The organism is Halomonas sp. 3A7M (genome assembly GCF_014897875.1).
Classification (GTDB): Bacteria; Pseudomonadota; Gammaproteobacteria; order Pseudomonadales; family Halomonadaceae; genus Vreelandella.
Map to the genome: position 1 here is coordinate 1 of NZ_JABUZD010000050.1, position 57,671 is coordinate 57,671.

54 protein-coding genes and 1 pseudogene (1 of these 55 running past the window's edge) are annotated in these 57,671 nt (G+C 50.9%); 39 read left to right on the top strand and 16 right to left on the bottom strand.

Going from position 1 to position 57,671, the window contains the following annotated elements; all coding sequences use genetic code 11:
- Positions 1–57: 57 nt before the first annotated feature.
- The 4 genes from guaD to xdhA are packed head-to-tail and all read right to left on the bottom strand — an operon-like array spanning position 58 to position 6,106.
- Positions 58–1,371 (bottom strand): guanine deaminase, encoded by a 1,314-nt coding sequence (gene guaD, locus INT19_RS03710; protein WP_193059772.1) that lies wholly within the window; start codon positions 1,369–1,371, stop codon positions 58–60.
- A gap of 1 nt (position 1,372) precedes the next feature.
- Complete coding sequence (xdhC, locus tag INT19_RS03715) at positions 1,373–2,245, bottom strand: xanthine dehydrogenase accessory protein XdhC (protein ID WP_193059773.1); 873 nt, start codon at positions 2,243–2,245, stop codon at positions 1,373–1,375.
- Positions 2,242–4,665 carry a xanthine dehydrogenase molybdopterin binding subunit gene (gene xdhB / locus INT19_RS03720; RefSeq protein ID WP_193059774.1) on the bottom strand — a complete coding sequence of 808 codons (2,424 nt, stop codon included), beginning with the start codon at positions 4,663–4,665 and terminating at the stop codon, positions 2,242–2,244. Before xdhB ends, xdhC begins: the two co-directional genes overlap by 4 nt.
- Positions 4,649–6,106, bottom strand: a complete 1,458-nt coding sequence (gene xdhA, locus INT19_RS03725; protein WP_193059775.1) for a xanthine dehydrogenase small subunit — start codon at positions 6,104–6,106, stop codon at positions 4,649–4,651. Before xdhA ends, xdhB begins: the two co-directional genes overlap by 17 nt.
- A 202-nt stretch (positions 6,107–6,308) precedes the next feature.
- On the opposite strand from xdhA, the gene INT19_RS03730 reads away from it, so the two are divergent.
- Positions 6,309–6,968: a TetR family transcriptional regulator C-terminal domain-containing protein gene (locus tag INT19_RS03730; RefSeq protein ID WP_089038335.1), complete on the top strand. Its 660-nt coding sequence runs from the start codon at positions 6,309–6,311 to the stop codon at positions 6,966–6,968.
- Positions 6,969–6,988: 20 nt separating this feature from the next.
- Positions 6,989–9,424 (top strand): ATP-dependent helicase HrpB, encoded by a 2,436-nt coding sequence (gene hrpB / locus INT19_RS03735; protein WP_193059776.1) that lies wholly within the window; start codon positions 6,989–6,991, stop codon positions 9,422–9,424.
- Between the two features lie 41 nt (positions 9,425–9,465).
- Here hrpB and INT19_RS03740 read toward each other — a convergent pair whose 3' ends face one another.
- Positions 9,466–9,681, bottom strand: a complete 216-nt coding sequence (locus INT19_RS03740) for a hypothetical protein (protein ID WP_089038333.1) — start codon at positions 9,679–9,681, stop codon at positions 9,466–9,468.
- Between the two features lie 101 nt (positions 9,682–9,782).
- Positions 9,783–10,142 carry a hypothetical protein gene (locus INT19_RS03745; RefSeq protein ID WP_193059777.1) on the bottom strand — a complete coding sequence of 120 codons (360 nt, stop codon included), beginning with the start codon at positions 10,140–10,142 and terminating at the stop codon, positions 9,783–9,785.
- A gap of 132 nt (positions 10,143–10,274) precedes the next feature.
- On the opposite strand from INT19_RS03745, the gene INT19_RS03750 reads away from it, so the two are divergent.
- From INT19_RS03750 to INT19_RS03770, 5 genes are all read left to right on the top strand, one after another.
- Complete coding sequence (locus INT19_RS03750; RefSeq protein WP_089038331.1) at positions 10,275–10,448, top strand: DUF2970 domain-containing protein; 174 nt, start codon at positions 10,275–10,277, stop codon at positions 10,446–10,448.
- A 125-nt stretch (positions 10,449–10,573) separates the two neighbouring features.
- Positions 10,574–11,689 carry a cytochrome c oxidase subunit II gene (gene coxB, locus INT19_RS03755; protein WP_089038330.1) on the top strand — a complete coding sequence of 372 codons (1,116 nt, stop codon included), beginning with the start codon at positions 10,574–10,576 and terminating at the stop codon, positions 11,687–11,689.
- 36 nt (positions 11,690–11,725) lie between these two features.
- Positions 11,726–13,369 (top strand): cytochrome c oxidase subunit I, encoded by a 1,644-nt coding sequence (gene ctaD, locus INT19_RS03760; RefSeq protein ID WP_193059778.1) that lies wholly within the window; start codon positions 11,726–11,728, stop codon positions 13,367–13,369.
- A gap of 35 nt (positions 13,370–13,404) precedes the next feature.
- Positions 13,405–13,995 (top strand): cytochrome c oxidase assembly protein, encoded by a 591-nt coding sequence (locus tag INT19_RS03765; protein ID WP_089038328.1) that lies wholly within the window; start codon positions 13,405–13,407, stop codon positions 13,993–13,995.
- Positions 13,992–14,849 (top strand): cytochrome c oxidase subunit 3, encoded by an 858-nt coding sequence (locus INT19_RS03770; protein WP_089038327.1) that lies wholly within the window; start codon positions 13,992–13,994, stop codon positions 14,847–14,849. Before INT19_RS03765 ends, INT19_RS03770 begins: the two co-directional genes overlap by 4 nt.
- Positions 14,850–14,853: 4 nt before the next feature.
- On the opposite strand, the gene INT19_RS03775 is transcribed toward INT19_RS03770, so the two are convergent.
- Positions 14,854–15,045: a DUF2909 domain-containing protein gene (locus tag INT19_RS03775; RefSeq protein WP_038483896.1), complete on the bottom strand. Its 192-nt coding sequence runs from the start codon at positions 15,043–15,045 to the stop codon at positions 14,854–14,856.
- Here INT19_RS03775 and INT19_RS03780 point away from each other — a divergent pair.
- From INT19_RS03780 to INT19_RS03835, 12 genes are all read left to right on the top strand, one after another.
- Positions 15,044–15,754 (top strand): SURF1 family protein, encoded by a 711-nt coding sequence (locus tag INT19_RS03780; protein ID WP_089038326.1) that lies wholly within the window; start codon positions 15,044–15,046, stop codon positions 15,752–15,754. The genes INT19_RS03775 and INT19_RS03780 overlap by 2 nt on opposite strands.
- A 10-nt stretch (positions 15,755–15,764) precedes the next feature.
- Positions 15,765–16,271: a hypothetical protein gene (locus INT19_RS03785; RefSeq protein ID WP_193059779.1), complete on the top strand. Its 507-nt coding sequence runs from the start codon at positions 15,765–15,767 to the stop codon at positions 16,269–16,271.
- A gap of 55 nt (positions 16,272–16,326) precedes the next feature.
- Complete coding sequence (locus INT19_RS03790; protein WP_089038324.1) at positions 16,327–17,418, top strand: COX15/CtaA family protein; 1,092 nt, start codon at positions 16,327–16,329, stop codon at positions 17,416–17,418.
- A 156-nt stretch (positions 17,419–17,574) separates the two neighbouring features.
- Positions 17,575–18,042, top strand: coding sequence for a DUF2489 domain-containing protein (locus INT19_RS03795; RefSeq protein ID WP_193059780.1), 468 nt, complete (start codon positions 17,575–17,577; stop codon positions 18,040–18,042).
- A gap of 291 nt (positions 18,043–18,333) precedes the next feature.
- Complete coding sequence (locus INT19_RS03800; RefSeq protein ID WP_193059781.1) at positions 18,334–19,203, top strand: OmpA family protein; 870 nt, start codon at positions 18,334–18,336, stop codon at positions 19,201–19,203.
- A gap of 215 nt (positions 19,204–19,418) precedes the next feature.
- Entirely contained in the window at positions 19,419–21,341 is a 1,923-nt protein-coding gene (gene thrS / locus INT19_RS03805; protein WP_089038321.1) for a threonine--tRNA ligase, read from the top strand.
- 12 nt (positions 21,342–21,353) lie between these two features.
- The gene (gene infC / locus INT19_RS03810; RefSeq protein WP_083003855.1) at positions 21,354–21,893 is read left to right on the top strand and encodes a translation initiation factor IF-3; all 540 of its coding nucleotides are present in this window, start codon (positions 21,354–21,356) and stop codon (positions 21,891–21,893) included.
- 81 nt (positions 21,894–21,974) lie between these two features.
- Positions 21,975–22,169, top strand: coding sequence for a 50S ribosomal protein L35 (rpmI, locus tag INT19_RS03815; RefSeq protein ID WP_009724291.1), 195 nt, complete (start codon positions 21,975–21,977; stop codon positions 22,167–22,169).
- A 57-nt stretch (positions 22,170–22,226) separates the two neighbouring features.
- Positions 22,227–22,580, top strand: coding sequence for a 50S ribosomal protein L20 (rplT, locus tag INT19_RS03820; protein WP_009097607.1), 354 nt, complete (start codon positions 22,227–22,229; stop codon positions 22,578–22,580).
- A 157-nt stretch (positions 22,581–22,737) separates the two neighbouring features.
- On the top strand, positions 22,738–23,757 hold the full coding sequence (gene pheS / locus INT19_RS03825) for a phenylalanine--tRNA ligase subunit alpha (RefSeq protein WP_193059782.1): 1,020 nt from the start codon (positions 22,738–22,740) through the stop codon (positions 23,755–23,757).
- Positions 23,758–23,783: 26 nt separating this feature from the next.
- Positions 23,784–26,165: a phenylalanine--tRNA ligase subunit beta gene (gene pheT / locus INT19_RS03830; RefSeq protein WP_193059783.1), complete on the top strand. Its 2,382-nt coding sequence runs from the start codon at positions 23,784–23,786 to the stop codon at positions 26,163–26,165.
- 119 nt (positions 26,166–26,284) lie between these two features.
- Positions 26,285–26,581 carry an integration host factor subunit alpha gene (locus INT19_RS03835; RefSeq protein ID WP_009724294.1) on the top strand — a complete coding sequence of 99 codons (297 nt, stop codon included), beginning with the start codon at positions 26,285–26,287 and terminating at the stop codon, positions 26,579–26,581.
- 128 nt (positions 26,582–26,709) lie between these two features.
- On the opposite strand, the gene INT19_RS03840 is transcribed toward INT19_RS03835, so the two are convergent.
- The gene (locus INT19_RS03840) at positions 26,710–26,916 is read right to left on the bottom strand and encodes a DUF2788 domain-containing protein (RefSeq protein WP_038483925.1); all 207 of its coding nucleotides are present in this window, start codon (positions 26,914–26,916) and stop codon (positions 26,710–26,712) included.
- Between the two features lie 142 nt (positions 26,917–27,058).
- On the opposite strand from INT19_RS03840, the gene INT19_RS03845 reads away from it, so the two are divergent.
- From INT19_RS03845 to INT19_RS03880, 8 genes are all read left to right on the top strand, one after another.
- Positions 27,059–27,520, top strand: a complete 462-nt coding sequence (locus tag INT19_RS03845) for a flavodoxin domain-containing protein (RefSeq protein WP_193059784.1) — start codon at positions 27,059–27,061, stop codon at positions 27,518–27,520.
- A 2-nt stretch (positions 27,521–27,522) separates the two neighbouring features.
- Positions 27,523–27,891, top strand: a complete 369-nt coding sequence (locus INT19_RS03850; protein WP_089038317.1) for a hypothetical protein — start codon at positions 27,523–27,525, stop codon at positions 27,889–27,891.
- Positions 27,892–28,139: 248 nt separating this feature from the next.
- Positions 28,140–29,492, top strand: a complete 1,353-nt coding sequence (gene tig, locus INT19_RS03855) for a trigger factor (protein ID WP_089038316.1) — start codon at positions 28,140–28,142, stop codon at positions 29,490–29,492.
- A gap of 62 nt (positions 29,493–29,554) precedes the next feature.
- Positions 29,555–30,172 (top strand): ATP-dependent Clp endopeptidase proteolytic subunit ClpP, encoded by a 618-nt coding sequence (gene clpP / locus INT19_RS03860; protein WP_089038315.1) that lies wholly within the window; start codon positions 29,555–29,557, stop codon positions 30,170–30,172.
- Positions 30,173–30,246: 74 nt separating this feature from the next.
- A complete protein-coding gene (gene clpX, locus INT19_RS03865; protein WP_038483940.1) occupies positions 30,247–31,527 on the top strand; it encodes an ATP-dependent Clp protease ATP-binding subunit ClpX in 1,281 nt (426 codons plus the stop codon).
- A gap of 199 nt (positions 31,528–31,726) precedes the next feature.
- Entirely contained in the window at positions 31,727–34,156 is a 2,430-nt protein-coding gene (gene lon, locus INT19_RS03870) for an endopeptidase La (protein WP_038483943.1), read from the top strand.
- Between the two features lie 194 nt (positions 34,157–34,350).
- Entirely contained in the window at positions 34,351–34,623 is a 273-nt protein-coding gene (locus INT19_RS03875) for an HU family DNA-binding protein (protein WP_009724302.1), read from the top strand.
- 111 nt (positions 34,624–34,734) lie between these two features.
- On the top strand, positions 34,735–36,552 hold the full coding sequence (locus tag INT19_RS03880) for a SurA N-terminal domain-containing protein (RefSeq protein WP_193059785.1): 1,818 nt from the start codon (positions 34,735–34,737) through the stop codon (positions 36,550–36,552).
- A 90-nt stretch (positions 36,553–36,642) separates the two neighbouring features.
- Here the strand turns inward: INT19_RS03880 and INT19_RS03885 are convergent, their stop codons facing one another.
- A complete protein-coding gene (locus INT19_RS03885) occupies positions 36,643–37,413 on the bottom strand; it encodes a UDP-2,3-diacylglucosamine diphosphatase (RefSeq protein ID WP_193059786.1) in 771 nt (256 codons plus the stop codon).
- Between the two features lie 13 nt (positions 37,414–37,426).
- On the bottom strand, positions 37,427–37,927 hold the full coding sequence (locus tag INT19_RS03890; protein ID WP_038483952.1) for a peptidylprolyl isomerase: 501 nt from the start codon (positions 37,925–37,927) through the stop codon (positions 37,427–37,429).
- Positions 37,928–38,083: 156 nt separating this feature from the next.
- Here INT19_RS03890 and INT19_RS03895 point away from each other — a divergent pair, with 156 nt between their 5' ends.
- The 10 genes from INT19_RS03895 (at position 38,084) to INT19_RS03940 (ending at position 50,698) form a co-directional block, all read left to right on the top strand.
- Positions 38,084–39,763, top strand: coding sequence for a glutamine--tRNA ligase/YqeY domain fusion protein (locus tag INT19_RS03895; RefSeq protein WP_038483956.1), 1,680 nt, complete (start codon positions 38,084–38,086; stop codon positions 39,761–39,763).
- A gap of 11 nt (positions 39,764–39,774) precedes the next feature.
- Positions 39,775–41,166, top strand: a complete 1,392-nt coding sequence (cysS, locus tag INT19_RS03900) for a cysteine--tRNA ligase (protein ID WP_193059787.1) — start codon at positions 39,775–39,777, stop codon at positions 41,164–41,166.
- Between the two features lie 150 nt (positions 41,167–41,316).
- Positions 41,317–42,225, top strand: coding sequence for a glycine betaine ABC transporter substrate-binding protein OsmF (osmF, locus tag INT19_RS03905; RefSeq protein WP_193059788.1), 909 nt, complete (start codon positions 41,317–41,319; stop codon positions 42,223–42,225).
- Positions 42,226–42,228: 3 nt separating this feature from the next.
- The gene (locus tag INT19_RS03910) at positions 42,229–43,422 is read left to right on the top strand and encodes an ABC transporter permease (RefSeq protein WP_193059789.1); all 1,194 of its coding nucleotides are present in this window, start codon (positions 42,229–42,231) and stop codon (positions 43,420–43,422) included.
- On the top strand, positions 43,419–44,384 hold the full coding sequence (locus tag INT19_RS03915; RefSeq protein ID WP_193059790.1) for an ABC transporter ATP-binding protein: 966 nt from the start codon (positions 43,419–43,421) through the stop codon (positions 44,382–44,384). Before INT19_RS03910 ends, INT19_RS03915 begins: the two co-directional genes overlap by 4 nt.
- Positions 44,374–45,150, top strand: a complete 777-nt coding sequence (locus INT19_RS03920) for an ABC transporter permease (protein WP_319022025.1) — start codon at positions 44,374–44,376, stop codon at positions 45,148–45,150. Before INT19_RS03915 ends, INT19_RS03920 begins: the two co-directional genes overlap by 11 nt.
- Positions 45,151–45,313: 163 nt before the next feature.
- Positions 45,314–46,516, top strand: a complete 1,203-nt coding sequence (locus INT19_RS03925) for a thiamine pyrophosphate-dependent dehydrogenase E1 component subunit alpha (protein ID WP_193059791.1) — start codon at positions 45,314–45,316, stop codon at positions 46,514–46,516.
- A gap of 1 nt (position 46,517) precedes the next feature.
- Positions 46,518–47,495: an alpha-ketoacid dehydrogenase subunit beta gene (locus tag INT19_RS03930; RefSeq protein WP_193059792.1), complete on the top strand. Its 978-nt coding sequence runs from the start codon at positions 46,518–46,520 to the stop codon at positions 47,493–47,495.
- A 17-nt stretch (positions 47,496–47,512) separates the two neighbouring features.
- The gene (locus INT19_RS03935) at positions 47,513–48,769 is read left to right on the top strand and encodes a 2-oxo acid dehydrogenase subunit E2 (RefSeq protein ID WP_193059793.1); all 1,257 of its coding nucleotides are present in this window, start codon (positions 47,513–47,515) and stop codon (positions 48,767–48,769) included.
- A 63-nt stretch (positions 48,770–48,832) separates the two neighbouring features.
- Entirely contained in the window at positions 48,833–50,698 is a 1,866-nt protein-coding gene (locus INT19_RS03940; RefSeq protein WP_193059794.1) for a serine/threonine protein kinase, read from the top strand.
- Here the strand turns inward: INT19_RS03940 and INT19_RS03945 are convergent.
- The 5 genes from INT19_RS03945 to INT19_RS03965 all read right to left on the bottom strand — a co-directional run bounded on the left by INT19_RS03945 (position 50,672) and on the right by INT19_RS03965 (position 55,996).
- On the bottom strand, positions 50,672–51,292 hold the full coding sequence (locus INT19_RS03945) for an ABC-type transport auxiliary lipoprotein family protein (RefSeq protein WP_193059795.1): 621 nt from the start codon (positions 51,290–51,292) through the stop codon (positions 50,672–50,674). The genes INT19_RS03940 and INT19_RS03945 overlap by 27 nt on opposite strands.
- Positions 51,289–52,230, bottom strand: coding sequence for an MlaD family protein (locus INT19_RS03950; protein ID WP_193059796.1), 942 nt, complete (start codon positions 52,228–52,230; stop codon positions 51,289–51,291). The genes INT19_RS03945 and INT19_RS03950 overlap by 4 nt, the downstream gene beginning before the upstream one ends.
- A gap of 6 nt (positions 52,231–52,236) precedes the next feature.
- Positions 52,237–53,061: an ABC transporter ATP-binding protein gene (locus INT19_RS03955; protein WP_193059823.1), complete on the bottom strand. Its 825-nt coding sequence runs from the start codon at positions 53,059–53,061 to the stop codon at positions 52,237–52,239.
- Positions 53,061–54,191, bottom strand: a complete 1,131-nt coding sequence (locus INT19_RS03960) for an MlaE family ABC transporter permease (RefSeq protein ID WP_193059797.1) — start codon at positions 54,189–54,191, stop codon at positions 53,061–53,063. Before INT19_RS03960 ends, INT19_RS03955 begins: the two co-directional genes overlap by 1 nt.
- Before the next feature lie 104 nt (positions 54,192–54,295).
- Positions 54,296–55,996, bottom strand: coding sequence for a SulP family inorganic anion transporter (locus INT19_RS03965; RefSeq protein ID WP_193059798.1), 1,701 nt, complete (start codon positions 55,994–55,996; stop codon positions 54,296–54,298).
- A 235-nt stretch (positions 55,997–56,231) separates the two neighbouring features.
- Between INT19_RS03965 and INT19_RS19360 the strand changes: the two genes are divergently transcribed.
- Positions 56,232–56,588 carry a hypothetical protein gene (locus tag INT19_RS19360; RefSeq protein ID WP_226912391.1) on the top strand — a complete coding sequence of 119 codons (357 nt, stop codon included), beginning with the start codon at positions 56,232–56,234 and terminating at the stop codon, positions 56,586–56,588.
- Between the two features lie 57 nt (positions 56,589–56,645).
- A pseudogene (locus INT19_RS19365) lies at positions 56,646–56,966 on the top strand (methyl-accepting chemotaxis protein); the annotation flags it as partial.
- On the opposite strand, the gene rarD reads toward INT19_RS19365, so the two are convergent.
- On the bottom strand, positions 56,937–57,671 hold the 3' portion of the coding sequence (gene rarD, locus INT19_RS03975) for an EamA family transporter RarD (RefSeq protein WP_193059799.1). It continues 174 nt past the right edge of the window; the window shows 735 of its 909 coding nt (coding positions 175–909); its start codon lies off the right edge, out of view; its stop codon occupies positions 56,937–56,939. The pseudogene INT19_RS19365 and the gene rarD sit on opposite strands and share 30 nt — an antisense overlap.

The window sequence follows — 57,671 nt, forward strand, 5'->3', positions numbered from 1 at the left end:
CAGCCCAACATGGATTCCCGCTAAGGGCCTGCGGGAATGACGAGTTAACTTTGAAAATTAATCCCGTTGGTGCTGGCACTGCCCATTTGACCAAGTTTCATAGATAGCGCGATCATCAGCGAGCATCATCAGCGCAAATAAACGCTCGCCGAGTGTTTTGCTGTGTTGGATACGGCGCTTCAACAGTGATGTCGCATGAGGATCAATGACTACAAAATCAGCCTCGTACGAAGGGGCAAGCTGGCCGATATGGGTATCTAGGGAAAGCGCTTTTGCATTGCCATGGGTTAAACCGTAAAAACCTTGCCATGCGGTAAGAGGCTGTCCCCCTAATTGGCCCACTTGGTAGGCTGCCTTAAGCGTTCCAAACCCTGATAAATCGGTGCCTGCGCCGATATCGCTAGCATAGGTGAATGCCATGCCGGTCTGTTTAGCTGCTTCTCGGTCAAATAATCCGCTGCCTAGGAAAAGATTGGAGCTTGGACAAAAGGCAATATTGGCGCCTCGATCCGCCAAGCGTTTACGCATATCGTTATTCAGATGAATGCCGTGCGCGAAGGTACTGCGAGGGCCGACTAACCCCGCTTCTTCGTAAACGGCTAAGTAGTCGCGGCTACCAGGAAATAATTCAGCTACCCAATCTAATTCCCCACTGTTTTCAGCCAAATGAGTTTGTAGCCAAAGGCTAGAGTCGTTACGCAAGAGGGCGCCGGCAGCATCCATTTGCATTTTGGTAGAGGTGGGCGCAAAGCGTGGCGTGACGCTATAACCTAGTCGGCCATTGCCATGCCAGTCTTGAATAAGTCGCTCACTGTCTGCAATTCCAGACACGCCATCCATTAGGGCGTCAGGCGCGTTGCGATCCATTAATACTTTACCGACCAGCATGCGTAGCTGACGTTTTTGGCAGGCGGTGAAGAACGCATCCACTGAGCCAGGATGGCTTGAGCCAAATACTTGGGCTGTTGTCGTTCCCGCGCGAAGCATTTCATCTAGAAAAGCGTTCGATAGCGCTTCTGCATGCGCATGATTGGCAAAACGGCACTCTTCAGGAAACGTATAGTCATTTAGCCAATCAAGTAGTTGTCGGCCGTAGGAAGCCATGATGTCTAGCTGAACATAGTGAACGTGAGTATCGATAAAGCCGGGCATAATCAACTTGCCGCGATAATCAATAACATGGGCGTCACTTGGCAGTTGATCAGCGAGATCACCATAGTGGCCGACAGCCTGAATATGACTGCCTTTTAGCCACAGTAGCCCATCGCCATAATGCTCTAGGCTACCTGGCTGAGGTAGGTCATCATTACCTGGGTCGCGTGCAAAGCTGACAATTTCAGCGCGGATGAGCGTATCGATTGAGGAATTCATATTAACTCTGAGTCGTTTTCGTATCGTCAACAAGTGCACGTATTGCGTTCGGCTCAAGGCCGCGCATGTCTAGTGAGGCTGGCTTGTCCGTTAGCCAAAGCAGTTCGGTTACCACCGTCAAAGCAATCGCATAGGGGGTTTTGTTGCTAAGTTTAGTGTTATGAATACAGCCAATGGGACTGCGTACACGCTCTATTTCTTCAGCGGTGTAGCCTTCGCGCTGCAGTCGTCCTCGGAAGCTTGCCCATTTGCTATCAGAGCCGATTAATCCTATCGAGGCGATGTCATTGCGCTGTAGTAAAGCGGTGATAAGGGCGTAATCTTCATCATGGTTGTGGGTTAATACCAGTGCATGACAGTAGGGCGGCAGGGCTGAAGTTCCCTCTTGCGCACTGCTCAGCGTATGGCAACTGAGTCGGGATTGCTGCTGATCGCGTTCGTTAAATACATCTGCTCGGCTATCAAACCAGTGTACTTGCCAGGGGAGCGGTTCGCTAAGCTTTACGATCTCTCGTCCGACATGGCCAGCACCAAATAAAGCGATATTGGTAGCGGCACCAGGAAACACTTCCAGCAGCACATTGACATAACCGCCACAGCACTGGCCGCTGCGGCCACCTAGCGAGAATGCCTCTAAGTGAAAGCCTGCGCGGCCTTGCTGTAAAAAGTCTCGAGCAGCATGGATAGTTTGCCACTCGAAAGTGCCTCCACCTAGCGTGTCATAGATCGCCTCTTGGGTGATCACCATGCGTGCGCCGGGCTCACGCGGGGTTGAGCCCGCGCTGGTTACCTGAGTGGCCAACACGTGGGGAACACCGCTACGCTGCAATCGATCGAGTGCAGCGTGCCAAGTTTCTGCTGAGGGCTGTGTCATAGCGCTTTTTCTCTAATTGCGTTTGCAGCCAACATCACTCGCTCAGGGGTTGCGGGAGTGTCGAGATGGGGAGACTGTTGGTAATCGGTTAAGCTTGAAAGCGCATCACGTAGTGCAGACCAAACACAGATACCAAGCATAAACGGTGGCTCACCAACGGCTTTAGAACGATATAGGCTTGCCATGGAATTTGGGTGGCCTTCCAATAGTTCAACGTTAAAAATAGCGGGAAGATCACCAAACGTGGGTATTTTGTAGGTCGCAGGCCCGTCGCTAACCAGCATACCTTTATCGCTCCACTTAAGTTCTTCACTGGTTAGCCAGCCCATTCCCTGGATAAAGCCACCTTCTACTTGGCCAATATCAATGGCAGGGTTTAGCGAATTGCCAACGTCATGTAGCACGTCAACACGGTTAACTAAATATTCGCCGCTCAATGTGTCAACACTCACTTCGGCAACGGCTGCTCCAAACGCGTAATAATAAAAAGGGCGGCCTTGGCCCGTTGCACGGTTGTAATGAATCAATGGTGTCGCATAAAAGCCTTTTTCTGACAGCGAGATGCGATTGAGGTAGGCCGTTTGAACAAGCTCTCCCCAGGGGATGCGACGCTCGCTTTCATTAATCCCAGCAATCAGCATGCCATCTTCCAGGCGCATGCCTTCTCGGTCTAAGCCGCCTTCAAAATGCATCGCGGCAAAGTCGAACAATCTTTCGCGCAATTTACTGGCGGCATCTCGCGCGGCCATGCCATTGAGGTCGGCGCCGCTTGAAGCCGCCGTAGGGGATGTATTGGGTACTTTATCCGTGCGAGTTGCACTAATCCGCACGCTATCTAAATCCAAGCCAAGCTCGCGAGCCACTACCTGACAAATCTTGGTGTGCAGTCCTTGGCCCATTTCGGTGCCGCCGTGATTGATCATGATGCTGCCATCGGTATACACATGCAGCAGCGCACCGGCCTGGTTAAGGTGCTGGGCGGTAAATGAGATGCCAAACTTTACTGGCGTTAGCGCAAGCCCTTTTTTAATGATGGGACTGTTGCTATTAAATGCCTTAATAGCCGCACGGCGCGCCCAGTAATCACTATTGGTTTCCAATGTATCAACCAGCGTATGGAGTAACTGCTTTTGATCCACTGACTGCCCGTAGTGGGTGACGTCTCGCCCGTCGCGATAGAAGTTTCGTTTGCGTATGGTGAGAGGGTCTTCACCGACCTTACGCGCGATATCATCCATTGCAGCTTCGATAATCATCATGCCCTGAGGGCCGCCGAAACCCCGAAAAGCCGTGTTAGAAGCGGTATGGGTCTTAGCTCGGTGACCGGTGACGCGAGCATTGCCTAATGAGTAAGCGTTGTCGGCATGGAACATTGCACGGTCAACAATGGCGTCCGAAAGGTCAGGCGAGTATCCGCAGTCACCAATAACTGTTATGTCTCCCCCCTGGATGATGCCTTGCCGATTAATGGCTAGTCGGTAGCGATTATGAAAGGGGTGTCGCTTACCGGTCGCGCGCATATCATCACTTCGTGGTAGACGTATACGTGTGGCTTTTCCGGTTCTGCGGGCAATAATGGCTGCCATACAAGCCCAAGGAGATGCTTGAGTTTCTTTGCCTCCAAAACCGCCGCCCATTCGGCGTACTTCAACGGTGACAGCATGAAAGGGAATGCCCAGTACTTCAGCGACAAGTTTTTGGGTCTCGCTAGGGTGCTGGTTAGAGGTATGGACAATCACCCCTTCATCTTCGGTAGGCAGAACCAAGCACGCTTGTCCCTCCAGGTAAAAATGTTCCTGTCCGCCGATGAAAAGCTCGCCCTCAACCGTTTGCTCGGCTTGGCGCAGTTCCGCTTGCCAATCGCCTCGCTCTTGAACATGTGTAGGGCGAACCACATCATTGCGTTCGGCAGAAGCAACAGGGTCGAGGCTCGCTGGTTGTTCATCAATACTTAACTGGGCCAGCGTTACCGCTCGGCGAGCAGCCTGAAGCGAGGTAGCCGCAACGGCGAAAATACACTGGCCTGCGTAGCTAATTTCTTGATCAACAAAAATGGGGTCGCCTGGAAAGACAGGGCCGATATCCGTATGACCGGGCACGTCGTGAAAAGTGATGACATCGACAACGCCAGGCGCTTGTTTAACTGCTTCGAGATCAAGCGCGGTCAATGTGCCGTGTGCGACAGGAGATAGCCCCAGAGCTACATGCAGGGCATCTGCCGGTGCTTTGAGGTCATCAATGTAGGCGGCCTTGCCGGTAACGTGTTTTTCAGCGCTTTCATGGAAGCTAGCGGTGCCTGCTTGGCGCTGACCGTGGCTATCGACAGTATGGCGGGCAAGTGGGCCTGACCCTTGGATGTGGTCATGTAACTCTCGACGAGCTCGGCTGCTGTCGCCATCAAGTTTAGTGAGCGTACGCATGGAGCATCACCTCCTGGTTGGGTGACGAAAGCGATAAGTAGAGGCGTTCTAATAGGTTGAGAGCGGCTTGTTCTCGGTAGTATTGGCTACCCCGTACATCGCTCATTGGCTGAAACTCTTCAGCAAGGGCTTGCTGGGCTGCTTGAAAGCTAGCTTTGGAAACGGGCTGGCCCTCTAGCGCAGCTTCTGTTTGACTAGCTCGCTTGGGAGTTGCAGCCATACCGCCAAAGGCAATGCGAACATCCTCCATCACACCCTGATTAACACGGTAGCAAAACGCACCTAATACCGCCGTTATGTCATCCTCGCGTCGTTTAGAAAGCTTCCAGACCCTTAGTGTGGCTGATTCAGCCAGTTGAGGTATAAAAATACGACTGATGACTTCATCAGCAGCCAGCGCTGTTTTTTTATAGTCGATAAAAAAATCACTTAGCAACAGCTGGCGAGTACCGACATGGCTGGTAAGTTCTACCCACGCATTGAGCGCCAGTAGTACAGGTGGCGTATCTCCTATTGGCGAAGCGTTGGCGATGTTTCCGCCGAGCGTTCCCCGGTTACGAACTTGTTGGGAGCCGAGCCTGTGAAGGAGGTGTGCAAACGCAGGAAAGTGACTGCTTAATAAGGGCTCAAGTTGCGAGTACGTAACCCCGGCGCCTACCCACCAACCTGGTTGAGCTTGGAATGTCGCCTCTTCAATTTGGCGCAATTCAGCCACGCGAGTGGTATCAATAAGCTGGTTCAGTGCGGTAAGGCGCTGAGTGCTTTCCAGCCATAGATCTGTTGCGCCAGCCACAAGGCGTGCATCAGGATAGCGATATCTTGCGTCGGCCAACTCAGCCAAGGTGGTTGGCTGTACGAACAGTGGCTCACTCTTTGCGGTTGACTCCGGCACATGAAGCGGGTGACTGGCTGGCTGAGACGCATCGAACCACTGCGGTGCTTCCCAAGAGAAATCTTGCATACTCAATGCGGCGTCACGAATCGGTCGGTATCCCGTGCAGCGGCATAAATTTCCACCTAATGCGGCTTCCAGTGTTTCTGGTGTAAGAGGTGAGGGGCGCTGCTGTTGGTTGGCATGCAAGGTGAACAAGGACATGACAATTCCTGGTGTGCAAAATCCGCACTGGCTGCCATGGCACTCGATCATTGCGCGTTGAGCTGGGTGCAAGTTGCCTTCAGTCGCAAGCCCTTCAACGGTAATAACGTGCTGACCGTGAAGTTGATGAGCCGGGGTAATACACGCGTTGACGCTTAAAAAGCGGCTTTGCGTGTCGCTTGGATTGTTGATTGCGACTGTACAAGCGCCACAATCACCCGATGCGCAGCCCTCTTTTGTGCCAGTGATGCCCAAATGATCACGCAACAGCGTTAGAATGCTGGTGTCAGGGGGTACATGACACTGCTTGGGGGTGCCGTTGAGCAGGAACTCAATCGTAGCCATGCCAAACTCCGTTATGATTGTTCTGACCGATCGGTCAATATTGTTTAGCTTGAGACAAAAGAGCGCACCTTGCAAGAATTTGTTGCTAATGCGGCTGTCTGTGCACTTACACGGCCGGCGTCGATAAACCAATTATATGTAATAAGTCCCATGGGCTGACCATTGGTGCTTATCAAAAGCGCTTATTAAAGGAGCTTAATCAATGACAGCGGATACCGCTAACCATGAAAATGCCAGCAGAGATCGCATTGAACAGACCATACTGAGCGCTGCGGAGCAGGTGTTTTCTCAACATGGTTATCGTGGTGCCAGCCTTCAGGCCATCGCCGATATAGCAGGTCTTCCTAAGGCGAATATTCTCTATTACATGGGCAGTAAGCAGCTGCTTTATGTACGACTGCTTAATCGAATGATGAACCGGTGGAATGCGGTACTTGAAGATATAACACCTGAAAGTGATCCAGCTAAGGTATTAAGCGATTTTATTCGCACCAAGATGATGCTGGGTCAGCGTTACCCCGAAGGTTCAAAGCTATTTGCCGCCGAGATTTTGGCGGGTGCGCCTTTCTTGAGTAATTACCTCTCTGGTGAGCTGAAAGAGTGGGTAGCTTCCCGTGCAGAAATTATTCACCAGTGGTCTCAGCTAGGGAAAATGGATGATGTCGATCCACGCTGGCTTATATTCTTGATTTGGTCGGCTACCCAGCATTACACGGAATACAGTGCGCAGGTAACGGGGATATTAGGGACTGAAGTGCTCAGCGAAACGGATTTCGAGTCTATTTGCCGTTTTCTTGAGCATGTTATTTTGAAAGGATGCGGTATTTCAGCGTCGCATTTATCAAACGACTCATCAGTTTAGCTGCTATGCCCATATTGGCGATGTCTACGCTTCCCATTGAACAGCACCTCAAGCAGATTCAGGCGGCTCTCTCTGAACATAACCGCTTAATCTTAATCGCCCAGCCAGGGGCGGGTAAGACAACCCGCGTTCCGCTGACCTTGCTTAACAGCCAATGGGCGCAGGGCCAGAAGATAGTGTTGTTAGAGCCTCGGCGGGTAGCGGCTCGTTTGGCGGCAAGCTTTATGGCCGCGCAGCTTGATGAGCCTGTCGGTAAGACGGTTGGCTATCGTATGCGAGGGGACAGCAAAGTGGGGCCGCACACACGCTTGGAGGTGGTCACCCAGGGCGTCCTGACGCGTATGTTGCAAGATGATCCGTTGCTCGAAGGCGTCGCCGGTATCATCTTCGATGAGTTTCATGAGCGCAGCATAGAAGCAGATCTTGGGCTGGCGCTATCGCTGGATATTCAGCAAAGCATTCGCGATGACTTACGACTGATGGTGATGTCTGCGACGTTAGATGTTGCTGCTTTAAAAAGCGTATTGGGCAGCGATACATCCGTGATTGAAAGTACGGGGCGTGAATTCCCAATTGAAACGTATTATCGCCCTTTTAGTAGCGAGGAAGCGTTAGACGCTGCCGCTTACCGAGTGGTAACCGAAGCCTTAGCGAATGCCGGTAGCCGCGGCGTGTTGGTGATTTTACCTGGGGTGGCAGAGATAACTCGGCTAGTGCAAATGCTGGAAAATAGCACCTTTGATATTGAGGTGCGCGCTTTACATGGCGGCATGCCTATCGAGGCGCAACAAGCTGCATTGAAGTTACACGAAACTCGCCAGCGGGTGATTGTATCAACCGCCATTGCGGAATCCAGTGTGACAGTTGATGGCGTTAATGTGGTTATTGACGCTGGCTTGGAGCGTGTGCCGTTGTTTCAGCCGCGAACTGGGCTCACTCGACTAACTACCCGGCGTGTCAATCGTGCCAGCGCTGATCAACGTCGTGGTCGTGCAGGGCGGCAGCAGCCGGGTGTATGTTATCGCTTATGGTCTCAAGAGCAGCCACTGGTTGCTTACGGTGAACCTGAGATTGCCCAAGCTGATTTATCAAAACTTGCGCTTGAGGTTGCCGTATGGGGAGCGCGTTCGCCTGAAGAGTTAATTTGGATGACACCACCGCCTAACGGTGCATGGCAAAGTAGCCAGGCTTTGCTTCGTCAGCTTGGTGTTCTTGATGCAGCGGGTTTATTAACACCATTAGGTAAGCAAAGTGCGCGTTGGCCGCTTGAACCTCGTTTAGCGGTCATGCTGTCAAAGGCAGTGTCATTGGATGCATTACCGCTCGCCTGTGCTTTAGCAGCTCTGCTAGAGGGTAGAGAGCGTGTTAGTGGCTCGCTAAGAGATGCGCTGGCTCAGCGGCTCAGCCAACCCTGGCGATTTCCTCAATGGCAACGAGAAACCAAGCGCCTTATGGACATGGCTAGCCTTCAGATTCCACATAAGCTACCGCTTGAGCCGCTTAGCTATCTGCTGGCGATGGCTTACCCGGATCGCGTTGGTCAATTCATCAGTCCAGGTCGGTTCAAGCTGGCCAATGGCAAAACCGCCACGCTTTCCATTAGCCACCCCCTAGCGAATGAAGCATTTATCGTCGCTGTTAGCGTAGAGAGTGCCAGCAGTGAGGCAGCAATTTACCTGGCAGAACCGATTACGCAGGCAGCGCTTATTGACCTTTACCCGGCAACTCAACAGTGGGAGGAGCGTGTTACTTGGTCAGATGCCCAAGGAAAGCTTCTTGGTGAAGCTGTTCAGCGCCATGGTGAACTTGTGTTGGCAAGTCGGCCCTTAGCGGAGTTATCTGGAGAGGCTGTCCAACAGGCGTTGCTGTGCGCATTAAAGCAACGCCCTGCGGCGCTTTTTAATGGCAAGGTTAAGCAATTACAGGGGCGAATGGCGCTAGTGGCGAGTATTTATTCTAACGTATGGCCTGACTGGTCAGAAAACGCGCTATTAGACAGTTTGGATGTATGGCTGGCACCTTACATGACGGGTATAACACGCTTCAGTCAGCTAGAAAAAATGCCATTCCATACCTACTTAATGGCAACGCTCAGTTGGGATGAGCAAACCCATTTTGAGCGTTTAACACCATCGACAATAACGGCTCCTAGCGGTAATCGAGCAGCCATTGATTATGAGCCCTGCCTAACAGGAAGGCCGCCAGTGCTTGCTTTGAAGTTACAGGAAGCGTTTGGCTGGCAGGATACTCCCGCCGTTGCGGACGGTCATGTGCCGGTTGTCATTCATCTGCTTTCACCGGCAAAAAGGCCGCTTCAAGTTACTCAGGATTTACGCAGTTTTTGGTTGAATGGCTACCCAGAGGTGCGTAAAGAGATGCGTGGCCGCTACCCTAAACACCCCTGGCCAGAAGATCCAATTACCGCTCAAGCAACGGCATCTACAAAACGAAGATAACGTTAATAACACCGTTTAAAGAGAAGCCAGATCGAAGAAGGTCATTGCGTTTGCTCTTCAGGTATTTTACCTGGCACGCGATAGCGTACTCCGTCGGCACGCTGCTCTTCATAACGCCGGTTTTCTTCTTCTGGGGGCACGCCAAGCACAGTCTCTTGCGAGCCATCCGGCCAAGTGTAAGTTGTGCAGCCAGTCAACGATACTAAGACCACGGTTATTAACGAGAACAACGAAATAAATCCACGACATTTGGGCATATTAGGCTCCATCACCAGTCAAAAGCTGCTCTTAGCAAAGCGTGCGTAGTGTGAATGGCACGACTGTAAGTCGCAAGCTTAATCCCAAATTGTTAGATTTGTTAGATTTCTTCCCAAAGACTACGTCGAAACTCATGGGAAAGCTGAGATACCTTAGCAAAACGCTCAAGATTAGCATCGGTAAGCGTTTTGACCATTTCTTGGTAATGCTCAGTGAGTTCCTTAGCGCTGCAATTTTCTTTGCCATCAGTCAGGCATATCGTCAGTTTTTCGCTACTTTTAGCGATAGCTTGGAAAAGCTCAGCTTCCAGCTGCATGGCTTCTGTCACGCTCTCAAGCCACGCAATCTGACAACGCACCATTGGCATGGTACTCAATAGGCAGTAATGCTGCCACCAAGCTGCGATATTTTGGTTCGTGTCGTTGATGGATGAGGGCTGCTTTTTGTTTGTATGGTCCATAGTAGGTTCCTATCGAGTTTTTCAATTTGTGAGGCATTCTTCACAGGTTCTCCTATCTTCAACTATAGCTAAAGCTCTGCAGAAGAGTTGTTCATTCAGGCGACGCAATACGTGATAACGAGGAGAGGCGCAATGTGGTCAGTCGTTAAATCAGTACTGTCAGCACTGCTAGGCGTACAAAATGACCTCAAGCGGCAACAGGATTTTTCTAGCGGTAACCCCGCGGCCTTTATTGTGACGGGAATTGTAATCACGCTCGTATTTGTTCTGATCTTGGTCGGGATTGCAGTGATTGCGTCGCGATGAAGCGTTGATACACCTCACGATAGTTGTTCGTGACGAATGCCACATGTTTTCTATACTGACGTTAATCAGTTAATCCTGACCTAATAAAAAGGTTGGCGAGAACAACAATAATAACGGAGGTTCCTATGCATCTATCGTGGCAATGGCTGCTAACCATTACCAGTGCCTTCAGTATCACTCAAGCTCATGCTAATAGCTGGAATATGCCTGTTGGGGTCACCGATATCAGCCAAGATATTTTTGGTCTGCATATGGCGATTTTTTGGGTATGCGTGGTCATTGGGGTGATTGTGTTTGGGGTGATGTTTTACTCACTATTTAAATACAGACACTCAAAAGGGGAAAAAGCGGCGAATTTTCATGAGCACACCTCCGTAGAAATTCTTTGGACCGCTATTCCTATTCTGATTTTGGTTGGAATGGCCGTGCCCGCAACGGCGACGTTGAAGAGTATGTACGACGCTTCAGAAGCTGATCTAGATGTGATGATTACTGGCCAACAATGGCGCTGGCGCTACGAGTACCTTGGTGAAGATGTTGCGTTTACATCAAATATGAGTACACCAACTGAACAAATTCGTGGAGAAAAAGCGAGAGATGAGCACTATTTGTTAGACGTAGATGAGCCATTGGTACTGCCGATCAATCGTAAAGTGCGTTTTTTAATGACGTCAGATGACGTTATTCACTCTTGGTGGGTGCCTGAACTAGCCGTTAAGCAGGATACGATTCCTGGGTTCATCAATGAGAACTGGGTGAAAATTAATGAACCGGGCATCTATCGTGGCCAGTGTGCCGAGCTTTGCGGCGTTAACCACGGGTTTATGCCAGTGGTTGTGCATGCGATGGAAGAAGAAGAGTTCGAAGCATGGTTGGCAGAACGTAAAGAAGCCGCAGAGCAAGAGGCTATGGGGGTTGACCGGGAGTGGGAAATGGAGGATTTGATGGCGAGGGGAGAGACCGTTTATCAGACTATCTGTTCTGCCTGTCACCAAAGCGAAGGTCAGGGGGCGCCACCCGCATTTCCTGCACTAGCCAACAATAATCAACTGATTAGTGATTTAGATTGGCACCTGAATCGGGTTATTAACGGTGTTTCTGGCGCTGCTATGCCGGCATTCCGCAGTACGTTAAATCCTGTCGAAATAGCCGCTGTTGTTACTTATACCCGTAATGCTTGGGGCAATGAGACAGGTGATGTGGTGCAGCCAGCTACGGTGGCCGAACGTATTGCACAATAATTCAAGGTACTAACAATAAATCAGGCGGAGATGCTCATGGCGCCCAAACTACCTCCTCAACACTCGCTGCAACATAGCTCTACTGCAGCGGCTGGCGGTCATTCTCATCACGACCATGCGGCTCAGCCCAAAGGGATACTGCGATGGGTTCTGACAACCAACCATAAAGAAATTGGTTCTCTGTACCTGATCTTTTCTCTCACCATGTTTTTTGTTGGAGGCATATTTGCCCTAGTAGTGAGAGCCGAGCTATTTCAACCTGGTTTGCAGCTTATAGAGCCAGAATTTTTCAACCAAATGACCACCATGCATGGATTAATCATGGTGTTTGCTGCGGTAATGCCAGCGTTTACTGGGCTAGCCAATTGGATGATTCCGCTTCAGATTGGTGCGCCGGATATGGCGCTGCCCAGGCTTAATAACTTTAGTTTCTGGCTGCTTCCGGTGGCGTTTACATTGCTACTTTCTACGCTATTCATGCCGGGCGGTGGGCCTAATTTTGGCTGGACATTTTATGCGCCGTTATCGACGACTTACGCACCTGCCTCCACAACATTCTTTATTTTAGCTCTGCACATTGCAGGTATTAGCTCGATTCTTGGGGCTATAAATATTATTGCGACCATTCTGAATATGCGCGCACCTGGAATGCGCATGATGGATATGCCGCTGTTCGTATGGACATGGTTAATTACGGCTTTTCTATTGATTGCGGTAATGCCTGTACTAGCGGGCGTTATTACCATGATGCTGATGGATATTAACTTCGGTACCAGTTTCTTTGACGCTGCGGGCGGCGGCGATCCAGTGCTTTTCCAGCACTTATTTTGGTTCTTTGGCCATCCTGAAGTTTACATCATGATTTTGCCGGCTTTTGGTATTGTCTCAGCCATTATTCCTACCTTCGCGCGTAAGCCGTTGTTTGGATACGCGTCTATGGTGTATGCCACGGCAGCTATCGCGCTGCTGTCATTTTTAGTGTGGGCACACCATATGTTTATCGTCGGTCTTCCGCTAACAGCGGAGCTATTTTTCATGTACTCGACCATGCTGATCGCCGTGCCCACAGGCGTGAAAGTATTTAATTGGGTGACCACGCTGTTTCGTGGCTCGATCAGTTTTGAACCGCCCATGCTGTTTGCTTTGGCTTTCGTGGTTCTATTCACCATCGGCGGTTTCTCAGGACTAATGTTGGCCATTGCACCTGCGGATTTCCAATACCACGATACCTATTTTGTCGTAGCGCATTTTCATTATGTGCTAGTACCCGGTGCTATTTTTGCCATTATGGCTGGTGTCTATTATTGGCTACCCAAATGGACAGGTTATTATCCTAACGAGCGACTTGCTCAATGCCATTTCTGGTGCTCTATTGTTGGCGTTAATCTAACGTTTTTCCCTATGCATTTCGCAGGCTTGGCGGGCATGCCAAGGCGTATTCCCGACTATGCATTACAATTTGCAGATTTTAATTTGCTCTCCAGCATTGGTGCCTTCTTTTTTGGAGCGTCACAGCTGATGTTTGTATTGGTTGTGGTGATGTGTGTAAGAGGAGGTAAAAAAGCACCTGCAAAAGCTTGGGAAGGCGCAGAAGACCTAGAGTGGAGCGTCCCCAGTCCGGCACCGTTGCACACCTTTGAAACACCGCCAGTATTTAACCGTACCCATCATCATGACTAATTAGCTGTCCATCAGTGAATGGTCTAGGGGGATATATGGCAGTCAATGATACGGTGCAATCAGTTGGGGTTAAACGGACAGTCATTCGTACAGTAGCGGCGTTAATTGGGATGTTTGCCTTTGCATTCGCACTGGTCCCTCTTTATGACGTGTTTTGTAGTGTGACGGGCCTTAATGGCAAAGTGGATACCACGGCTAAAGCCATTATTCATGAAGAAGTTGATCAGTCCCGCTATATCACCGTGCAGTTCATTACCCGAGGTGGCGCGGGGTTACCATGGCGAATGAGCGTCGAAAACCGCCAAATGCGTGTCCACCCAGGCCAAACAGCTGAAGTTGATTTTACGTTTACCAACAACAGTCATGTCGAAAGTTGGGGGCGAGCTGTACCTAGCGTCTCTCCTTCAAGTGCTACGACGCATTTAAGAAAAATAAGCTGTTTCTGTTTCCAAGAGCAGCAGCTTCAAGGGGATGAGCGCTTGACGATTCCTCTGATATTCCAGCTAGCGCGTGACCTTCCTGAGGATATTAATACGATAACGCTGGTGTATACCTTGTACCCGGTTCATCACTTAGTAAAAGACATCTCGAAGAATGACAACAAAACGATAGGGGATTCGATATGAGTGGCGGCTACTATGTTCCTGCAAAGAGTCGATGGCCTATTCTAGGCTCGCTGGCGCTCGGGGCTATGATGGTGGGTACAGGAATTAAGCTTGTGTACGACACGGGTACCCCGTTCATGCTAATCGGTATGGCTTGTGTAATTACCGTCATGGGCTTTTGGTTCAGAGATGTTATTCACGAGTCAATGAGCGGATTGTACGATGCCCAAATGGATCGCTCGTTTCGATGGGGGATGGGCTGGTTTATTTTTTCGGAAGTGATGTTTTTTGCCGCATTTTTTGGCGCCTTATTTTACGTTAGAACGTTTGCTATACCCTGGTTAGGTGGTGAAGGAGCAAAAGGTGTTTCTGCGTTACTTTGGCCTGATTTTGTCGCTCAGTGGCCGTTGTTAAACCCTCCTGATTCGTCGGTGGCTGGCCCGGATAGTGTCTTAAGTCCATGGCAATTGCCGCTCGTCAATACACTAATTTTGGTAACGTCGAGCATTACTTTGACGGTTGCACATGAAGCTTTGAAATTAGGCGAGCGTAAGACGTGCAGAAACTGGCTGGCAGGTACTGTATTGCTGGGCTGCTGTTTTATTATGATTCAGGGCGTCGAATATTATGAAGCGTATAACCATTATGGTATTACGCTTGAGGCAGGAATCTTCGGCGCTACTTTCTTTATTCTAACGGGCTTTCACGGCGTTCATGTCATTATAGGTACGTTAATTTTAACCAGTATGCTGATACGTATACATAAAGGGCACTTTGCCCAAGATCATCATTTTGGTTTTGAAGCATCTTGTTGGTATTGGCACTTTGTAGATGTTGTATGGGTTGGGTTATTTATTTTTGTATACGTTTTCTAATCAATTAGCCTAAATCTCCCGACCAGAAGCCAAACACTAATAAGGCCATGAGTAGACATGTTAACCCAATGCGCCATTTAAGGGATGCTAGTAGCCGTCGCGAGCTGCTGTCATCCTTTAATAAAAAACCTGCGCCAGCCGCTAAACTAGCGACTATTCCAATAAAAACTAGGCCAATGAGCAGCTTTAACCACATGACGAAAACCTCTTTTGGGTCGCAACGTCTATACGTCTGGTGTGTGTTTTGGGGCGTATTAGTTTCGCTAGGTATCTTCCTAGGACTATGGCAGTGGGAGCGTGCCGCTGACAAGCGAGTTTTGTTAGCCGCTCGTCAGGCAGCGCCTTTGGTCAAATCGCCTACTGCTATGCCAGAAGATGGATCTGAGCTGCATTTGCAAGGAGAGTACCTCGCTAATCACACGCTTTATCTGGATAACCGCATTGTAGATGGGCGTCTGGGCGTGGCTGTGTTAACCCCTTTCCGAGACAGTTTTGATCAGTTGTGGCTTATTCAGCGGGGATTTATTGAGACAGGGCCAAGTAGGGCGGCGCCGCAAGCGGATACTCCAGAGGGCAGCGTATCCGTTTCAGGCGAGTGGCAGGTTGCGCGATCCGGTGGACCGCTATATGGCAAAAACAAGGAAGGGGTAAGGCTGCAGCAGATCAGTTTAACCCCGTGGGAATCAACATTGCCGGCCTTCACTTACACCGGCTGGCTACATGCTGACCAGGGTGAGGGGGTGTTTACGCCCTGGTGGGAAGCTAGCGTGATGCCTCCTAGTCGCCATCTTGGCTATGCTTTTCAATGGTGGGGGTTGGCACTTGCTGCGACAGTGGTCATGGTGTTGGGGGGACGTCGCCTGCGCAAAGATAGTCTTACAAAAGATAGCCTTACAGGTTGCTGAGGGGAAAAGCATGGAGCAACGCCAGCCAGTTCGTTATCCGCGAGTTAAGTTGTTGCTGATATTTGCAGCATTCGCGGCGCCTATTGTTACTGCGTGGATGATGTTGACATGGCAAATAGGCATACCTAGTGAAGATACTGCCCATGGTCAAGTGCATGTCAGCGTGCCCGCACTAGATGATTGGCCTCTGAGCGCTCAACCCGAAAAAAATGATGCGTGGACACTCGTGTTTGACTGTACTTCTCTCTGTGATGAGCGCATGGATGAATTGTGGCGTCTGCATCGAGCGTTGGGTCGAGAAGCTCCTCGGTTAGAGCGACTACGAATAGGCGGGAGTGCACAAGAGCTTCCAGGTGAAAAGGTTAGTCGTTGGCTGGCAGAACCTGCATGGCGAGAAGAAAATAGCGTCTGGCTAATGGATCCTTTCGGCAGGCCAGCGTTGTCATTTAATAATGCAGTGCCAGCAGCTGATATTCTCGATGATATACGTCATTTGTTTAAGGTTAATCCGCTATAGCAAACAATATACCGTTACTCTGCATGCTCGACCTCGCAGGTCGTAAGGAAGCAACGTGCCATATTCTACTGAGCGGCGCTTACAATGGCTGAAACGTTTAACCTTGGTCGGCACTGTGCTTACAGCGTTAGTGATTCTAGTTGGCGCATGGACGCGCTTAGTTGACGCTGGTTTGGGGTGCCCAGACTGGCCCGGCTGTTATGGGCGGCTGTTAGTCCCTGATGCCGAGCATGCTGCTCTACAACATCCTGATGTACCTCTTGTGCCTTTTAAAGCATGGGTAGAGATGGCTCATCGGTATGTAGCAAGTTTTTTAGGGCTTATCGTTCTAAGCGTAGTGGCGCTAGGTTTTTCATTGCGCAAGCGTCCAGGGTTTCCATGGAAAGTAAGTATTGCCTTGCTCGTTGTTATTCTGCTTCAAGGCGCGTTTGGCGCTTTTACAGTGACGCTAAAGCTTTGGCCACAAGTGGTTACTTTGCATTTGTTGGGTGGGCTAAGTGTGCTGATGCTGTTTTTTTGGGTGCATCTGCGAATTCGGCTCAGCTTGACAAGGCCTGTACCTACCTCTATCGACCATGCTTCTTTTTCCACACGTTATACCTCTCCATTTAAGAGTGCTAATGCGCTCTGGGTAATCGGCGTGTTGATATTAGTTGTGCAGCTTGCTTTAGGTGGCTGGGTATCCAGCAATTATGCAGGTATTGCCTGCCAAGGATTCCCGACCTGCAATACGCAGTGGTGGCCAGAAATGGATATAAGTGAAGGCTTCCACCTAACACAAACGGTCGGCCCTAATTATTTACATGGCCAGCTACATGCCGATGCACGTACTGCAATTCACGTTATGCATCGTATTGGAGCGCTTGCACTCGGTATTGTCTTGTTGGCGCTATGGTGGCGATATCGTACGGCTGCGTCTGTCGGGCGAGCGCTCACCTTGGTGGTAATTGCTTATTTTGCCCAAGTCGCGCTTGGCATTGCTAATGTGTTGTTGTGGCTTCCACTATGGCTGGCTCTGTTACATACCGCTGGAGCGGTTGCCTTGACCTTGTGTATGGGGTGGGCTGTTTGGTGTTGGAAATATCCTTATAATCAGTATCTTAATGAGGTGAATGATCTAAAGTCATCTCGGGTTCTCTTGACGTAAGGTGGTAACTAGAGGTTTTGCTGAGTCAAAAACAATAGAGGCTATTTGTTGTTGTGCTGTAACAAAGATGAAAAAATTGTGAAAGTGGTATCGTTGGGGAAATAGGGTGTACAATTATCGTCAAGCTTTCTACCTCTCCGTTGTGAAAGGAGCGTTATGAGTTCCACAGGAGCGTTGTTGTTATTCATCGTTGCAATTATTGTCGTTGCAGCCCTTGGTTTTTATGCCTATAAACTTCGCCAAGAGGTTAAGCGTCGAGAAGCGTTTCGGCTGGACGAAGAGCGTCGTGCCCATCAAAACAGCCTGGAAAATCTTGATTTTGTCGTTAGCGCGCTGGTGCAAGAGCAAGTCGACATTACAGAAGGGGCTTGGCGATGCAAAGTGTTGCTTGAGATTATTGATTCTAGCCTAACAGAGCGTCCAGACTTTCAAGCGTTTGCAGAGGTGTACAATCGTACTCGGCATTTAAAAACTCACTCCGCACGTAAGCAATTGACGCCACGAGAGCGAATGCAAGAAGATAAAGAGCGTATTGCTGTTGAGGACGATATGCGTCCAGCCGTACTTGAGGCAGCAAAAAAGGTAATTGAGTGGAGGTCCAAAGGATCTATGGGTCTTCATTAACCCTGTTTAACGAGCATAGGGGGCTATAAGTACGATAACCTATGTTTTTTGACGCTTATGGCGTCAATTTTGCTATGCTGAAAATGTCGGTATTGGCAAGAAGTTGATATCTCGGCATTGTTGCCTTCTGGTGATTAAACGTTAATCATAGGCAAACGTTCAGACATATGGTGAAAGCACAATATTGCCATGGTACTGAGCAGCGAAAAATGGATGCTCTCGCGAATTAGAAGCATTGGGATAGATTTGGTCTTTTGACCATGTCAGCATTGGATCAAGAAGGAGTCTTGCATGAAAAAATCAACGACTGGCTTGCTAATCGGTTCTGCACTGGTAGTGGGTTTATCAGGCTGTGCCAGCTCAGCATCACAATCATCTGGCCAAACCAGCGCAAGTAGCGATCGCGATTGGTATCAACATCCCTTCGTTTGCGGATTGGCAGGCAGTGTTATCGGCGGCAGTATTGCTTACGCAACGAGCGGCAATTCTGACGAAGATGAAAATACCGCTATTGGCGCAACTGCTGGTGCAGCGATCGGTGGCCTGCTATGTGCAGACCGTACGCCTGAGCCAGTAGCACCGCAGTGCCCAAGCTATGGTGAAGTGCCCGCAGGCGTTGCAGTGGATGCTGAAGGCTGCCCGCTGGACTCCGATGGTGACGGCGTGCCAGATTACCGTGATCAGTGCCCGGGAACGCCTGCTGGTGTAGCTGTTAACGCAAATGGCTGCCCACTCGATTCTGATAACGACGGCGTGCCGGATTATCGCGATCAGTGCCCCAATACTCCTGCAGGTGTTGCAGTTAACTCACTAGGTTGCCCTGACAGCGTTGTGTTGCAGGACGTAAACTTTGAGTTTGATTCTGCACAGCTAACTGCCCAAGCACGAGGTGTTCTGGACGGTGTTGCAGAGCGCCTGGTCAATAATCCTGATGTGCGTGTGAGCATTGAAGGTCACACTGACTCTCGCGGTGCTGATCAGTACAATAAAAATCTGTCGCAGCGTCGTGCGGAATCCGTTGCTGCTTACCTTGCCCAACGTGGCGTAGGTGCTAACCGTATGCGTGCTGTTGGCTACGGCGAAGAGCGCCCGGTTGCTAGCAATGATACCGATGCGGGTCGCGCACAAAACCGTCGTGTAGAAATGGATGAGTGGAACTAAGCCACGCATCGCTTTACATTAAAGGGTTAGGCCATTGTGCCAGTGATTAATGCCCTTTAAGCACGAAACGGGAGGCTTATGCCTCCCGTTTTATTTTACGGCCTGCTAAATTCTGGTAGGCTGGGCAACCCTCAAAAAGCACCTAATACTCTCGATCATTGATAGCGAAATGTGATCCTTGGTATGGATCACCACTGCGCTCAAGGAATATCTTAATGCCCATAGTAACATTGCCGGATGGCAGCCAAAGAACGTTCGAAGCACCACTTTCTATCATGCAGCTCGCAGAATCCATTGGCCCTGGTTTGGCCAAGGCCTGTGTGGCTGGCAAGATTGATGGTGTATTGGTCGATGCTGCTGACTTGATCGAGCAAGATGCTGAAGTGGCGATAATTACCGCCCGTGATCCCGAAGGGCTTGAGATTATCCGCCATTCCTGTGCTCACTTGATTGGACATGCGGTTAAGCAACTGTACCCTGATGCCAAAATGGCCATTGGGCCAGTCATTGACGATGGTTTTTATTACGACATTGATTTCGGCAAGTCGGTCACGCCTGACGACTTGGAAGCCATCGAAAAACGCATGCAATCACTTATTGAGCGTGATTACGACGTGGTGCGTGAGTACGTTGATCGCGACAAGGCGATGAAAACGTTTATTGAGCGTGGCGAAACGTTCAAGCAGGAAATTGTCCGTGATATACCTGAGGGTGCAACAATACGTTTGTATCATCATGAAGAGTACACGGACATGTGTCGCGGGCCGCACGTGCCGAATACGCGCCACCTGAAAGCTTTCAAGCTAACCAAGCTAGCTGGCGCCTATTGGCGTGGAGATGCCTCAAACCCGATGCTGACACGTATTTACGGTACAGCATGGGGCGATAAGAAGCAGCTCAAAGCTTATTTGAAGCGCCTAGAAGAGGCCGAAAAGCGAGATCATCGCAAATTGGCACGCAAGATGGATCTTTTCCATTTGCAAGAAGAAGCGCCAGGCATGGTTTTTTGGCACCCCAATGGCTGGACGATGTACCAGGCGCTAGAAGATTACATGCGCAAAATTCAGCGAGCGCATGGTTATCAAGAGATTAAAACGCCGCAAGTAGTGGATCTTTCGTTGTGGAAGAAATCGGGCCACTGGGGTCACTACAGTGAGCTCATGTTTACCACTGAGTCAGAAAAGCGTGAGTATGCTGTTAAGCCTATGAACTGTCCCTGTCATGTACAGGTATTTAATCAGGGATTGAAAAGCTACCGCGATTTACCGTTACGTCTAGCAGAATTTGGTAGCTGCCACCGGAATGAGCCATCGGGCTCATTGCATGGTCTGATGCGCGTTCGTGGCTTTACTCAAGATGATGCGCATATTTTTTGTACCGAAGGTCAAATTCAGGCAGAAGCAGAAGCATTCATTGCGCTTACCCTGCAAGTTTATAAAACGCTTGGTTTCGAGGATGTTGAACTCAAGCTGTCAACTCGACCTGAGGACTTTCTTGGCGAAGCAGAGATGTGGGATCGGGCAGAGCAGGGGCTTGAAGCTGCACTCAATGCGACGGGGCTTGATTGGGAGCTTCAGCCAGGAGAGGGGGCTTTTTATGGCCCGAAAATTGAATTCGCTCTGCGTGATTGCCTGAATCGTGTTTGGCAATGTGGTACTCTACAGTTAGATTTCAATTTGCCAGGGCGCTTAGGCGCGCAATACGTTGATGAAGATGGGACACGAAAGACCCCAGTGATGCTTCATCGTGCTATCTTAGGTTCTTTTGAACGGTTCTTGGGAATCCTAATCGAGCACTATGCTGGTGCGATGCCGCTATGGTTGGCACCTCAGCAAGCTGTGTTGATGACCATTACTGATGCGCAGCGTGATTATGCGCTTGAGTTGGAGCAACGGCTGCAAAAAAATGGCTTACGAGTTAAAGCGGACTTGAGGAACGAGAAGATCGGCTTTAAAATCCGTGAGCATACGTTACAGAAAGTTCCCTATCTCCTTGTGGTGGGAGATAAGGAAGTCGAAGCTGACTCAGTGGCCGTGCGAACTCGCAGCGGCGAAAACCTCGGCACAATGACAGTCGATGAATTCATCGAACGTTGCAGTGCAGAGCGAGCAGCCCTGGCGACATCGTCAATTGCCTAAGGAGACGGAGCAATCAAGCGAAGCAATCAGCGCGGGCGTCCACAAGACAAGCGCCCACCAATGAACGAGAGAATTACCGAAGAAGAAGTACGTTTGATCGATGCTGAAGGTGAACAGTTGGGTGTTGTGCCCACCACCGAAGCGCTTGAGCGTGCAGAAGCTGCCGGTTTAGACCTCGTGCAAATTTCGAATGCCGATCCAATCGTTTGTAAGATTATGGATTATGGCAAATTTGTTTTTGAGACGAAGAAGCAGAAAGCGGCTCAAAAGAAAAAGCAGAAGCAAATTCAGGTCAAGGAAGTCAAATTCCGTCCTGGCACCGACGAAGGCGATTATCAGGTCAAGCTTAAAAACCTGACGCGCTTTCTTGAAGGTGGTGATAAGGGCAAAGTCACATTGCGCTTCCGTGGTCGTGAAATGGCGCACCAGGACATTGGTCGTAAGCTAATGGAACGGATCGCGGCAGACCTGGAAGAGATCGGAGCGGTAGAGTCTTTCCCGAAAATGGAAGGACGCCAGATGATCATGATTATTGCCCCGAAGAAGAAGTGATCCAACGGCGAAGCTAACGGGTCAGCGTGAAAGCGCTGATCGGCCCTGGGTTTTCTAAAAAATATCGAGCGGAGTTTTCTCATGCCGAAAATCAAAAGCAACAGCGGCGCTGCTAAGCGCTTTAAAAAGACCGCTAATGGCTTCAAGCACAAGCAGTCTTTCCGTAGCCACATCTTGACCAAGAAGTCGACCAAGCGTAAGCGTCAGCTGCGTGGTATGAAGCAGATCCATGCTTCTGACAAAGCGCTGATTCAGCGCATGCTGCCGAATCTGTAAGGTCGAATTTTCTTATCTGAGTGCATTTAGCCTCAGTCATAAAGTCAGGAGTGTGTTATGACTCGTGTTAAGCGTGGCGTAGTTGCCCGTCGTCGCCATAAAAAAGTATTGAAGCAGGCTAAAGGTTACTACGGAGCCCGTTCGCGTGTTTTCCGCGTAGCCAAGCAGGCTGTTATCAAAGCCGGTCAGTATGCTTACCGTGACCGCCGCAACCGCAAGCGTCAATTCCGCGCTTTGTGGATTCAGCGTATTAACGCTGGTGCGCGCATCAATGGCATGTCTTACAGCCGCTTTGTTGGCGGTCTGAAGAAAGCCGGTATTGAAATTGACCGCAAAGTATTGGCCGACCTGGCAGTACACGAGAAAGCTGCATTTGCGGCTATCGTGGAAAAAGCCAAGGCTGCCCAATAAGTCACATTACACTGAGTTAGATCAGTGTGACGTGTCAGAGGTCATTTCAGTGTGACCCATGCAGGGGAAGAGCAGCCGCTCTTCCCCTGTTTTTTTGTCACCTTCAACATGCCAGCCATCTTTAGAGATGGAAATCGCTTAATTCGGAGTGAATCGGATGGACCATCTTCCTGCTCTGGTGTCAGAGGCTCGCGATGCTATTCATGCGGCGCAAAGTGTCCCTGCTCTAGATGAGTTGCGCGTACGTTACTTGGGTAAAAAAGGCGAAGTGACGGCCTTGTTGAAAGGCTTAGGAAAGCTATCAGCAGAAGAGCGTCCTGCCGCCGGTGAGCAAATTAATCAGGCGAAACAGACCCTGGCAGCTGAAATTGATACAAGGCGTCAGCAGCTTGAAAGCGAAGCGCTTAATGCTCGCTTGGCAGCTGAAAAAATTGACGTGACACTGCCTGGCCGCGGTCAAGAGAATGGCGGCCTGCATCCCGTCACTCGCACGCTTGAGCGTATTGAAGGCTTGTTTACCAGGATTGGCTACGATGTGGCGGTGGGGCCAGAAATTGAAGATGACTACCATAATTTCGAAGCGCTAAATATACCCGCTCATCACCCTGCGCGTGGTATGGCAGATACCTTCTATTTCGATGCTACACGCTTGTTACGTACTCACACATCGCCAGTTCAAGTACGTACCATGAAAAGTAGTGAGCCGCCGATCCGTATTGTTTGCCCTGGTCGTGTCTACCGTAGTGATTCAGATCTCACCCACACCCCAATGTTCCACCAAGTGGAAGGTCTGTTGGTTGACGAAGGTGTGAGCTTTGCAGATCTTAAGGGAACTATTGAAGATTTTCTCCAAGCATTTTTTGAACGCGATGATCTTTCAGTGCGCTTCCGCCCCTCTTACTTTCCATTCACTGAGCCCTCCGCAGAGGTCGATATTCAGTGCGTGATGTGTAGCGGTGATGGTTGTCGTGTCTGCTCGCATAGCGGCTGGTTGGAGGTTATGGGCTGTGGGATGGTGCATCCCGAGGTGTTCAGGCATTCGGGTATTGATACTGAGCGCTACACAGGGTTTGCGTTTGGTATGGGCGCCGAGCGGCTTGCGATGCTGCGCTACGGTGTCAATGATCTACGTTTGTTCTTTGAGAACGATCTGCGTTTTCTTCGCCAATTTACCTAAGACCGCTGCCAACGACGGGAATCAATATGAAATTTTCAGAACAGTGGCTGCGTGACTGGGTGGCTCCGCAGCTTGATACACAGGCAATTGCTGATCAAATTACCATGGCAGGCCTTGAGGTCGATGCTATCGAGGCCGTTGCGTCCGCGTTTAGTGGCGTAGTGGTTGCAGAGGTGCTGACTAAAGAGAAGCACCCAGATGCTGATAAGCTCAACGTATGTACTGTTAATGATGGTACCGGTGAGCCTGTGCAGGTTGTTTGTGGCGCTGCCAATGTCGATATTGGTCAAAAAATTCCGTTTGCTCAGGTGGGTGGCATTCTGCCGGGCGACTTTAAGATCAAAAAAGCCAAATTGCGTGGTGTTGAGTCACGCGGAATGATTTGCTCGGCCTCAGAGCTAGGCCTTGAGGAAGAGACGTCTCCTGGGATTTTTGTGCTGCCCGCCTCTGCGCCGATAGGTCTAAGTTTTCGAGAGTATATGCAGCTCGATGACATGACCATTGAGGTTGATCTCACGCCGAATCGTGGTGACTGCCTAAGTATCAAGGGGCTGGCTCGAGAAGTGGGTGTGCTCAATCGTCTTCCGGTGAGTGGGCCTGAGATTGCGGCCATTGAAGCCAGTATTGACGATACTTTTTCAGCGCGTATTGAAGCGCCGGAGCAGTGCCCACGCTACCTGGGCCGCATTATTAAAGGTGTCGATATTAGCGTCGAAACCCCGCTGTGGATGGTAGAGCGTCTCCGGCGTAGCGGTGTTCGTTCCATTGACCCTGCCGTTGATGTGACTAACTACGTGATGCTGGAGCTAGGCCAGCCGTTGCATGCGTTTGATCGCTACAACCTTCACGGCGGTATTACCGTTCGCTTGGCGCGTAATGAAGAGCGCCTGACCTTATTGGACGGTCAGGAAGTAGCGCTAAGACCTGAAACGCTGGTTATTGCTGATGATGAAGGTCCTCTAGCAATGGCAGGCGTTATGGGGGGCGAGAACTCAGGGGTAAGTGAGAAGACCGATACGATTTTCTTGGAAGCTGCCTATTTTACGCCGCTGGCTATCGCAGGGCAGGCGCGTTCTTACGGTCTCCATACGGATGCATCACATCGATTTGAACGTGGCGTTGATCCGGCGCTTGCCAGTGTGGCGATTGAGCGTGCCACTCAGCTTCTAATGGAGATATGTGGTGGTCAGGCTGGCCCTGTTACTGAGTCGTCCAGTGACGAACACCTGCCAGCACCCCGTAACATTGTATTGCGCGAGGCGCGTTTAGAGAGCGCGCTTTCGAAGCGGCTGCCGGCTGAAGATGTAACTGACATTCTGCAGCGTTTAGGGCTTGCAGTTGATAAGCAGGCAGATGGCTGGTCAGTCACAGCGCCAAGCTGGCGTTTTGATGTGGCGATCGAAGAAGATCTCATTGAAGAGATTGCTAGGGTTCATGGTTACAACAACCTGCCTGTTCGGCGCCCTGCGGCGCGTTTGGCACTGCGTCCGGCTAACGAGGCGGTGCTAACCCAAGCCCAGCTGCGTAACCAAATGGTAGCTCGCGGTTTTCAGGAAGCGATAACTTACAGCTTTGTTGCGCCTGATCTCCAGGCGGTGATGTTGCCGGACGCTATTTCACCAGTGTTGGCGAATCCGATTTCGTCAGATCTGTCGGTGATGCGGGCCAGTCTGTTCCCTGGCTTAGTGCGTGCGCTTGAGCATAACCTGAACCGGCAGCAAACCCGTGTCAGATTGTTTGAAACTGGCTTGGTATTTAATGGCCATTTGGACAACCTTTCGCAAGTCCCGATGATGGGAGCGCTGGTATGCGGAGGTCGTGAAGCTGAAGGTTGGTGCGGGGCTAAAGCCCAAGTCGATTTTTACGATCTAAAAGGCGATTTAGAAAGCCTGCTGGCGCTTGGTGGCGCGCTGGATGCTTGGCGTTTTGAGCCGGGTGAGCATCCTTCGCTACATCCTGGGCAAACAGCAAGGCTGTTGCATAATGGTCAGCCAGCCGGTTGGATTGGCACCTTGCATCCTCAGGTACGAGCTAAGCTAGGGCTGAAAGTTGATGCCGTCATGTTTGAGGTTCGCTTAGATGCGCTGAGCGAGGGTCTCATCCCGGCTTTTGAGCCGCTGTCACGTTATCCGGAAGTTCGCCGTGACTTGGCTTTCACTGTTAAGGCAGAGATACCGGTTCAGGCGCTACTTGATTGTGCAAAAGCACAAGCTGGCGATTACTTAAAAGACATTAAGCTATTTGATGTCTATGCTGGTAAGGGCGTAGCTGATGGTTGTAAGAGTATTGCATTGGGCTTGACGTGGCAGCACGGATCACGCACGCTAAATGACGATGAAATCAACCTGTTGGTAGATTCTATCGTATCGCAAGTGCGAACAGAATTAGATGCTGAGCTACGTGGATAGGATTTGTGGATAGGATTTGCGACTAGGTTTGGTGGATAGTTACGTGAATAATTAAATAATGCCATGACACGACGCTTATCACGTTCTTGGCAATGCGTTTGCTACATGGAGGGGGCCTTATGGGTGCGTTGACCAAAGCAGAGCTAGCAGAACATTTACACACTGAGCTCGCGCTGTCGAAGCGAGAAGCAAAAGCCATGGTTGAGGCTTTTTTTGAAGAGATCCGTGCCTGCTTGCGCGAAAACGAGCAGGTTAAGCTATCGGGTTTCGGCAATTTCGATTTGCGTGATAAGCGCGAAAGACCGGGGCGTAACCCCAAGACAGGTGAAGAGATTCCCATTTCTGCACGGCGCGTTGTTACTTTTCGTCCCGGTCAAAAACTAAAGCAGCAGGTAGAGCGTTATACAAGCAGCTAACTTGCGGGTGGCGGAAGTTTAAACGCGCTGATCGGTGGCTAAGTGTGTCGAGCAGTTGTGCTGAGCTGATGCCCAGAATGGTAGCAAATGAAAAGGAGTACCTTCGGGTGCTCCTTTTTAATTTCGGACTAAAGTCCACGTCCTTCAATGAGCCAAGTGATCACTACCTTAATGACATAACCCAGCATGCCAGCACCCAGAACGACAAAAAGCATGATCGTGCCGAACTTCCCTGCGTTGGATTTCTTAGCTAAGTCCCAAATAATAAAGCACATAAACACGATTAAGCCACCGACCATGATCGGTGTTATCCATGCTTCAAAGAGCTGCTGCATAAGATTTCCTACTAAATGATTGATAGTGCCCCATGAGAAGGCGTGTGTCGTTTTTGCGAGTCGTGTTAATATTTGACCAAATTCATCGGGTATTTGTCGACTGAACAAAGCACAGTGCGACACTATTGCAGAGGAGTAGGCCATGCCAACGCTAACGATTCTAGTCGGTACAATGTACGGTGGCGCGCTAGATGTCGCAGAGCAAGTAAAGCCGTTATTTGAGCAGGCTGGCTACAAGGTTGATATTTCTGAGCAGCCGACGATTGACGATTTGACCAATAGCCAAGATCTTACGCTGTTTTGTGTATCAACCACGGGCAGTGGAGATTACCCAGGGAATTTTGTTTCTTTTGTGCGCGGGCTGCAGGAAAAAAGTCCCTCGCTTACCTCGTTGCGCTATGGATTGATTGCGTTGGGCGATAGCTCATACGGAGATACGTTCTGTGGAGCGGGAAGAGCGCTCGATGCGTTATTAGAGGATCATGGTGCGACGCGTTTAGGTGAGCGGCTGGAAGTGGATGCTATGGAAACCTTTATGGCAGATGACGCCGCTATTCCGTGGGTAGAAGAGTGGATTGAGTCTCAGCAACTGAAGGTTGCTTAGCCATGCAGCGAGTCCCTTTTTCTCCAGAGCGTATTAGCGTTGCCCTCGGACTTTGTATTGTGATGTTGGCCGCGATACCTCGTTACATGGTAGAAGGGCATGAAACACGCCAGGCATTGTTACTTATTGCGCTAGCCATTGTGGTAGGTGCTGCCGCTGTTCAGTGGAAAATGCTGTCGGTTGACGCACGAAAAGCGCTGCCGAAATTATGTCAGCGCTTGCTATTTATGCTGCTGATGGGTGCCCTGGTAATGGGGGCATGGCATGGTCTGTTCACTGACTGGATTAGCTGGCAAGTGTTTATTTCCCACGCAGCAACCTGTGGTCTGCTATTTCATGCTGTTTCTTTGTGGTGGGCAAAACGCGATTAAAGGCCACTATTTTAGCTGTGATCGCCAGGCTACAAGGCTTCATCTAACGTTTAAAAATAATTTTGACTGCATTGTGGTCAAAAAACGACCTAAAATGGTCGTTTTGCTAGTGATTACCCTTGTATTTGCGGGTTATGCCCCCATCTTGCGAGCATGGCGCTTGCCACGATGCGCTAGGGTTCTTAAAATTGCCCCCTTGTACTTATTTTACGCAATCAACATAACGCCCAGCCGCTAGAGGACAATTCATGCAAGTTTCCGTCGAGACGACCTCCCAGATCGAACGCCGTATCACTATTCAGGTGCCGGCCGCCGAAATCGACGAGGCCGTCAGCGCTCGCTTAGTAGACACCGCGAAAAACGTTCGCCTGAATGGTTTTCGCCAAGGCCGAGTGCCGATGGCTGTAGTTCGTCAGCGCTATGGCGACAGCGTGCGCAATGAGGTGGTAGGTGAAGTGATGCGTGAGCGCTATGTGCGTGCCATCACGGAAGAAGGCCTTAATCCTGCCGGTTTTCCCCAGATTGAGCCAAAAGTAAACCAAACTGGCAAAGACCTAGAGTTTGTGGCAGTTATGGAAATCTACCCGCAGGTTGAGCTTGCGTCTATCGAAGGCACTGAAGTTGAGCGTCCGGTAGTGACGGTTAGCGATGCTGATGTCGACGAAATGATCGATACACTGCGTAAGCAAAATGCTGCGTGGGAAGAAGTAGACGCCGCTGCTGCTGATGGCGATCAAGTTACCATCGACTTCCAGGGCTTCCTGGGTGATGAGCCGTTTGAAGGTGGAAGTGCTGAGGGCCATGCTTTAGTTATTGGCTCCAACAGCTTCATCCCAGGCTTTGAAGAGCAGTTGATCGGTGCGAAGGCGGGTGATGAGAAAACCATCACTGTTACCTTCCCTGAAGATTACCAAGCAGAGCATCTTGCAGGCCAGGAAGCCACCTTTAAAGTCACCGTTCATAAAGTCAGTAGCCAAACGCTGCCGGCCGTAGACGCTGAGTTTATTGCGCGCTTTGGTGTTGACGATGGCGATGAAGAGAAATTCCGCGCTGAAATCAAAAAGAACATGACTCGCGAAGCGGCCCAAGCGGTGGATAACCGTGTTAAGCAGCAGGTGTTGGATGCGCTGAAAAAAGCGAACGATATTCCTGTGCCAAGTGCGCTTGTTCAGCAAGAAACTGATGGCATGAAGCGTCAGGCAGCACAGCAGTTCGGTCTGGGCGAGGACTTTGATGTCAGCCAGCTGCCGAATGAACTCTTCGAAGCGCAAGCGAAAGGCCGCGTCCAGGTAGGATTGCTGCTGGCCGAGGTTATCAAGGCGAATGAGTTAGACGCTGATGATGATGCAATTAAGGCTAAGGTTGAAGAGCTGGCAGAGCAGTATCAGGATCCTTCCGAAGTGGTTGAATACTACATGGGTAATGAGCAGCTCAAAACCCAAGTGAAGTCTGCCATCCTGGAAGAGAAGGCTGTTGATAAGCTGCTGGAGCAGACGAACGTTAAAGACGTTGAAATGTCTTACCAGCAGGCATTGGCAGCGGCTCAGCAACAGGCCGAGCAAGATGAAGGTGTTGAAGAAAGCGAACAAGCTAGCGCTTAACTTCATCGCGTGGCGCATCCCATGTGGGTGCGCTTTCCCTTACCGGACGCAAGGAATCACGAATGAGTGAGTTTGATATTCAAAACGCCGGCGGTTTAGTGCCCATGGTGGTTGAGCAGAGCGCCAAAGGGGAAAGAGCCTATGACATCTACTCACGCCTGCTAAAAGAGCGTGTTATTTTCCTGGTTGGACCAGTTGAAGATTACATGGCGAACTTAGTGGTGGCGCAGCTGCTGTTTCTTGAGTCAGAGAACCCTGATAAAGATATTCACCTTTACATTAATTCGCCTGGTGGGTCTGTTACGGCAGGTATGTCTATCTACGACACCATGCAGTTTATTAAGCCTGATGTGTCGACCGTATGTATTGGTCAAGCAGCTAGCATGGGTGCACTGTTGCTGACAGCAGGCGCAGCAGGTAAGCGTTATTGTTTGCCTAATTCCCGTGTGATGATTCACCAGCCGCTGGGTGGCTATCAAGGCCAAGCGTCTGATATCGAGATCCACACCCGTGAGATTTTAGGTATTCGTGAAAAACTGAACCAGATTTTAGCCCATCATACTGGTCAAGAACTTGATACTGTTGCTCGGGATACTGACCGTGACAACTTTATGAGCGCCACTAAAGCCCAAGAATATGGCTTGATTGACGCAGTGCTGGATAAGCGGCCTACATCCTGATAGCGTGGTAGGATTCTGCTTTTCTAACGAGCTTTTCCGGCGGCGTAAGCCGCCGCAGTGATAGAGGTACGCGAATGGCCGACGGCAAAGGCAAGGACGAAGGTGGCAAGCTTTTATACTGCTCGTTTTGTGGTAAGAATCAAAACGAAGTACGTAAGCTAATTGCAGGCCCGTCCGTATATATCTGCGATGAGTGTGTCGACTTATGTAATGACATCATTCGCGAAGAAGTTCTCGAAGCCGATGCCGAGAGCGATGAAGAGCGTTTACCTACGCCTCGCGAAATACGTCATACGTTAGACGACTATGTCATCGGACAAGATCGCGCCAAAATGGTGCTATCTGTAGCGGTTTATAACCACTACAAGCGTCTTAAGACGGAAGTGCGCGAAGGCGATGTAGAACTAGGTAAATCAAATATTCTGCTCATTGGTCCTACCGGTAGTGGTAAAACACTGTTGGCGGAAACCATGGCGCGGTTATTGAATGTACCTTTTACCATTGCCGATGCCACTACACTGACAGAAGCGGGTTATGTGGGTGAGGATGTTGAAAACATCATCCAAAAGCTTCTGCAGAAGTGTGATTACGACGTCGAAAAGGCTGAGCGAGGCATTGTTTATATCGATGAAATCGATAAGATTTCGCGCAAGTCTGATAACCCTTCCATCACACGTGATGTGTCGGGCGAGGGTGTCCAGCAGGCACTACTCAAGTTGATTGAAGGCACAACAGCATCCGTGCCGCCGCAGGGTGGTCGTAAACATCCCCAGCAAGAGTTTGTTCAGGTCAATACGGCCAACATGCTGTTTATTGTGGGTGGCGCTTTTGCGGGTCTTGATAAAGTTATCCGTGACCGTGCTGAGAAAGGCGGCATTGGTTTCAATGCTAGCGTGAAGAGCAAAGAGTCTTCACGTGGTGTAGGTGAGTTACTGGCCGACGTAGAACCAGATGATTTAGTGAAATTTGGTTTAATTCCTGAGTTTGTTGGACGTCTGCCCGTGATTGCGACGCTCACGGAGCTAAACGAAGATGCGTTGGTACAGATCTTAACCGAGCCTAAAAACTCGCTGGTTAAGCAGTACGCCAAGCTCTTTGAAATGGAAGATGTGACGCTCGAGTTTAGAGACGAAGCGCTGCGTGCTGTTGCTACCAAGGCAATGGAGCGTAAGACTGGCGCGCGAGGTTTGCGATCTATCCTTGAGTCTGTGCTGCTAGACACCATGTACGAGATTCCTTCGCTTGAAGGTGTTAGCAAAGTGGTGATTGATAGTTCAGTGATTGCAGGTGAAAGTGAGCCACTACTGATCTATTCGCAGCAGGAAGACGCTCGTGTTGATGGCACCGACGGCTAGTCCCGACGTGCACGCCACGGCCTAGCTTTTACCGCTTGCGCCAAACCAAGGGGTCGCCTAGGCGACCCCTTGTTATTCATAAGTTATTCATGAAATGTTTGCCTAGCTGCTCAGCGCCCTAGCGCCATGCTTTTCATACTGTGAGGTACTTGGCTAAGTACCCTTTCAAGTACTCATCCGATTTTGAGGAACGTCTGCGATGCAGCAGAACGCCGATCAGACACAATGTCTACCCCTGTTGCCTTTGCGGGACGTGGTTGTGTACCCGCAAATGGTTATTCCACTTTTTGTTGGTCGTGAGAAGTCCATCCAAGCGTTGGAAGCGGCGATGGAGGCCGACAAACGTGTGCTGCTGGTGGCTCAGCGTGAGGCCTCCCAGGATGAGCCCGATAACGCTGATCTTTATGCCATGGGCACCGTGGCCGATATCATGCAACTGCTAAAATTGCCTGATGGCACTGTAAAAGTGCTGATTGAAGGTAATTTTCGCGCTGATGTTATTGATATTGAAGAGCACGAAACGGGCTACACCCAAGCTTACTTGGTGCCTCGCGAGAGTGAGCCGCTAACCAGTCGTGAACAAGAAGCACTGGTACGTGTGCTGCTCAACCAATTTGAGCAATACGTCAAACTGTCCAAAAAAGTGCCTAACGAGGTGCTCAATTCGCTTTCTGGAATTGAGGATCCGAGCCGGTTGGTCGATACCATCTGTGCGCACTTGTCATTAAAAATAGGCGACAAGCAAGAGTTGCTCGAAATGGATCGCGTGCGTGATCGCATTGAGCATTTAATGGCGCTGATTGAGTCCGAAATTGATTTGCTGCAGGTTGAAAAGCGCATCCGCTCACGTGTGAAAGAGCAGATGGAAAAGACCCAGCGCGAGTATTACCTCAATGAGCAGATGAAGGCCATCCAGAAAGAGATGGGTGAGCTGGATAATGTGCCAAATGAGGCCGAAAAATACGAGCAAGCCATCGCTTCATCTGGAATGCCCAAAGAAGCGGCAGAAAAGGCTACTCAAGAGCTTAGTAAGCTGAAAATGATGGCTGCTAACTCGGCCGAAGCTACCGTGGTTCGCTCTTACCTAGACTGGCTAATAGCCGTCCCTTGGAAGAAGCGTACCCGCGTCAAGCACGACTTAGTGAAAGCGCAAGAAGTGCTGGATCAGGATCATTACGGCTTAGAAGAAGTCAAAGCACGCATCCTTGAATATCTTGCAGTACAGAAGCGCGTGCGTAAGATGAAAGGGCCTGTATTATGCTTGGTGGGCCCACCAGGTGTGGGTAAAACCTCTCTTGGTCAATCTATCGCACGGGCCACGAATCGTAAATATGTTCGCCTGGCGTTAGGTGGCGTACGTGACGAATCTGAAATTCGCGGTCATCGCCGCACCTACATTGGCTCGTTGCCGGGTAAGTTAATGCAGCGGATGAGCCGTGCTGGCGTTAAGAACCCACTGTTTTTATTGGATGAAGTCGATAAACTCGGTATGGATCACCGCGGTGACCCTGCATCAGCGCTGCTAGAGGTGCTTGATCCTGAGCAAAATAATAGCTTTAGTGATCACTACCTTGAGTTGGACTACGATCTGTCAGAAACGCTATTTATCTGTACTGCTAACTCAATGAATATTCCTGGTCCGCTGTTGGATCGTATGGAAATCATTCGTTTGCCGGGTTACACCGAAGATGAAAAGCTAGCGATCGCTAGGCGCTATTTGTTGCCGAAGCAGCAAGAAGCGAATGGCCTCAAAACAGAAGAGCTGGCGCTCAATGATGATGCTCTGCTAGAACTAGTGCGTTATTACACCCGTGAAGCTGGGGTGCGAGAGCTGGAGCGTCAGATCGCCAAAGTCTGCCGTAAGGTGTTGCGCGAGCGTTTAGAAGCCGAGCAGGCAGCGAGTGGTAAGCAGGGTAGCCATCTGCAGGCTCAACAAGTACTGGCAGCTGAAGATATTGAAGCCTATGCCGGCGTGCGCCGTTATAGCTACGGGTTGGCTGAGCAGGAAGATCAAGTTGGTCGTGTGACAGGGCTAGCGTGGACATCGGTTGGCGGCGAATTGCTGAATATCGAATCTGTTGTTACGCCCGGCAAAGGACGTATCAACAAAACCGGCTCGCTGGGCGATGTTATGAAAGAGTCGGTGAGTGCGGCGCAAACGGTCGTTAAGGCGCGTGCAAAAGAGTATGGTATTGATCCGCAACGGTTTGAGAATGAAGACTTGCACATTCACGTTCCGGAAGGTGCTACGCCTAAAGATGGCCCAAGTGCAGGCATTGCCATGGTAACCGCGATTGTCTCTGCCTATACTCAACGCCCTGTGCGTTGTGATGTGGCCATGACAGGCGAAGTGAACCTACGTGGCGAAGTGATGCCCATTGGGGGGTTAAAGGAGAAATTGCTGGCAGCCCGTCGCGGTGGTATAAAGACGGTCTTAATTCCTGAGGAAAATCGTCGAGACCTCAAGGAAGTGCCAGAAAATATTAAAGGGGCACTTGATATCCGTCCCGTACAGTGGATAGATGAAGTACTGGCCGTAGCGCTACATAACGATCCAATTGACGAGAGCGTCTCGTTGAAAGGTTCTGATCCGGCTTTTAATTCAACCGTCGTAACGAGTACCCATTAAGCGTTAATACTCCATTGAGTTTTAACATTACTTAATAGTTTTGCCCAAGACCTTGAGTTGCGGGCATTTCTCGGCACTGTCGCTTGACAGGGGTTTCAAGGCATTGCTATAAAACACAGCTACGCTTTGAAGTTGTATCTAACGGTGGCAGTGCCGTTCAGAGCCATTTTTTTGAAACAGTTAAGGGGTGAAGTGTGAATAAGTCCGAGCTGATTGAAGCTATTGCCGCGTCTGCTGATATTCCTAAAGCAGCGGCAACCCGCGCATTGGATGCCATGGTGGAGTCTGTCACCGATAGCCTCAAAAAAGGCGAAAGTGTTTCACTGGTAGGTTTTGGTACTTTCGCAATTAAAGAGCGTGCCGCTCGTACTGGTCGTAATCCGCAGACCGGCCAGCCGATTGAAATTAGCGCTGCGAAAGTCCCCAGCTTCAAAGCCGGTAAAGCGCTGAAAGACGCCGTCAACTAATTGGCTCGCGTTTGCTGTAAGCTAATGGGCGCATCGCATTCGCGATGCGCCCATGTTTTTTTCTGGCCCGATAGTTAGGGCGATAGATAGCTGTGATGATCTGAGGCTAGCATGCTGCAAAGTATTCGAGATGGCTCCAGAAGCTGGGGTGCCAAAATAATTATCGGTGTCATGGTGGCTGCCATGGCGCTTTTTGGCGTGGAGTCGCTGTTTAGTGTCTTTGGCGATGACCCTAATGAAGTGGCGAGCGTTAACGGCGAACCAATCATGCGTCAGCAGGTTGAGCTTGAGGTACAACGTGCGCTTCGCTCTGGACAGGTGCCACCAGAGCAAGAGCGGGCGCTTCGTAATGATGTCCTTGACCAGTTGATAACTCAGCAACTGCTAACACAATATGCTGAAGACGGTGGTGTGTTCGTCTCCGATGCCCAACTAGACCAAATGATTGTTGGTCTGCCAGAGTTTCATGATCAAGATGGTCGGTTCTCGGCTGAAATATTCCGCAACCGTCTTGCTGGTGCAGGATATACCCCAGTGGCGTTTCGTGAAGAGCTGCGTGCCGATATCAAGCGCCAGCACTTGCAGCAAGGCCTTGCGTTTAGCGACTTTAGCTTGGAAAGCGAGCAGGAACGCTTAGCTGAATTGCAGCGCCAGCAGCGCAGTTTTCGCTATGTTTTATTAGATGCCGATGATGTAAGCGTAGAGGCGAATGTTACTGAAGCGCAAATGCAGGAATATTTCGATGCAAACCAGGCACGTTTCGAGCGTCCTGAGCAGGTGCGCGTTGAGTATGTGTTAGTTGACCGTCAAGCGATGGCGGAAAACGTTGAGGTTAACGAGCAGAGCTTGCGCGATGCGTGGCGTGAGCAGAATCGCAATGCCGATCGACGTGTCTCTCATATTATGGTGACGTTTGGCGAAGAGCGCAGTCGCCAAGAAGCGCAAGCACACGCTAATGAGGCTTTAGAAGCCTTGAACAGCGGTGAAACTTTCGCCGATACGGCACTGCGTTATTCAGATGATACGGCGAGTGCTGAGGAAGGCGGCGACTTAGGGGTTATTAGTCGTGGTTTCTTTGGTGATGCCTTTGATGAAGCTGCTTTTGCTCTCGATGAAGGTGAAACATCTCAACTGGTGGAAATGGATGGTGCATTTCATATCCTTCAGGTAACCGAGCTGGTAGCACCCGCCTTTGAAGAGCAGCGTGAGGCACTTCAGCAAGATGTTGCTCTGCGTGAAGTCAATGATGAGTTCAATCAGCAAGTTCAGCGCTTAATTGATGAGAGTTTTGCTGCCGATGATCTGCAAAGCGTAGCGGATGACCTCGGTCTAACGCTAAACCAGACTGACTGGTTAGCACGCGGTGAAGGTGAGGGCGTGCTTTCAGAGCCGGGGGTGCTAGATGAGGCCTTTAGTGCTGATGTGCTAGAAGAAGGCTATAACAGCGAAGTGATCGAGCTGGATGATGATCGTCGCCTTGTGCTGCGTGTTGCGGAGCATCGCGAAACGACTCAACTCACGCTAGACGATGTGCGTGACGAAGTCGCTAACGCTGTTGTTGCTCAACAACGCCAAGAAGCACTTGAGCAAGAAGCGGCTCGTATGATCGAGGCGGTGGAAGCGGGCGAGGCCAGCAACATTGATTGGCTTGAGGCTAGCAATATATCGCGCCAGTCTGACACTGTGCTTCCCCAGGCGGTAGTGCAACAGGTGTTTCGTATGCCGCGTCCGCAGGAGGGTGATAGCGTTTACCGTTCTGTGTCACTTCCGGAAGGCGTTGCCATCATAGCGTTGGATAGCGTATCCGTAGGCGAAGTTGACGAGCAGCTTACTTCTTTTGTAGCTCAAATGGCTGAACAACTCCGCGCCCAGTCTATCATTCAGGGCTTGGTAGACGATCTGCGTAGTGACGCGAAGATTGAGCGTTAATTAACGCGTTTTTATTAACCCAAAAAGCCGGCCAAAAATTGATTTGGCCGGCTTTTTTGATGGTTTTTTGCTGATGTGCAACGTTAAGTATTAGGGTGGGTTGGCTAAGGTGAATTGACGCAGAATAGGCATGGCGTCATGCTCTGCCGTGCGTTCAACGACAATGTCCCAGCCATGGTGAACATCCCAGTCACCAAGAACAAAACGTTTTGCAGGTACCTCCTCAACCGTCAGGTCATGTACCTTTGGCCGGTGTGTGTGACCATGAATCATGGTGGTGACACCAGAGTACGCCATCAGCGCCACCACTTCTTCGTGTGTCACGTCCATGATCGCTTCCGCTTTACTCGCGTTGGCATCGCCCGACTGCATACGCAGACTCTTGGCAAGCTCCAGTCGCTGATCAAGGGGTAAGGATAGGATTTGCGTTTGCCACTGAGGATCTCTGGACTGTTGGCGGAACGCCATGTAAGCATCATCTTTAGTGCAAAGACTGTCGCCATGTAGAATAACGACAGGCACTCCTTGGAGTTCCACCGTTTGGCTTTCGGGTAGCAGAGAGGCTTGGCACTCACTGATAAAGCGCTCGCCAATCAGAAAGTCGCGATTGCCGTGCAGGAAATAAATCGCAGTTCCGTTGCTGCTTAATTTGCGTAACCGTCTGATCACTTCCCAGGCAATGTCGCTAAGAGGATGTGGTGTGTCAAGGAGATCATCTCCGATCCAGGCGTCAAACAGGTCGCCTAGAATATACAGGGCGTCAGCCCCAGTAGCGGTGTGCTCTAAGTAATGATAAAACCCCTGATTAATCTCAGGGGTATCACTGCTTAGATGCATATCAGCTATCAGCAGAGTGCGCATAGAACTCCCGTAATTAGTCGGCTTCTTTTACATAGGCGCGCTCAATGATGACATCGTCTGCGGGCACGTCAGCATGCATACCACGACGTGTGGTGCTTACACCGCGGATGGCGTCTACCACGTCCATGCCGTCGACAACCTCGCCAAACACTGCGTATCCCCAGCCTTGAAGACTTTTACCACTATGATTCAAGAAACTATTGTTACCAACGTTGATAAAGAACTGCGCTGTGGCAGAGTGAGGGTCTTGAGTGCGTGCCATTGCCAGTGTGCCAACCGTGTTTTGTAAACCATTGTCGGCTTCGTTCTCGATCGGATCACGCGTTGGCTTTTGGTTAAAATCTTGATCGAAGCCACCGCCCTGAACCATAAAGCCATCGATAACACGGTGAAACAAAGTGCCATCATAAAAACCATCGCGGACATATTGCTCAAAATTAGCGGCAGTTTTTGGCGCTTTTTCATGATTAAGCGCAATAGTGATGTCACCGTGGTTGGTCTGTAATACGATCATAGATAAATTCCTGTTCAATAAAGGCGTTCGCCTTGGCGCTGTGCATCGGCGTCACGTTATAATAGCGGTTTTGCTTGGCACCGCGAAGCGCAAACCCTAATAGCTTAGGCATTGGTTGCCTAGCCCGCCATCCACCATGAGGTTATCAACACCACCATGACCAACGAGACCACCCCAGCGCCGAACTTCATTCGCAACCAAGTACGCGACGAAATAGAGGGCGGCCAGGTCACCAAAATCGTGACGCGCTTTCCTCCCGAACCTAATGGCTTTTTACATATCGGTCATGCAAAGTCGATCTGTTTAAACTTCGGGTTGGCAGAGCAGCTAGGTGGTGAGTGTCATCTGCGCTTTGACGACACCAACCCCGCGAAGGAAGAACAGGCGTATATCGACGCTATCAAAGAGGACGTCAGCTGGTTAGGCTTTAACTGGGCAGGCCCAGTTCGCTTTGCTTCTGATTATTTCGACCAGCTTTATGCGTGGGCACAACATCTTATTCGCGAGGGCAAAGCTTACGTTGATGATCTTTCGCCAGATGAAATTCGCGAATACCGTGGCACACTCACGGCACCGGGTAAGCCAAGTCCTTACCGCGAGCGCAGCGTTGACGAAAGCCTAGATTTGCTGGAACGCATGCGTAACGGCGAGTTTGGCGAAGGCGAAAAAGTACTGCGTGCAAAAATTGATATGGCGTCGCCCAATATCAATCTTCGCGACCCGATCCTTTACCGTATTCGCCATGCCAGCCACCATCAAACAGGTGACAAGTGGAAAATCTACCCGTCGTACGATTTTACCCATGGTCAGTCTGACGCCATCGAAGGCATTACCCATTCAATCTGTACGCTAGAGTTTGAAGACCATCGCCCGCTTTACGAGTGGTTTTTGAATAACTTGCCGGTTCCCGCCAAGCCGCGCCAAATCGAGTTTGCTCGACTTAATTTGGATTACACCCTCACTTCGAAGCGCAAGCTGAAACTGCTGGTTGACGAGCAGATTGTTGATGGCTGGGACGACCCGCGTATGCCAACTATTTCAGGTATGCGTCGTCGCGGCTATACGCCGGCATCCATTCGCAAGTTCTGTGAGATGATTGGTGTTACGCGCGCCGATGGAGGTTTGGTGGATATTGCCATGCTAACGCATGCGATTCGCTCTGATCTTGAGGACAATGCGCCGCGGGCAATGTGCGTATTGAAACCCCTTAAGGTGGTACTGACCAACGTTCCTGAAGACCATGAAGAAGTGTATGACGTGCCTGGGCACCCCGCGCGAGAAGATATGGCGGTGCGTAAGGTGCCGTTTAGTCGCGAGCTGTATATTGACCAAGACGACTTCATGGAAGACGCGCCCAAAAAGTTTTTCCGTTTAGCGCCCGGCAAAGAAGTCCGCCTGCGTAACAGCTACGTGATTCGTTGTGATGACGTTGTTAAGAACGAAGCCGGTGACGTGACGGAACTGCACTGTTCGGTGGATTTCGATACGCTAGGTAAAAACCCTGAAGGCCGCAAGGTGAAAGGCGTGATTCACTGGGTGAGTGCCGCCCATGGTGTACCGATGGAAGTGCGCTTGTATGACAATTTGTTCACGGTTGAACAGCCGGATCGTGACAAAGATGTCGACTTCCTCGAACACCTGAACCCCGACTCCTTGGCGGTGTGCCACGCCATTGGCGAGCCCAGTTTGGCGGATGCTGTTCCAGAAGATCGTTTCCAGTTTGAGCGGGTGGGCTATTTCTGCGCTGACCGTCATGCTTCCAAGCCAGGGCAGTTGGTGTTTAATCGTACCGTTGGGTTGAAAGATAGCTGGGCGAAAATCAAACAGAAGGGCTAAGGAATCGTCATATGCACATTTATAATACGCTGACACGCCGCAAAGAACCGTTTACCCCGCTGGTGGCGGGTAAAGTCAGCATGTATGTCTGCGGCATGACGGTGTATGACTACTGTCACCTTGGCCACGCGCGGGTCATGGTGGCCTTCGATGTGATAACCCGCTACCTGCGTTATCGCGGTTATGATGTTACTTATGTCCGTAACATCACCGACATTGACGATAAAATTCTCAAGCGTGCCGAAGAGAATAACGAATCGATTAGCACACTCACCGAGCGCATGATTCAGGCAATGCACGAAGACGAAGCACGTCTTGGTGTATTGCCCCCAAGCCATGAGCCTCGGGCGACAGGTCATATCGATGACATTGTTGCCATGATTGAGACGCTGATTAAGAAAGACTTTGCTTATGCTGCTGCCAATGGGGATGTGTATTACCGGGTACGCAAGTTCGCTGATTACGGCAAGCTAAATAATCGTCAACTTGATGATATGCGTTCTGGTGCTCGGATTGAGGTTGATGTTCATAAAGAGGACCCGCTTGATTTTGTGCTTTGGAAAGCCGCTAAACCGGGCGAAGCACACTGGCACTCTCCTTGGGGCAATGGCCGCCCAGGATGGCACATTGAGTGCTCAGCAATGTCGACGTGCTGCTTAGGCGACACCTTCGATATTCATGGTGGTGGTCCTGACCTTACGTTTCCTCATCATGAAAACGAAATTGCCCAATCAGAGGCGGCGACTGGTAAAACCTACGTCAACACCTGGATGCATGCCGGGGCCGTGCGGGTTAACCAGGAAAAGATGTCAAAATCGTTGGGTAACTTTTTTACCATCCGCGATGTGTTGGCAGAGCATGATCCGGAAGTCGTGCGTTTCTTGCTAGTGGCTAGCCACTACCGTAGCCCAATTAACTACTCGGTAGACTCTCTCCATGAGGCTCGCAAATCGCTGACGCGCTTTTACACAGCATTAGAGGGTGTGGAAGTGTCATCTAGCGGTGACGGTGACGAGGCAGGCTATGCTGAGCGTTTCACCACGGCGATGGATGACGACTTCAATTCGCCTGAGGCGTTAGCGGTATTATTCGATCTGGCGCGGGATCTCAATCGCGCTAAGAGCGAGTCGCCAGAAAAAGCGCAGCGTTTAGCATCGGAATTAACACGTCTAGCGGGTGTGCTAGGGCTTTTGCAGCAAGATCCTCAGACTTTTTTGAAAGGTAATCAGCAGCAGGTAGCGCTGAGTGAGACTGAGATTGAGGCCAAAATAGCACAGCGTAAAGAAGCAAAAGCCAATAAAGATTTTGCTCAGGCAGATGCTATTCGAGATGAACTAGCGAGTTTGGGTATTATCCTGAAGGATTCCCGTGAGGGAACAACCTGGGTGATTGAAGCGCCTTAAGCGTTATCGATGTTGAGCGTGATGACAGTGAGGGCATTGAATAGAAACGTTGTAAATGTCAGGCGCCGTTGATATGGCGTCTGACGTCAATGTCGTTGGCTCTTATACTGAGATGATACCTTCAAGACGCTAAATAATAGGATGACCACTATGCGCTTTACTCTAAAACCGACCATCGTCGCTTGCTTATCAGCCATTACTTTTTCGACTGCTTACGCCAGCGACCCTGTTGTCGTGTCCTCCAAAATCGACACAGAAGGGTCCGTGCTGGGTGAGCTGATTATTCAAACGCTAGAGCGTGGCGGTGTGCCTACAGAAGATCGCCTACAGCTAGGTGGCACCAGCGTTGTGCGTAGTGCGCTTGAAGCGGGAGAAATCAACCTTTATCCCGAATATACCGGTAACGGCGCTTTTTTCTTTGATATGACTGACAGCCCTGTCTGGAATAGTGCAGAGGATGCCTACCAGACTGTTAAAGAGCGCGATGCGGCGCAGGGGCTAATATGGCTGAAGCCTGCTAGCGCTAATAACACCTGGGCCATGAGTATTCGTGAAGACGTGGCGACGGCCAACGGCTTAACGACCCTTGATGACCTTGCCGACTATGTTAACGAAGGCGGCGAGTTTAAATTCGCAGCGAGTGCAGAATTTGTAGAGTCCGCTCAGGCATTGCCTGCATTTCAGGATGCTTATGGTTTTGAACTTGGCGATGATCAACTGCTTGTACTGTCCGGTGGTAATACGGCGGCTACTATGCGAGCCGCTGCCCAACAAACAAGCGGTGTTAATGGTGCCATGACCTATGGCACCGATGGTGGTTTAAGTGCGCTGGGACTGGTTGTTTTAGAAGATATTAAGGGGGTTCAGCCGGTATATCAGCCGTCGCCAGTGGTGCGTGCCGAAGTGCTGGATGCCTACCCTGAAATTGAGACGCTACTCAACGACGTATTTGCAACGCTTGACCTTGTGACGTTGCAAACGCTGAACGCTGATGTAGCGGTGAATGGTTTCTCTCCTGATCAAGTCGCAAGCGACTATCTTGATAGCCTGGATGACTAATGAATGTCGCAGATAGACGCCTTGCCATTGCCACCCCGTCAATATGGGCATTTAAACTCAGTACTGATATGTTTAAGTGCCGCTATGTTAGGAGCCTCTTGGCTACTGGGTCTTGTTAGCGTCGCGCCTAATAGAATTGTAGCGGGTACATCTTATGGCTTAGTACATGCGATTGGGTGGCCCGGTGCGCTGCTTGTTTCCTTGCTATTTATCGCTATGGGCGGCTTGGCTATTAAGCCAAGCCGTCTTCATAGCTATGCTCAGCTCTGTATCATTACCCTGACACTCTTATTGATGCCATTCGGGCTTATGGTAGCAGGCCACTGGCTGATTGATCCCACTCTGCCGCAAGCGCGTTTAGGTATTGGTGCTGCCTATTGGGTCGTGCTTTTTTTACTTTTATTGTGCCTAGTGGAAGTGCGTTTACGTTTGGGGTTGTCGCGCTTATGGACCACCCTATTGCTCTGCAGCGTGGGGGGAGCGTGGCTGCTTTGTGCCGCCTTATGGCTTGAAAATTTAGCCCTTGTTCAGGAGTTTCAAGCGCGCGACCAGCAATTTTATCGTGCCATGCTGCAACATGTGGTACTGGTCGGCATAGCGGTGAGCGTTAGTATCGTAGTTGGTTTAGTGCTCGCTATGCTAATGCGACGTTACCAACGTCTACAACGAATAGCGTTTGCATGGCTGAACTTCCTGCAAACGATTCCGAGCTTGGCTCTGTTTGGTCTACTGCTGGCTCCGCTTGCTTGGCTAGCTGCTAACGTACCTGTTTTAGCCCAGTTGGGGGTTAGCGGTATCGGCGCCACCCCCGCATTGATGGCGCTCATTGCCTATAGCCTGTTACCCATGGTGCGCAATACTTATATTGCGCTTGATGAAGTCGACCCTGAAACCTTAGATGCTGCTAAGGCGATGGGTATGCGTCCGTATCAGCGCTTCTGGCAGGTAAGATTTCCTTTGGCGCTGCCAATACTATTAGAAGGCGTGCGAATCACCGCTGTTCAAGCGATTGGATTAACGGCCGTTGCTGCGTTGATTGGGGCGGGTGGGCTTGGCACGTTCATTTTTCAGGGGTTGGGCCAAGCGGCTATGGACATGGTGTTGCTTGGCGCGCTGCCTATTTTAGTCTTGGCACTTATTGTAGATGCTAGTTTGGGGGCGTTAGCCGACGCGCTTCGCCCCGGAGGACATAAATGATAGAGCTTTCCCATGTGTCGAAGCACTTTGGCGAAGACACAGCGGTAGACGACATATCCTTACACGTCGCGAAAGGAAAGTTCTGTGCGCTGGTAGGGTCGTCAGGCTGCGGAAAATCAACGACGCTACGTATGATAAATCGTTTGATTGAGCATAGTAGCGGCGACATTATCATCGACGGACAGGCAATAGGCCACTATGACCCGGTTAAGCTTCGCCGCCGTATCGGCTATGCGATCCAGAGTACTGGCCTGTTTCCCCATTGGACGGTAGCGCACAACATTGGGCTGGTACCGCGTTTGCTAAAATGGCCTGCCGCTGATGTTAAAGCACGCGTCGAAGAGTTAATGCGTCTATTAGGCCTTCCCACGGAAGAGTTTGCCCATAAGTATCCTCACCAGCTCTCTGGCGGCCAGGCGCAGCGGGTAGGCGTTGCGCGCGCATTGGCGGCAGATCCTGATATTTTGCTGATGGATGAGCCTTTTGGAGCGCTAGACCCGATTACTCGGGAAAAGCTTCAGGACGAGCTGGCAAAGCTTCAAGCGCGGCTGCATAAAACCGTGGTGTTCGTGACTCACGATATGGATGAAGCGCTCAAACTGGCAGATCATTTAGTCGTTATGCGCGAAGGGCGTATTGTGCAGCAGGGGTCACCGCTAGCGCTGCTTCAAGCCCCCGCCGAACCGTTTGTTGAGTCGCTATTGGGAGGGTTGGAGCGTGGTTTAAAGCAGGCTGCCTTAACACGCGTCAAAGATCACATGTCATCGCTTGGGCAGACACTGCCTGCCCAGTCGCGTATTCCGGGGGAGTTTTCACTGCGCCAAGCGCTTTCAATGATGCTGCGTGACCACTGCGATAGGCTGACGGTTGTCGACCAGCATGATATGCCGATTGGTGAGTTATCGCTGCGCAAAGTGGTCAAAGAGGCCCAGTTAGACAGGGTAAGTCACCGTGACGCGTGATCGTAACCGGGGTGAATCATCAATTGCAGTCGGCCCGCGCTGGCTATGGCCTATTGGTTGGGCACTCTTGCTGCTGATAGGGGTATTGGGTATCTCGGCGTTAGAGCCTGTATTTCGTTGGCTGGAGCCCGACGCCCGTCAGGTGATTTATGCCCGCGCTGATTTTGCTTCTCTGCTGGCAAGGCACGTGTTTGTTGTTGGAATCGCAGCTGTCATTACGATATGTCTAGGCGTATTGGCCGGCATCGCAGTCACTCGCCAATGGGGACGAGACTTCTTACCCCTTGTCGGGCAGTTGGCTTCACTGGGTCAGACATTTCCTCCTGTGGCAGTGCTTGCCCTGGCGGTTCCTGTATTGGGTTTTGGAACATTGCCGATTATCGTGGCGCTAATGCTCTATGGCTTATTGCCGATTGTGCGAAACACGCTTGCCGGGCTGCAGGATGTAGATGCGAGTCTTAAACAGGCGGCGTTTGCCATGGGGATGACCCCTTGGCAGGTATTAACTCGCGTTGAGCTTCCATTAGCCACACCAGTAATTCTGGCCGGTATCCGAACATCGGTAACCATTAATATTGCCACAGCGGCTATAGGGGCAACGGTAGGCGCCAGTAACTTAGGCGACCCGATCATAGCAGGTATCGTGAATGGCAATATGGCGTATGTTTTACAAGGTGCGCTGTTGATCGCGTTACTCGCGTTGACCGTCGATAGTCTATTTGATGCGTTGCAACAACAGCTGCGCACTCGTCTATCTGCGTCTTAAGTTGTATCCCTAAAAGTAGCAGACTGCGTTACTGTCCTTGTGTTGCGTTGATCGAGGTGACACTAACCTCGACAAGCTTGACCTATGCTAGATAAATCCACTGGCAAAAACGGTCAACACCAACAACACTGCCCTCAAAAGGGGTAATACAAGGATAATAAGCATGACAAACTACGTACATCAGCCGCTCTTTATGACCGGCGACGAATTCTCAATGGCTACCTTCAGCCTGCTCGACCCAGAGGGCGAGCTTTACGAAGGTGCTAAAGAGCCAGACCTACCGCGTGATCATGCCAGACGGCTCTATCAAGCCATGCTGGCCACCCGTATCCTAGATGAGCGCATGATGGCTGCCCAACGCCAGGGGCGGCTCAGTTTCTATATGCAAAGCACGGGTGAAGAAGCCGCCGTTGTTGGCGCCGCTGCTGCGCTAGACGATGCCGATATGATCATGGCGCAATACCGCGAACAAGGCGCCTTAATGTACCGCGGGTTCTCCATTGACGAGTTTATGAATCAGCTGTTTGGCAACGAGCTCGACTACGGTAAAGGCCGCCAAATGCCGATTCATTATGGATCACGCAAGCTGCACTACATGACCATTTCTTCTCCGCTTGCAACGCAAATCCCCCAGGCGACAGGCTACGCATACGGTCAGAAATTAGCGGGTGATGGGCATTGCACCTTAACGTTTTTCGGTGAGGGTGCGGCATCAGAAGGTGATTTCCACGCCGCGCTGAATATGGCGTCAGTCCATCAAGTACCGGTGATTTTTTTCTGCCGCAATAATGGCTATGCCATTTCGACGCCGTCAACCGAGCAGTTTGCAGCGGATGGCATTGCCCCAAGGGCATTTGGCTATCATATGCATGTGATACGCGTTGACGGGAACGATGCACTGGCAGTTTATGAAGCGACACGCCAAGCGCGTCAGATTGCCGTTGAACAAAACAAGCCGGTGCTGATTGAAGCCATGTCTTACCGTCTTGCTGCTCACTCCTCTTCGGATGACCCATCCGGCTATCGTGCCAAAAGTGAAGAAGAAGCATGGCGGTTAAAAGACCCCATACTGCGCATGCAGAAATGGCTGCTGAAAAAAGGCTGGTGGAGCGAGGAGGAGGAAACTAGTCAGCAGGAAACGTTGCGCCGCGAAGTGCTGGATACCTTGAAACGGGCAGAAAAGCGTTCACCCCCACCGCTGGAGTCGCTGATTACTGATGTCTATGCCGACATAACCCCTGAGTTACAGCGTCAATTTGATCAGCTTAAGCGCCATATTCGCCGCTATCCAGAGGCCTACCCGCGTGGAGCGCGGTCGCTAGACCTTGAGGTGAATACGTCCACAGATTCCCAGGGGGAGGCATAACATGCCCACAATGAACATGCTCCAGGCGATCAACAATGCGCTTGATATCGCCATGGCTGAAGATGACAAAGTTATCTGTTTTGGTGAAGATGTTGGCGTTTTTGGCGGCGTATTCCGTGCTACCAGCCATTTACAGGAAAAATATGGTAAATCGCGCTGCTTTAACACGCCGTTGGTAGAACAAGGCATCATTGGTTTTGCCAATGGGCTGGCTGCTCAAGGCTCAGTGCCCGTTGCTGAAATACAGTTTGCCGACTACATCTTTCCCGCTTTTGACCAAATCGTTAATGAGTCTGCGAAATTCCGCTACCGTTCGGGGGATTTATTCAATGTGGGGGGATTAACCATCCGCACGCCCTATGGCGGTGGTATCGCGGGGGGGCTCTATCATTCGCAGTCACCAGAGGCTTACTTTACACATACGCCCGGTTTAAAAGTCGTTGTGCCGCGCAATCCCTACCAAGCGAAAGGGCTACTGCTCGCTTCCATTCGCGATCCAGATCCGGTGCTTTTTTTAGAACCCAAGCGTCTCTATCGTGCCTCGGTGGGTGAGGTGCCCCAAGAAGATTATCAGCTTCCTATTGGTGAAGCGGAGGTCATTAAAGAGGGGACTGATATAACGCTGGTGGGCTGGGGCGCGCAAATGGAAGTCATCGGCAAAGCCGTTGAGCTTGCTGAAGAGCAAGGCATTGCCTGTGAAGTGATTGATCTGCGTACGTTGTTGCCATGGGATGCGGATACTGTCGTTGAGTCTGTTCTAAAAACAGGACGTTTGATCGTCAGCCATGAAGCGCCGTTAACAGGTGGCTTTGCGGGTGAAATCGCCGCGACGATCCAAGAGCGCTGTTTTCTCTATCTTGAATCGCCGATTACTCGGATAACGGGGCTAGATACACCTTTCCCGCTAGTGCTGGAAAAAGAGTATTTGCCCGACCATCTGAAAATTTTTGAAGCGATTCGCGAAAGCGTTAACTTTTAGCGCCAGGGAGAAAAATAATGAGCGATTTCATGCTGCCGGATATCGGCGAAGGCATTGTTGAATGTGAAGTGGTGGAGTGGCGCGTTGCGGAGGGTGATCGGATTGAGGAAGATCAGCCGATTGTCGAGGTGATGACCGATAAAGCGCTCGTGGAAATTACCGCTCCCGAAGCAGGCGTGGTCACCAAACTTTATGTTGCCCAAGGAAAAATTGCCAAAGTACACGCACCGCTTTATGCCTACCAAGCAGAAAATGACACGCAAGAAGCCGGCGCGACGGAACAGGCTAACGAGCCTCAATCACCTGTCGCTGACGCTGACAGTGGCTCAGCCAAGGCAGTTGAGCAAGCCGCTGTGGCATCCAGTACCTGCAGCCTTAGTACGAGCAGCGGCAAAATACCTGCTAGCCCAGCCGTGCGACGTCTCGTTCGTGAACATCAACTTGAGTTAACTGCCATTGCTGGCAGTGGTAAAGATGGCCGGGTATTAAAAGAAGACGTGCTGGCGCACCTGAATCAACCTTCTGCTGCCCCTAGCCAAGCACCATCGCAAGTCACCCAAGGAACACAGTTGCCTCGCGTCGAACCGCTTCGCGGTGTGCGCGCGGTGATGGCGAAAAGAATGGTTGAGGCAGCCAGCTCCATCCCGCATTTTCACTATGGCGAAGAGATCGATGTGACCGATCTGCTGGCGCTGCGCGAGCGTCTAAAGCCACGGGTAGAGGCGCTTGGTGAGCGGTTAACACTTATGCCCTTTTTCATGAAAGCTATGGCACTGGCGGTTACTGAGGCGCCGATCATCAATGCCCAACTAAACGCGGAAGCCAACGAACTGCACTACTACGAACAGTGCAATATCGGCATGGCGGTGGATAGCAAAGCCGGTTTGCTGGTGCCCAATGTTAAAGGTGTTGAGCGTTTAACGCTGCTAGACATTGCTCGTGAAGTGGGGCGTTTAACCGTTGCGGCCCGCGAAGGGCGTGTCGATCAGGCTGATCTCAAAGGTGGCACCATTAGTATTTCTAACATTGGTGCGTTGGGCGGAACCTATGCCGCGCCGATTATCAATGCGCCGGAAGCGGCGATAGTGGCGATTGGTAAAACCCAATGGTTACCGCGCTTCGACGAGCAAGGAGAAGTTCAGCGGCGAGCCATTATGACCATCACCTGGGCAGGCGATCACCGCTTTATTGATGGTGGTACCATCGCCAGGTTCTGCAATGCTTGGAAAGGCTATTTGGAAGCGCCTGAAACCATGCTGCTGCACTTGGGCTAAGGTTGCTAGGCATTGCATGGCAAGAGGTTAAATAGCCCGAAGTTGGTTGGCAAGGAATGAGAAATGTCTCAGGCACCGCTCCAGCAGTTTTATATACCGGAAGAGCAGTCGGTATATCTACTTAGCCACCATGATGCCCGTAAGCTGAAAGACTGGGTAGCACTGTGTCAGGCACAGCTCGCCCAGTTGGGCTACACGGGGATTGAGCTGGTGGGTAAAGGTGCCTATGGCTTTGTATTTGCGGGCAGCGCGCAACACCAAGATGTGCCTGCCCACTACGTGTTTAAATTCTCACGTATTACGCTACCGACTCATTTACAAGAACGCCTTGAAGAAGAGGCGTTTATGCTTGATCAGGTTTCCCATCCCCGCATACCAAAGCTGGTGGCTTACCAACGCTCCCGAGGCCAGTCAATTCTGGTGATGGAGCGTGCGCCTGGTTGGAACCTGGAACAGGTGTCACTGAAAGAAGGCCGTCTCTCTCCACGATTAGTGGTGAGCATTGCCAACCAGTTGGCCGATATTCTTTCTGCACTGCGCCGCGAAACGGGGCCCAATGCACGTCCCGTTGTGCATGGCGACATCAAGCCGTCAAATTTGGTATTTGATCCAGATACCGAGTCCATCGCATTGATTGACTGGGGATCGTCCGTGTTTGCCCAGTTAGATGAAAAGCTCCAATTTGTCGGGGCAAACGTGATGGAATTAATGTCCGACAACCTGCAGCAAACCAACGCCCGACTGGGCGATGTCTACTTTATTGGTGAAGAGCAGCTAAATGGAGCGCTATCATCGCCTCGTTTCGATGAGCAAGGGGCCGCAGGCACGCTATATGCATTAGCTTCTGCGCAATCTTGCCGCTTTGGTCATCGTGCCATTCCCGCTAGCTCGCTGGGGCTACCTTTGGAGTTTGCCCGCACCTTGGACGGCATGCTGGATCCCGACCCACACATACACCATAAAGCAGGGGATCACTATTTACAGGCGATGTCCCGCATGGCCAAAGTGGTGATGTTAGATTTACCTACGCCAACACAAACACCGTTAGTGCCTGTTTGGGGCCGTGCGGCGCACCAAGAGATTGATACGGTCGTTTACAGCTCTCGGAAGGCGTTTCTGCGCGAAGCGAACGCGGAAGAGACACTTAATGATGTTAATGATGTGCAGTTAGACCGCTATTACAAGCAATTTATGCAGGGCATGGGGGAAACCGAAAAGGCGTTTTTGGCCTCGGTGAGTCGCTTAGGAAAATACCCGGTTGTCGGTGGTTTAGCAGTACGCTGGGAGCGAGAGGGCGTCTATATAGACTCCTCACTTAACCTACACGATCCCGCGTTAAAGCCAGCGTTCATTCAAGCCGTTAACAATATGGTGCACTTGGCGCGAGCCATCCATCGCCAAGGGGTGTTTAAAAGCTGTTTGTTTAATGCCCGCCAAACGCTGCATTTAGAGCGCGCGAGTGCGGAAGAGCCTTTTCATTGTGATCCTGACACCACGATTGACTACGAGCTGAGCGCAGTTCCAGAAATGGAAGACCTCACTCGCCAGCATAGCTACTTTGAAGACGGCCCTGATCCAGAAGAGCTACTGGTCCTGCCTGACACCATTATGCACATACTGCAACGGCTGAATGAGATTCATCACACCGGCATGATTATCTTTGAGTCACTACCAAAGCATCTTAAAATCCATAGCTATTATCGGCTACTGGACCCTAGCCGGGAAGCCGAGTTTCGGGCTTTGCTGGCGCAGATGTTGGCGTCTGTAAGCCAGATCGAGGGGTTAGGCGTGTCCGGCTTTATGAAAATGCCTTACAAAGACACGCGATTTTTTACCCATTTAGAGTGCCAGCCTGAACATTTTTATCCTAAAGACCCGCGTGATTTTTTAAGAAAGACGCCGTCAATCGGCGGTTCTCAGACTGCTTGATTGCGCCGCGACCCATGCTGAAAGCTGCTCAGCTAGCGCATCACTGGCCGCGCCAAACGCATTGACGACGTCCGGAATCTCTGGACTATCCGCGCGGGTGCGGATAACAAAACTAGTCGCAGCTAGTGGTTTTCGGTGTTGTGTATTCACAAGCTGGACATCTAATTGAAGGTGAATACTGGGTGGGGAAGTGTCGTACTCACTTTGGAAATGGCGCAGTTCGCTGAGTAGCAACACATCGTGGGGCAGTCGGTCGCTACTTACACCAGTGAATAGTTGGCGCTGCTGCAGGTCAGAAATTAAGCGCGCTTGAAGCATTTCTGGGGCGTCTTCATGCCAGCGTACGCCCTCATACACATTGACTACATTGCCTTCTGGGTAGACCACAATACGGTTGCTGTTAAGCAAGTGGCCTGCCCCTGGGGTAGCAATGCCCAGTCTTACGGGGAGGGTGGCAGCCGTGTGTTCAGACTGCGTGGCAGACGATGGCAGCCGATAGAGCGTTGCGGGATTACTTTCGGGCAGTATTGAACAACCGGCGCTTAATACAAGCGCCGCTAATGTGACGATGCTAAACGTAAAGCGCAAGCTCATGGACGAAACTCCTCTACCTGATCTCGGCCCAGGAAGAAGTCTGTGGGACTCTCTTCAAGCTGGCGAGTAATACGCTCAAGATTAGTTAGTGTAGAACGTAGGGCTGAAAGTGCGGGAGCAATGTCTTGTGCCCCCTGCAGCGTACTGTCGACAGCACCGGCATTGTCGTTAACGAGCTGTTCAATTCGTTGCGCGGCGCTGGCCACATCACGACTGGCGCTTTCAGCACTTTGCATCATTTGCTGGCCATCTTGACGCAATAGCTGTGTCGCCTCTTGGCTGAGGGTATCGATGCTTTCAAGGGTCGTTGTGGCTTGGCGTGACACTTCGCCGAACAGTGCCATATTTTGATCAAGCGCTGTTTGTTGCGAGGCGATCATCTCTGTGATCTGCGCAATACTCGTCAAAATAGTGCCGGCTTGTTCACGATTGCCGTCATTAAATAGTTCATTAACGTTTATCAGAATAGAGTTAATGTTTTGAATCATTGTTTCGCCTTCATCAAATAGCGTGGCGATCGGTGAAGGGTCTGCGTTGATAAACGGTGCCATGCTGTCCGTTTGGTTTACTAGGCGGGGGCTTTCTGGGGTGCCTCCATACAGCTGAACCGACATGCTGCCGGTAATGCTGGCAAAGGCTAACTTTGCTCGGGTATCTGTTTTGACGGGGGTGTCTTCATAGACTCGCACACTGGCAATAACTTGGCGTGGGTCGTCAGGGTTCAGTGTCAGCTCGGTAACATCGCCAACTTCAATGCCGTTGTACTGCACCTTACTGCCAATTGATAAACCACTAACACTGCGCTCAAACAGAATCCGGTAAGGTTGATAGTTACGCTCTCCGGCGGCATAGCTCATCCATAGCGCAAACAGCAGCGCTGCCGCGGCGGTGCCCAGTGTGAACAAACCTATCAAAACGTGATGCGCGCGGGTTTCCATGTGCAGTCACTCCTGGACGTTTGCGTTATTTGAAAAGGCGGTATGAGCACGCTGAGCGGCTCGACCACGCGGGCCGTGAAAGTAGTCTTGAATCCATTCATCGTCGGTATCCGCCACTTTATCGATGGTATCCACCACCAGCACACGTTTCTGTGAGAGTACCGCGACCCGATCGCAGGCAGCGTAGAGCGTATCCAGGTCATGGGTAACCAGAAATACGCTGAATCCCAGCGCATCGCGAAGGGTGACCAGCAACTGATCGAAGGCCGCCGCGCCAATAGGGTCAAGCCCAGCTGTGGGCTCATCAAGAAACAGGATGTCAGGATCAAGCGCTAAGGCACGGGCAAGGGCAGCGCGCTTGACCATGCCGCCAGACAGCGACTCAGGAAACTGCAGCGCGGCCTGTGGCGGAAGCCCGACTAACGCTAGCTTGACCCTGGCAAGATGCTCGGCGTCTTCACGGGGTAGCCTGGCATGCTCAATGAGCGGTAGGGCAATATTCTCCTGCAGGTTCAACGAGCTGAACAGTGCACCGCGCTGAAACAGCACGCCAAAGCGTCGCTCTATTTGACTGCGCTGTGCCTCGTTAAGCTCGTTAAGCGTTGTGCCGAGGACTTCAACCGTGCCGTCATTGGGTCGTTTCAAACCGACGATGCTGCGTAACAGCACTGATTTGCCGGTACCAGAACCGCCTACAACGCCGAGGATTTCCCCGCGTTCAAGGGTCAGATCTAAATTTTCGTGAACCACATGAGTGCCAAAGCGGTTCACCAAGCCTCGAACCTTAATAACCGGTAAGTCATTTTGCTCTGTCGGTTTATCTGAATTGATCACCAGCCCATCTCCATAAAGAATAGCGCGGCGACGGCATCAATTAGAATCACCATAAAAATCGATTGAACGACACTTGAAGTGGTGTGTTCTCCCACCGACTGCGCGCTACCGCTGACCTTAAAGCCTTCCAGGCAGCCGATTACGGCGATCACGAAGGCAAACACCGGGGCTTTGCTTAGTCCTACCAAAAAGTGTGTTACCGATACGTCTTTTTGCAGCGTGGCCATAAACTGGGTAAGTGAAATATCCAGTGACAGAGAGGTGACCATGGCGCCGCCCGCTAAGCCGCTGAGCATACCTACAAAGGCGAGCATGGGCAGGCTAATTAACATCGCCATTACCCGTGGGAGCACCAAAAGCTCGATAGGATCAAGCCCCTGAGCCTGCAGGGCATCTATCTCTTCATTGGATTTCATGGCGCCAATTTGGGCGGTAAAGGCACTGGCGGTTCGTCCGGCGAGTAGGATCGCAGCAAGCAGAACGCCGAACTCTCGCAAGAATGAGAACGCCACAAGATCGATGGTATAAATCGTGGCGCCAAAATCCTGCAAAACGGTAGCGCCAAGGAAAGCCACGACGGCGCCCACCATAAAGGTGAGTAGCGCGACGATGGGGACAGCATTAAGGCCGCTCTGCTGGATATGGGCCACGGTGGCCGTTAAGCGCCAGTGGTGTGGCCGCAATATCAGTTGGAAGAGGGTGGCCACGACGAGACCAATAAAGGCCAACAGCTGGCGCTGCTGGGACCAAAGCCCCACCATGTGTTGACCCACGCTGGCAAGCGCTTGGCTAATGCGCGAATAGGAAGGAGGATCAACGTCCAGTGGTGCTTCCATGGCTTCGGCAATACGCACCAGCAACGCCTGCTGCTCTTTCGGCAGTTCTGCTGCCCAATCCGCTACCGTCTGTGCTTTCTGAACGCCAATCAGCTCCACAATGAGTATGGCACCGGCGGTATCAAGGCGAGTTATTGCGTCTAGTGAAACCGTCGCATCCGTTGGCTTGCCAAGCTCAGTGTGAGTTTCACTGTGCTGAAGCGCCGCTTTGATAAGGCGATAATTGGCAAGCGTCCACTCGCCTTTAAGGGTGACTGTTTGATCATCACACGCTATCCACTCGCTTGGCATCCCCACTCCTTGGCGCTCTTGGTATCGATGCACTTGTTTAGAAGTCTATGATGCATTCAAACGAGCGTTAGTTAAAGGTGCTTTGTAAGCTTAAGAAAACATGCTTATGAAAGTTCACGCCAAGCGGCGTAAGTGCTAAGAAAAACGCGCCCGGTCAGGGCCTCTAAAAAATCACTCTTTTTGAGCTGGTCCATAACGGGACCCTTCACCTCGGACAGGTGAAGTTTTACATCGGAGTCTTTTAAGCGCGCATTGATCGCATCCAGGCTCTCGAGTGCTGATGCATCAATTAAATTAACGGCTGAACAGATAAGAACGACGTGCTCCAGCTCAGGATAGCTGGCAACTAAATTATAAACGGTATCTTCAAGGTAGCGGGCGTTCGCAAAATAGAGACTTTCGTCGATTCGCAGTAACGCCACATTACTGACGGTTTCAACATCGTGGCGTTCGGTATTTCGAAAGTGCTCGGTGTCCGGCACCCGGCCAACCAATGCGCTATGGGGGCGGCTGGTGCGATACAAGAATAACGCGATAGAAAGACTAACACCGCCGATAATGCCTGCTTCGATACCTTCAACTAGGGTTACCAGGATGGTGACGGCCATCGCGGCGAAGTCACTGCGAGAATAGCGCCACGTTTGGCGCAACATGGGGATATCGACCAGGGTTAAAATAGACACGGTAATTGTCGCGGCCAACGTAGCAATCGGCAGGTAGTAGAGCCAGCCAGTAAACGCCATCGTTATCAACGCTATTCCCAGTGCTGCAAAGGCTCCGGCTGCGGGTGTTTGTGCCCCAGCATCATAGTTGATGACCGTGCGCGAAAGGCCACCGGTGACCGGCATGCCGCTGGTAAACCCTGCGGCTAGATTAGCGGCGCCTAAGCCAATCAGTTCCTGGTTAGGGGAGATACGTTGGCGCCGTTTTGCTGCCAACATTTGTCCCATGGAAACAGACTCGACAAACCCCACCAAACTAATCAGTAGCGCAGGGATGAACAGGGCGCGCCATAGTGACGTATCTCCCCAGGGAAAACTTAGCGCAGGTAGCCCACTGGGAATAGCGCCGACAATGGCAACGCCTTGGTCGGCCAACTGCCAATGCCAAGCAGCCAGCGTGGTAATAATCACCGCAAAGACAGGACCCGCCTTGGTGATTAACTCGGCGAGCGCTCTAGGCAAACCAATAGCACTAAGGCTCTGCTTACCAAAACGCCGCATCATAACGAGAAAAAACAGTGTTCCAGCACCGATTACAAGCGTATAGGGGTTAAAGGTGGGGAGATTAGGTAAGAGGGTTATCACACGCTCTACCAGCGTAAAGCCACTGCTGGAGATACCCAATAGGCTTCCCAGTTGACTAACGGCAATCAGAATTCCCGATGCGGTTAAAAAGCCCGAGATAACCGGATGACTTAAAAAATTGCTAAAAAAGCCCATTTTAAGGGCACCCATCGCGACCAATATACCGCCAGAAAGTAATGAAAGTACCAGCGCAGCTTGTAAATAGTCGGGGCTGCCGGGCGTTGTTACAGAGGAGAGTGCAGCGCCCGTCATTAATGCAATGATGGCCACCGGCCCTACGGCAAGGGTGCGGCTTGTGCCTAAAAAGGTATATAGAAGTTGCGGCAAAATACTGGCATATAGGCCCACTACCGCAGGCAAGCCAGCAAGTAGGGCATAGGCTAATGACTGCGGAATCACCATTACGGTTACGATGAGTCCCGCTAATACATCGGCACCTAACAGGCGCTTATGGTAGTGGGGTAGCCATGTAAGAATAGGAAAATAGCGCTTGAACATAAGCTCCTGGCGTCAGCTTTGTTTTTTAAACCCCAACCACTGGTGAGTCCGTCAGTTTAACGTGTTGTGTGGGCAGTGATGGCCTTTGCTTTCAAACAAAAGCATGTTCTGACCCGAAAGTGCTACTTCATTCATTAGCATAACCCGTTAAGCTGACTGCAAAGTGGCTAATCGCTCCTTCTTTATTTTTATTGATTGACTGCTCAATAACGTCAAATAAAGAAGAGTACCCCACATGCGACTACTTTGGCTATTAGTGCCCTTGGCAGTGCTAGGTGTTTCTGTTTGGATGATGACTGAATCTGGTGCTTTTCCCTATGTCGCGCTACTGTTGGCAACGGGGGCTGGTGCAGGTTTAATGCTCGTAACGATGATGTTGGTTTACTCAGCTGATCAAGTGCGTTTGACGAAACCCATTCACGGTTTCAAGCCCATTCGCGACTATGGTGCGCTTCGCGCGATGGCCTATCGGTTGATGAACCGAGCAAGTAGCACTGCAATCGCCTCGGCAGAAGTTTCTCATTACACTGATCTTACGGCGCAACGCCTTACTAACAGGAAACCATGGCGAGTGACGCGTCATCGAGTATGAACGCTATTAATGCCGCCATCATGCAAGTGAGTGCCAGTGCTAGCCATGTCGCTGCTTACCCATAACGCAGCCGTTAGCCGCGAGCCCACCGGTGATTACGATCACGATCTCAAGTATTGCCGCAGCAAACGCATTTTTGATGATCCGACGGGCAGTCGTTGCGGCGCCCATGAGAAACCGTTGCTGCTACAAACCTATAAGCGTGACACTGGCGAAATCATGCACGATCTTTCGGTTCCCATTTACATTAATGGTAAGCACTGGGGAGGCTTTCGCGTGGGCTACCAGCCTGAAAAGGCAAATGACACCAGTGCAGTGGTGATTGAAAAACCAGTGGAAGAATTAGCCTCAGGAAGCCACCTGCTGGCGCGGGCGTGATTGCCAAGAGGACCAGGAATATAGCGCTAAGCTCGCCCAGATCATCACAAAGGTCGCTAACTGGATGAGCCCTAGAGGCTCGCCAAAGATGATGATTGCAATCAAAAACTGAATGCTGGGATTGATATACATCAGAAACCCTAGCGTTGCCAGCCGTAAGCGTCGTGCAGCCCCAGCAAAGGCCATCAAGGGCAGGGCAGTTAACACACCGCTAATTATTAGCAGGGTGCTCATCGGCACATTAAGAATAAAGTGAGACTCCCCCTGCCAACTGAGCCAAGTGAGCGCTATTAGTGCTAGTGGGAATAGCAACAGCGTCTCTACAAACAGGCCTGAAAGCCCATCAAGAGGCACTTGCTTGCGGAATAATCCGTAGCTACCAAAGCTGAGTGCTAGCAACAGGCTGATCCAGGGCAGTTCACCCAGCATCACAAACTGGATTGCAATCGCTAAACTTGCCAAACCAAGAGCAACCAGCTGGAGGCGAGCCATTACTTCGCGTAGCACCAGTACGCCCAAGGCAATGTTTACCAGCGGCGTTAGAAAGTAGCCTAAACTGGCTTGTAATACCTGCTTGCTTTCAACAGCATAGATATAGAGGCCCCAATTAAAGGCAATCAGTAATGCGCAAGCGAGTACGCGCCCCAAGCGCTTAGGCTCAACAAGTGCGCTAACCACTGGCGTCCATCGGCGCAGTATGCTGAT

What these genes read in the sequence shown, in the direction of transcription:
- guaD (WP_193059772.1), bottom strand. Translation starts at nt 1,371, where the DNA reads ATGAATTCCTCAATCGATACGCTCATCCGCGCTGAAATTGTCAGCTTT.
- xdhC (WP_193059773.1), bottom strand. Translation starts at nt 2,245, where the DNA reads ATGACACAGCCCTCAGCAGAAACTTGGCACGCTGCACTCGATCGATTG.
- xdhB (WP_193059774.1), bottom strand. Translation starts at nt 4,665, where the DNA reads ATGCGTACGCTCACTAAACTTGATGGCGACAGCAGCCGAGCTCGTCGA.
- xdhA (WP_193059775.1), bottom strand. Translation starts at nt 6,106, where the DNA reads ATGGCTACGATTGAGTTCCTGCTCAACGGCACCCCCAAGCAGTGTCAT.
- INT19_RS03730 (WP_089038335.1), top strand. Translation starts at nt 6,309, where the DNA reads ATGACAGCGGATACCGCTAACCATGAAAATGCCAGCAGAGATCGCATT.
- hrpB (WP_193059776.1), top strand. Translation starts at nt 6,989, where the DNA reads ATGTCTACGCTTCCCATTGAACAGCACCTCAAGCAGATTCAGGCGGCT.
- INT19_RS03740 (WP_089038333.1), bottom strand. Translation starts at nt 9,681, where the DNA reads ATGCCCAAATGTCGTGGATTTATTTCGTTGTTCTCGTTAATAACCGTG.
- INT19_RS03745 (WP_193059777.1), bottom strand. Translation starts at nt 10,142, where the DNA reads ATGGACCATACAAACAAAAAGCAGCCCTCATCCATCAACGACACGAAC.
- INT19_RS03750 (WP_089038331.1), top strand. Translation starts at nt 10,275, where the DNA reads ATGTGGTCAGTCGTTAAATCAGTACTGTCAGCACTGCTAGGCGTACAA.
- coxB (WP_089038330.1), top strand. Translation starts at nt 10,574, where the DNA reads ATGCATCTATCGTGGCAATGGCTGCTAACCATTACCAGTGCCTTCAGT.
- ctaD (WP_193059778.1), top strand. Translation starts at nt 11,726, where the DNA reads ATGGCGCCCAAACTACCTCCTCAACACTCGCTGCAACATAGCTCTACT.
- INT19_RS03765 (WP_089038328.1), top strand. Translation starts at nt 13,405, where the DNA reads ATGGCAGTCAATGATACGGTGCAATCAGTTGGGGTTAAACGGACAGTC.
- INT19_RS03770 (WP_089038327.1), top strand. Translation starts at nt 13,992, where the DNA reads ATGAGTGGCGGCTACTATGTTCCTGCAAAGAGTCGATGGCCTATTCTA.
- INT19_RS03780 (WP_089038326.1), top strand. Translation starts at nt 15,044, where the DNA reads ATGACGAAAACCTCTTTTGGGTCGCAACGTCTATACGTCTGGTGTGTG.
- INT19_RS03775 (WP_038483896.1), bottom strand. Translation starts at nt 15,045, where the DNA reads ATGTGGTTAAAGCTGCTCATTGGCCTAGTTTTTATTGGAATAGTCGCT.
- INT19_RS03785 (WP_193059779.1), top strand. Translation starts at nt 15,765, where the DNA reads ATGGAGCAACGCCAGCCAGTTCGTTATCCGCGAGTTAAGTTGTTGCTG.
- INT19_RS03795 (WP_193059780.1), top strand. Translation starts at nt 17,575, where the DNA reads ATGAGTTCCACAGGAGCGTTGTTGTTATTCATCGTTGCAATTATTGTC.
- INT19_RS03800 (WP_193059781.1), top strand. Translation starts at nt 18,334, where the DNA reads ATGAAAAAATCAACGACTGGCTTGCTAATCGGTTCTGCACTGGTAGTG.
- thrS (WP_089038321.1), top strand. Translation starts at nt 19,419, where the DNA reads ATGCCCATAGTAACATTGCCGGATGGCAGCCAAAGAACGTTCGAAGCA.
- rpmI (WP_009724291.1), top strand. Translation starts at nt 21,975, where the DNA reads ATGCCGAAAATCAAAAGCAACAGCGGCGCTGCTAAGCGCTTTAAAAAG.
- rplT (WP_009097607.1), top strand. Translation starts at nt 22,227, where the DNA reads ATGACTCGTGTTAAGCGTGGCGTAGTTGCCCGTCGTCGCCATAAAAAA.
- pheS (WP_193059782.1), top strand. Translation starts at nt 22,738, where the DNA reads ATGGACCATCTTCCTGCTCTGGTGTCAGAGGCTCGCGATGCTATTCAT.
- pheT (WP_193059783.1), top strand. Translation starts at nt 23,784, where the DNA reads ATGAAATTTTCAGAACAGTGGCTGCGTGACTGGGTGGCTCCGCAGCTT.
- INT19_RS03835 (WP_009724294.1), top strand. Translation starts at nt 26,285, where the DNA reads ATGGGTGCGTTGACCAAAGCAGAGCTAGCAGAACATTTACACACTGAG.
- INT19_RS03840 (WP_038483925.1), bottom strand. Translation starts at nt 26,916, where the DNA reads ATGCAGCAGCTCTTTGAAGCATGGATAACACCGATCATGGTCGGTGGC.
- INT19_RS03845 (WP_193059784.1), top strand. Translation starts at nt 27,059, where the DNA reads ATGCCAACGCTAACGATTCTAGTCGGTACAATGTACGGTGGCGCGCTA.
- INT19_RS03850 (WP_089038317.1), top strand. Translation starts at nt 27,523, where the DNA reads ATGCAGCGAGTCCCTTTTTCTCCAGAGCGTATTAGCGTTGCCCTCGGA.
- tig (WP_089038316.1), top strand. Translation starts at nt 28,140, where the DNA reads ATGCAAGTTTCCGTCGAGACGACCTCCCAGATCGAACGCCGTATCACT.
- clpP (WP_089038315.1), top strand. Translation starts at nt 29,555, where the DNA reads ATGAGTGAGTTTGATATTCAAAACGCCGGCGGTTTAGTGCCCATGGTG.
- clpX (WP_038483940.1), top strand. Translation starts at nt 30,247, where the DNA reads ATGGCCGACGGCAAAGGCAAGGACGAAGGTGGCAAGCTTTTATACTGC.
- lon (WP_038483943.1), top strand. Translation starts at nt 31,727, where the DNA reads ATGCAGCAGAACGCCGATCAGACACAATGTCTACCCCTGTTGCCTTTG.
- INT19_RS03880 (WP_193059785.1), top strand. Translation starts at nt 34,735, where the DNA reads ATGCTGCAAAGTATTCGAGATGGCTCCAGAAGCTGGGGTGCCAAAATA.
- INT19_RS03885 (WP_193059786.1), bottom strand. Translation starts at nt 37,413, where the DNA reads ATGCGCACTCTGCTGATAGCTGATATGCATCTAAGCAGTGATACCCCT.
- INT19_RS03890 (WP_038483952.1), bottom strand. Translation starts at nt 37,927, where the DNA reads ATGATCGTATTACAGACCAACCACGGTGACATCACTATTGCGCTTAAT.
- INT19_RS03895 (WP_038483956.1), top strand. Translation starts at nt 38,084, where the DNA reads ATGACCAACGAGACCACCCCAGCGCCGAACTTCATTCGCAACCAAGTA.
- cysS (WP_193059787.1), top strand. Translation starts at nt 39,775, where the DNA reads ATGCACATTTATAATACGCTGACACGCCGCAAAGAACCGTTTACCCCG.
- osmF (WP_193059788.1), top strand. Translation starts at nt 41,317, where the DNA reads ATGCGCTTTACTCTAAAACCGACCATCGTCGCTTGCTTATCAGCCATT.
- INT19_RS03910 (WP_193059789.1), top strand. Translation starts at nt 42,229, where the DNA reads ATGTCGCAGATAGACGCCTTGCCATTGCCACCCCGTCAATATGGGCAT.
- INT19_RS03915 (WP_193059790.1), top strand. Translation starts at nt 43,419, where the DNA reads ATGATAGAGCTTTCCCATGTGTCGAAGCACTTTGGCGAAGACACAGCG.
- INT19_RS03925 (WP_193059791.1), top strand. Translation starts at nt 45,314, where the DNA reads ATGACAAACTACGTACATCAGCCGCTCTTTATGACCGGCGACGAATTC.
- INT19_RS03930 (WP_193059792.1), top strand. Translation starts at nt 46,518, where the DNA reads ATGCCCACAATGAACATGCTCCAGGCGATCAACAATGCGCTTGATATC.
- INT19_RS03935 (WP_193059793.1), top strand. Translation starts at nt 47,513, where the DNA reads ATGAGCGATTTCATGCTGCCGGATATCGGCGAAGGCATTGTTGAATGT.
- INT19_RS03940 (WP_193059794.1), top strand. Translation starts at nt 48,833, where the DNA reads ATGTCTCAGGCACCGCTCCAGCAGTTTTATATACCGGAAGAGCAGTCG.
- INT19_RS03945 (WP_193059795.1), bottom strand. Translation starts at nt 51,292, where the DNA reads ATGAGCTTGCGCTTTACGTTTAGCATCGTCACATTAGCGGCGCTTGTA.
- INT19_RS03950 (WP_193059796.1), bottom strand. Translation starts at nt 52,230, where the DNA reads ATGGAAACCCGCGCGCATCACGTTTTGATAGGTTTGTTCACACTGGGC.
- INT19_RS03960 (WP_193059797.1), bottom strand. Translation starts at nt 54,191, where the DNA reads ATGCCAAGCGAGTGGATAGCGTGTGATGATCAAACAGTCACCCTTAAA.
- INT19_RS03965 (WP_193059798.1), bottom strand. Translation starts at nt 55,996, where the DNA reads ATGTTCAAGCGCTATTTTCCTATTCTTACATGGCTACCCCACTACCAT.
- INT19_RS19360 (WP_226912391.1), top strand. Translation starts at nt 56,232, where the DNA reads ATGCGACTACTTTGGCTATTAGTGCCCTTGGCAGTGCTAGGTGTTTCT.